Below are 45,568 nucleotides of genomic sequence, written 5' to 3' on the forward strand. Positions count from 1 at the left end.
CTAATAATAAACCACCAGTTGAACTGGTGGTTGCTAACTAGCATGTCTTACATCATCCATCTGTTTGCCATAGTATGAATTGGAGCGATTAGTAAGGCTGTGGATGTATGCGGACATTGCCCGGTGGAGTGGTTTTGTCAGATAAGTTGATAATGTTGCACGTTCAGGATTAAATTTTGGGATGGCATCGTACAGAGCGACCATGCATTCCTGATATAATTCATCGTAGTATCTGGGTATATATGTAGGGAAGTATTTTTTGATCATAAATGTGATCAGGCGCTGTGCTTTGTTTAAAATCTGCTCTTTTGCTGACGCCACTTTCCGCGGGTCACCTGAATGATAATCTGCCATAATTTCTTTCATCATTTCTTTTTCAACATCTACCATAGTATCCTCCTTAATTAGAAATAAATCCATCAATTTGTGCTAATGCCTTCATGACATTCCGATCTTCATGTTTCTTGGCATGCACATATTCTAAAAGTGATGCAACAAAAGTATCATCGACGAGAAAATTTCCGCTCATGTTGCGCCAAACTTTGTAAATTTCTACATCAGATGCACTTGTATTTTCAGGAACCTGATACAAGAGGAAAAGAGTAATGCTTTTATATAAATCATACTTTGTCATTGTGACCTCCTTCCGACATTATGTAAAAAAGCATTTTGCTATTATTTTCCGTCTCCGTGAGTTCATTATATTATATCCAGCTATCATTTTCAAATTTTCGGTATTCACGTACGAAAAAAAATGGAAAAAAAATGGAAAATCCCGTTTTTTCTCGTACGTGAATACAAAATTTTTATTTTATTTTCAATACTATCTATGCACCTGAAAATTTATAAAGGAGGAATAGGTATGGTATTAAGAGGGTATCGCTTACAAGGTACGGATTTGACAGGCATAACACAGGAAATCAAAAAGATAAGCATGTCTGTCAACAAAATTAGAGCGCGTACATACGCGAAACTGTTAGGCAATGAAATTGCTTTTTTGGTGGACAAAATTGCTTTGAATGTGTATACGCGCGATCCAACGGTTTCCATTTACGAGTGTGCCTGCAGCCGCACTGAAGAGGAGATTCGTGTGGCACAATTGCAGGGGTTAAAGACTCCATATAATCTGCAGGTTTATGGACAGGTGTTTACGGAGGCAGATTACACCTACTTTGCGATTTCTTGTATGCAAAATGAATTTTTGAAGGCTTTTCATCGGTTGGAAGAGTATTCCGTTAGTGAATCGGAATATGAAGATCCGAATAATTCTAAGACAAAATTGTGGAAATCGCTGATGGAAAAAACAGCCACGCCGATGACGATTAACTTTGGAAATGGAATCCCGCAAATTGCAAAAGATCAGATTGTCTATCCAACCAAAAAAGAACGTTGCAGAACAGAAGCAAGGCATCAAGTGTGTAATCGAATTTTGAATCAAGTTTCCTTTGGAAAACAAATTCCACCTGAATGTCTCATGAAAAATATAGATCAGATGATGAAGATTCTGTTACAAGAAGAAAGCCAAAAGGAAATCGCAGCAAAAGAAAAAGAATTGATGAACATTTTGCCGGAATTAGAGGGGGCTGACTTTATCTTTTCGGTACCTTCCGCGGATGTTCCAGCTCAATCATAAGGAGGAAAAAATGAAAACATGGAAATCAATTTTTAAATCTAAACAGGTTAGAAAAGAATGCCTGTATTCTTTCCTGATTTTAATGGGGATTCGCTTATTGGCAACAATTCCTACGCCGGGAACAAATCCAGATTACTTTAAAACACTCATTCATGATAATTCTGCATTAACTTTCATTGATGCCATGACAGGAAATGGTCTGTCCGGGATGTCTATCATGGCATTGTCAATAACTCCATATATTACAGCATCTATTATGGTTCAGCTGGCTGGAGTCATCTATCCTCACATTCACGAAATGGAAAAGGGCATGGAGGATGAACGGAAGCGGATTCATATCATTACTCTTGTGCTGGGTGGATTCGTGGCATTGATGGAGAGCAGTATGATTGCTATTTCATTCGGTAAAAAAGGATTGCTTGTCTCGGCAAAATGGTATTGGATTTTACTTGTTATGCTTATCTGGACGGCTGGATCAGTTGTTGCAAGTTTAGCAGGCGAGCTGATTCGTAAGAAATATGATTTTAACGGATCGTCGTTGATCTTATTATTCAATATTCTGGCATCTTATCCGAGCGATGCATTATCTGTATATCAGACAATGATTTCTGAAAAGCAGATAGCATATAAAGTGATTTCGAGTATCCTGATTGTCCTCTTTGTTATTGCATTATTTGCGTATACCGTATGCCTGCAGGCTGCAGAAAGACGCATTCCGATTACGCATTCGCAGAAAATCAAAGGGGCATCTATGAAAAGTACCTTACCACTTAAAGCCTGCCCTGGAACCGTAGTCCCAATTATTTTTGCATCGTCTATTTTAACATTTCCTTCTATGATTGCTGCATTCATTGGAAAGGAAAATTTAACCGCTTTAAAGTTTTTGAATACATCATATTGGTTTCAGAAAGAGAATTTTTACTATAGCATCGGAGCTATATTCTACATTGCGATGATTATTGGCTTCTCTTTCTATTATGCAGAAATCATTTTTAACCCAACGGAGGTTGCTATGGACCTCAAAAAGAAAGGAGCAAACGTCTATTCTATCCGTCCGGGCAAGGAAACAGCAGCATACCTGCATAAAAAATCGAACGAAGTAGTTTTGATTGGAGCAGTTGGATTGTGCGTTATCGCAATGGTTCCGGCAGTATTATCCGGTATTTGGCATTTAAGTGGAATCGCTTTTCTCGGAACATCTATCGTCATAACTGTGGGTGTGAGTCTGGAATTTCGAACCCAGTGCATTGCCAAGTCTCAGAATGGAAAATACAGTTCTATGTTGGAAAAAGGAGGAATTTTCTGATGAAAAAACCAGAATTTAAAAAAGGAAAGAAACTCGCAGCAATCCTGCAGAAGATGTATTTTCCAAAAGGAAAAGAGCTTTTTTTTGATACATTGTATGTTCTTCTCTTTTGCATTGTCCTTTCTGCGTTTTTATTTGGATTCCATGAAGGAATTACATTCATCTTCCGAGTCCTGTTTTAACGATGAGACACCAGGGAAAAGCTCTGGTGTCTTTTCGGACTTATTTTTGGAGGTTTTCGGAATACTATTACTGAACCGCAAAAGAAACAGATGACAGGAGCATGAAAACGAAAGGAGAAAAACATTATGTCAAATGGGAAAAAGTTAGGTGTTAAAAGTAAGGTAAGCGACAATTATCTTGTGACAGGAAATGACTATGAGAAATTTCAAGAAGCGTTGCACGACATGGACAACCGAACAGTGATTATTCCGGTACGAAATCCAGAAAGCATGAGGATTCATTGTGTGATTGCAAAATCAGACAAAGAGCATGCATCTCCAAGATTTGTGGTATTGGACCCTATGGAAATGAAAGACTCTATTCTGCTGAGTGATGAGTCTATTTTTTCAGCCGAAAAATGCAATATCGGAAGATACAAACCAACATCAGAAGTATTCTTATCCTTGCAGAACCAGATAAAAGAAATTGAGCAGATCGGTTTCTTCTTGACCGTACATGATCAAAAGAAAATCATCGTGACTCCATCAAAAAAATTTCTTACGGCCTTATGTCAGCGCTTGGAAACAGGGACATTGGCGAAAGGAACGAACATTTTTGCGTACTGTTATTTAGCGTCCCGCTGCGTTCAGGCAAAAGAGTTTATTATCATTGGGCGGAAGGAAGAAAAGGACAGTTCCTGGGTGAAAGGATTTCATGCAGCTTCTACCAAATATGCGTATATTCCACAGCACTTTATTTTGAGAGAGCTTCAGAATTTTCAGGAAAATCATGATGTTACAACGTTGGGCTGGGAGTTAAGCAATTATTATACGACGATTGAATTGATCTTTCAGGATAAAACAGTTGATATGGGCAAGACGCAAGTCAAACTGGGGGTAAAATATTCGCTGTCTGATGTCGGAACATCTTCTCAAACAGTGCAGCCTATCTTGGTCTATGGCGATAATTCGGTTCTTATCGGCAAAAGCTTTTCTTCTCCTCATCGGAGCAAAAAAACTCCAGAAGAAATCGGTAAGGAGTTGGTAAATGCTATTGAAAAGCAGTTGCCAGAATTAGAAGCTAAAATCACAGCCACCTTTAAAAAGGCATCGACCATTTCTGTAGGCATGGATGAACAGGAAAAAATCATCTCAAAGATCATGAAAATGATACATACGGAAAAAGTAGGTGTCAGAAGAAAACAGTATATAACGCAAAATTGTCCGTATTTTCCTACCGTTTTAGCCGCTTTCCAATGGCTGTTACAATTTCCAGCGATGTATCCCGGAAAAATGGGGTACGAAACCAGAAATTATTTCAAAAAGGCGATGGGAGAAATCTGTACGCTTAGTATGAAGGAGCTGGAGGCACTTACGGAAGAATGATAGTTACAACAGAAGATAAGAAGAATGTTTTCCTTGGCGTTATACAAAAGATTAAAAAAGGATTAGGAAATGAAGAAAATGAGCTTGTAATTATCAAAGCGAAAGAAATTCAGCTTTTTCAAAATGAAGAATCGAAACAAAGCTACACATTTTTGTGTTGGCGGCACGTAGCAAAACAAGCAGCGAAAAAGAATGCTGGAGATTTTTTGTGTGTTCAATTCCGGGCGGATACAGGAGATCCATTTCGGGGGATAGCAGAACGCTTCCCCCGAAGCGGAAAATTCTTATCAGGTCCCGGGCAATCCTTGATTTATGCACCGATAATGAACAAATATTATGAAAAAAATGTCTGCTCCTGTGTGTTGGAATTCTGGACAAGGCTGGACGGGCTTCGATATGAAATTTGTTCTTATTCAAATCACATGGCTGTGAAAGCAGCAGCCAAAATTGATCTGAAAGATTCGGTGCTTTGCTTCATGACTACACACAATGGAGTTTCTACTCCGTATGCAACAACGACAATACATAACAATCGAATAGGAGAGACATTTTATGAGGACGCTAAAAACTAAGAATCGTATGCTTAGTCTGTTTCAGGATGACCGTATCATTGCGGTTATTGACACTGAAACGACCGGAATCAATTCCAATAAAGACCGCATTGTTCAGTTTTCGGGTAAGAAATACAGAATTCGGGACCAGAAAATGGAACAAATAGCAGAAATGGATATCTACATTAAGGCTCCTTTCCCCATGCCGGAAGCAGCTATGAGAGTGAACGGGATCACAGACGAATTTTTGGCTGATAAGCCATCGGAAGAAGATGTAGTGGCAGAGATTTGCGCATTCATGGAAGGCAGTATCCTTGTTGGATATAATGTTGATTTTGACATTCGCATGATCTCAGCGTTATGCGACAGAACGCATACTCCGTTACAGTGTAGTGGGAAAATGGATGTGTTGGAGGTAGCACGCGATCTTGTAGAAAAAAAAGAAGTGCAGAATCACAAACTTGAAACAATATCCAAATATTTTGGTATTGATGAAGGAATTACGTTTCATTCGTCGATTGATGACGTAGAAGCTACCGCACGTTTACTGTTATTGTTCTATACAATGTATTGTGAACAGGATATGCATGGAGAGGGAAAAACAAAATTATTTATCGAGTATACATATTTTTGGAAGGGCTATCGAAAGGAACAGGCCGGCGTATATGTACAGACAAATTTAGGAAAAGTATATTTTTCTACCTATAAAAAAGAGTGGTGTTCTTCCCAGTTGGATTTAACCCAAATTGATCTGGATGCTTTGGAGACAGATATTCTTGTCCGTTTAGGAATCACCTATGATGAACTTTCAAAAATGACGGAAAAGAAATACTATCTGTTGGAGAAAAATGCATGATCTACATAACACATATATTACTTATAATGGCTGCAATATGGGATATTAAAAAAATGGAAGTTCCGCTCACCATATCTGTGATGCTTTATCTTGTACATACTTGTGAGCTTTTATCAAGTAATTATTGGAAAATAGATTTTATTGGAATGATTTTGTGCTTTTCAATTTTTGCTTTCGCAATGATCTGGTCTAATATAGGCGGCGCAGATGCCCTGATTGCTGGAGTCATTGGATACAATCTTGGACTATATGGACTTTATGCGATTATATTAGCCTTATGTATATGCATTCCCTATCTTTTGTATATGCATGTTAAGCACAAAGAACATGATTACCCATTTGTGCCGTTTCTGACGGTCGGATATTTTATTGTATACTTTATAAGCAAAAAAGCCGGGCTATAAGCTCGGCTTTCGCTTTTGAAAATGCTCATCAAGACTCCTCTAAACGCAATGCATTTTCAGCAATGCGTTTTTCTTTCTGATAGATGCAGACCTGTTTTACTTCTTCTGCATCTTTCTGGATATCTTCCTGTAAATTGACTAAATTTTCTTCATATGTTTTTTTCTCCTCGTTGTTCATAATAAAACCTCTTAGCTTTCTTTGATGTTTAGTAATTCTCTTCCTCAGTGTCAACAATGTCAGTCAAAGATGGGACAGTGGTGATCACCTTGTACGTCCCGTTTGCAATTCTCCGCAAATCTTCCAATTGAAGATCATGCAATTGCATATCCAGTGCAGAAACGGGTTCAGCATTTACTTCTAAGTATTCCGCCAGTGTCTTCATCGCTGCAGTAACGGATTCGGGAAGCTTTGTGTCGAAACCGTTCATTCGCAATAACATTCTTGCAATTCTTTTATCTGTCAACGATACATGAGTCTGTGCAAGAAGCATCTCGTTTTTATACACCGTTTCGCTTTCGGAATTTTTAATAGCCGCGGTAAACAGAAAGGGGATATTATTCAATCCACATTCTTTCTTTAATTCGCTTACAATTGGCTTGACGTATTTGGTATATTCCTTGGTTTTGTCGTAATTGTCCATAACAGACCCCCTTATACAATTAATCCGGAAATTGCTCCGAAAATATCAAATCCATCGCTGTCATCTTCGGAAGAACTTCCAGAAGGAGTCTCGGAGGTTGCTTGCGTGGAACTATTTAATGGATTGACAGTCTCTTTGGAGAGAGCAGGAATGTTTTCCGGTTCAGCCTTTTCAGCAGGTGCAGAGAAAATTGCTGTTTCAACAACAGGTTCTGGTTTGGGCGGAGCTGGAGTTGGCGTAGCTGCGCTTTTGCTTTCAGAAGAAAGACTTAAAGTTTTCTCCGGAGCAGAAATCTGCCGGGCTGGGCGAACCTGAGCATCTGCGGACGCGTTCGAAAGGGCGTCTGGTCGAAAATATTTCTCGGCAACGGTAATATTTCGCTCTTTACGCTCTGATGACTGAACGCTATAAGTGTATTGAGCCAAATACGGAGCAATGTAAGGCTTTTGAAAATAAAACCGTAAAATATTTTTAATGGCATTATCTCTGGCTGAAGGGTGTATTGAAAATAAAAAACTTGAAATTGTTGCATCTGTTTCTTGCGCTAAGTCCAAAGTAAAGGACATAGTGTCTGCATTGATGGATGCGGCTATTGCTGGTGTATCAATAGAGAATTTGGCTTTATGCACGTATGCACTCAGCGTTTTCAGTGTCAATTCTTGCATGTCCTGCGTCTGTGCAAGGATGATCAGATCCAAATCATCCGGCCAACAAAGATTGACCCGAAGGGGAAAAACATTGTTTTTCAAAGGTTCCATAATAGGAGCAGTAAAATAGGAACGTAAAATGTTTTTGATAACTACAGTTTTATAACCATTGCGAATGCTCCTCAGAAAAGCGATAACATCTCCGTCTTTATCAGAATTAAGAATAAAATTGACGGAAGTATTCTCTGTATTGATACATTTTATTGTATTGGGCATAGGTACATAGAAAATCTCTTGTCGTACATATGCCCGCAATACATCTCGAATAACAAGCCCCATCCGAACTCCAGAATGAACTAATGCAATCAAATCAAGATCTTCTGGCGCAGTAAATCGGACTTTAATATTCATTTAACTCCTCACTTTCTAACGCAGACGATTGACGAGGGAGAAATAATATCCGCGTACGTTCGAGAATACGTTGGTAAGGGTTGGATCATTTACATTGGCCGGAATCACAGAAAATCCTTCCATATTGGCAAACACAGCGTTGAAGTCAGTCGCCCAAGCGTCGTATGTACCGCCTGTGGCAATGATGTAGTCATAAGATGAAAAGTAATCATAAATAGATTTCATCTTTTCAATTACTTCATTGCATACATCTTTTGAGCAAGCGGCCAGAATTTCACTGAAGTTGCAATTCTTAAAAATCATCTTTTTCTTGTCTTTAACGCGAACCTCACCGCTTTCCAGCAGATTCTGCAGTTCGAAGATGTTGCGTTCTTCGTGATACTTGTTCTCGATCTGATCACAGGTCCGAGAGAAAACTTCACGCATCGAATATTCGCTGAATGTTTCTGTTCCACGTTCCGAAACATTTCCATGCAGAACATTGTAAATATCCGTAGTGCCAAAGCCCGGATCAAAAACGAGAAGATTGGAACTCCAAAATTTCTTGGCGATAGGAAGCTGATAACCGTTGATATCAGTTGATGCAGACAGTAATGCTCCGAGCGGCTGCGGCATGATGGAAATATTCTGCTCGTCAAGTGAGAACGTGAATGTTTGCCATGGTGCAGTTCCGATTTTCAGCTCAAACATGTGGATACCTTTGAAAACCTCTTTAAGATCTTCCGAATCTCTCATGAATTTCGGCGGTAATCCAGTCTGGACGTACAGCTTTTTGCCGTCGGACGATTTTTCTTTTCCTTCCATCAGGGCAATACCCAGTCCGGTTCGTACGATGACTTTAAACATAGGTGAATAGTAACGTTTGCGACCGAAAACTTCCTCTTCACTTTCTGTCATCTTGGAAGCATCCATTTCCTCATAAGCCAAATTTCCGACAACCCATTCGCCTTCGTTGTCGCGGTAACGAATATCCGTGTCAGCAGCTTCTTTGAGCAGCGGACGATTCTCTGGGATCTTTTTTGCATATGCCGGAAAGCAGAAATGACGTGCAGGAGAGATTCCTTTGACGGCTGAATAGCCGATATCTAATCCGACAGCCCAATAGTTATCGCGGCAAGGAAAGTCGCGCTCCACAACCATAGTTTTTGTTTTGTAATCCTTTGTGTTCATACTCATAATAGTCCTCCTAAAATGTTTTTTTTGTTTACGCTTATAGTATTGTAAATGACTATAAAATTGAATTCTCACGTACAAGAAAAAATGGAAATTTATTTTTTTTTGCGTTCGCAATACTTTATATATCAGATTAATCCCAAAGAAAGGAGTTTGCACATAAAATAATCTGAAAAACAATATGTCAGGAGGATATAAACATGAAAATCAAAGAAATTATTGTAAAAGACTTTGGAGGAATTGAAACACAGATAATCGAACCGCAAAAGATTACCTGTCTGTTAGGTAAAAATGGAGCATCAAAAAGTACCATTTTAACTGCCATCAAGAGGGCTTTCATTGGAAAGATGGAGCCGGATGATATTCGAATCGGAGCATCAAAAGCTCATGTGACGATTGTATTTGATGACGGTACAAGCATCGAACGAATTCGCGGAAAAGATCGTTCGGTTGTTAAGGTAAACGATAAAACTACGAGCCAGGAATCTGCTAATGAGTTTTTGGAAGGAAAACTTGGCGTTCCACTTTCCATCTATGAAAAGATGTTTGGCACCGACTATTTTGCGGAGCTTTCCAAAAAAGATCTTACGGCTCTTTTATTATCTATGCTGCAGGTACAGATTGATTATAAAAAAATTATCGAAGCCGCAGAAAGCCGCATGGATACATTGCCGGAAACTGTCAAAGAGTACCTGAAGAAAATGTTTCCAACGGGCGTTTTCGGGCTGGAGACTATCGATGAAGTTGCTTCTAAAGTGGCGGATGCAAACAGAGCAGAGAAAAAGATTCTGGTGACGTATACAGAAAAGTCCAAATATGAAGGAGAAATCCCGAAGGATTCAAAAGAAGAACTGGAGAAGCTTCTTTCTGAGAACATGCAAAAACAGGCCGAGTGGAAAGAAACACAGAAAACATTGCAGAAGTATCAGATGCTTATCCAGCAAAGGGAGCAGGCCTTAAAAAAGAAAGAAAGTATCCAACATGAGCTTGAGTTATTAAGCACTGTGACTGAGATTCCGCGGGAAGTATATGAGCAGGCAGTTAGTGACCGCCAGAAATTTTTAAATGCCAGCAGAATAGCGAATCAAAATATTGCGACTGCAAATGCCAACATAAAATTTCAGGAACAAATATTGCATAATATTAATTCCTTTGAACAGAGCAATCACAGTTGCCCAATATGCCCGTCAGTACATTGCAATGCGGATTTGTCAGCATACGTAAGACAAGGGCAGGAACTTGTACAGGAAAATAAAAATGTGGTTAAACAAAATAAGGATTTTTTGGTACGTTGTGATGAACAGATCGCTAAAAGAGATCAAATCATTGAAAAGTATCAGAAGAATCAGGTGGAAATCACGAAAAAACAGGCTCTTAAGAAACAACTTGAAGAGTTTGTTATTCCGCAGCTTCCAGAAAAACAGACTGTTCCAAACGAAGAGGAGCTGCGTCTATTGGTAGAGCAGCAGAAGTTAATTCAGCAGCGTATGCGGGCATTAGAAGAATATGAAACCACCCGTAAATACAGCAAGTTATGCAGGGAGCAGCAGGATAAAGTAGATATGCTTTCCCTTGCGGCAAAAACACTGGATGCGAAAGTAGGTGTAAAAGGCATTATTTTACAGCGAATCTTACATCCATTTGAAGAAGCCTGCACAGCATGCATGCAGAAATTATCGCGGAATACCAAGATCAAATTCATATACGATGGTGGCGTAGAGCTGTATTGTGAGAAAAATGGTGGAAAAATGATTCCAATGAAAAAGGTATCTACAGGTGAATTTGTATTTGTTGCCTTTACCCTAATGTCCCTTATCAGCCAGATTACAGGAACGAGATTGCTTGTATTAGATAATCTCGATTCTCTGGATAATGATAATCTTAAGACATTAATTGATCTTTTGCAGAACGAGAAGCAATATGAAAATGTATTTGTTGCTGCCGTAAATCATAATGATACCTGCGCCACAATAGCCGCGTATGATGAAGTCGAAATTATCGAACTATAACTAACTATCCAATGTGACATAACCCCGTTGTTTTAGCTGCGGGAGTATCAAGAAAGGATTCTAAACCATGATATTGTTATCTGATAACGAAGTTATACAGGAAATAAAATCATACTCTAATCCTAATTGGATCTGGATAGAAATATGGGAAATGTCTCAATATGAAGTAAGAGTGGTAGTTTCAGTGAATGAAGAAGAAGCTTGTCACTTGGGCCAGAGTAAAGTTATTTATGTCTATTCAGCACAAACAAATAGTGATGAAGTAGGCGAATTAAAAGCTTATGGAAGAAAAATAACAAGGTTGATAAGAAAACATTTTCCGTATAGTGAAGTTCATAGCCGACTTTATTATAAATAAAAAATTTAAAAAAACAAAAAATGAAGGATAGCCAACGTGTTTTACGGCACGTTGCTATCTTTCGCAGAAAGGTGGACTATAAAGATGGAAAAATCCAAAAATTTAATTGTCCTTTCAGGGACAATTCTTAGTATTCGGGAAAACAAAAAGAATACTGTTTTGATTGTGAAAAGTAAGGGCGAATCAAAAGAAGCAAATGTAGAATTTGTTTTTTATGATACGTCAGTTTTGAAGGGGATTACTCCAAAAATGAAAGTAAAAATCCGAGCGCATGGAGAAAACAGGAAATCTGAAGATGGGTTCGGAAATGCATATTATGTTAAAGAATTTGTCGGAGACAAAATCGAACAGCAGAAACGGATGCTTGCCCCGTATGTGACCAATGAAGCTATTGACGCAACAGGCGGATATCCACGAGACACCAATGTTGTCCTTTATATTGGTACTGTTCGGCATGTGTATTGTCCGACCAATGAGCTGACTATTTTAACAATCAAAATACCAAATCAGGACAAATCAAATCAGGTAGAGATTTGCTGCTTTGCGAGTCAGGCAGAGGCAGCACGTAATCTGAAAATAGGAGATGCAGTAGCTGCGGCAGGATATATAACCAGCAATACGCGGTCTGTTAATGATCGCGTAGAGTTTCGGCAATCCGTAGTATGCCGCGATATTTCACAAATTGATGGAGTCCTTGGCTAAGGAGAAGATAAAAATGAATGAAAGACAATGTGTCCCTGCCCCGGAATCTCTTCTGATAGGATGTATGCAAACCTATCTGTGGAGAGATGAACGTTCTGGACGGTGTTATTTCCGCTTGGAAACGAGGCAGGAAATGCCAATGAAAGAAATGATTCGAGATTCATATGTTAAAAATAATTTAGATAACAAAGAGATCCGATGGAATGTCATAAACTGTGATGCAACACAAGCAGGTATTTCCTTTTTTAAGGAAAGAACTCCAATTAAGGTATATGGATACTTTTCCTTGGATTCCATGCCGGATGGTGTTGCCTATGACTTCATAGTAACGCGTGTAGAAGAAACTGATGCAGAAGAAATGACGATTTTGGAGTATTTGATTACTTTTCCAGGTATCAATTTTTCGGATGCGGTTGTTATTGTGAAAAATCATGGAACGGATATGTTTCGAATGGTCCATCAGCCAGGCATTGTTAATCGGCTAGTTGCAGAAACACGATTGCCGAGCAATGTAATTTCAAATCTGTGTAAAAGCATTGCATCTACAACGGAGGAGCGAAAAGTATTTGAATTGCTGCATGACTGCGGAGTTTCTTATGCAGCGTGTGCAAAAGCTGTGAAATTGTATGGAAGCAGTGTAGAAGAAAAGATTATGGAAGATCCGTATTCTTATGGAAAAAAGCTTGGGCTTGGTTTCTTGACATGCGATAAATTAGGGGTTAAATTTCATAAGCCTGCTGAATTTTTCGGCCGGATCAAATTAGCTGCTTTCGAGGCAGCTAATATTTTGAGTGCAAATGGACATACTTATTATACTGGTGAACTATTTCATTATAATATTCAGCGGATCTTAAATTCTGGATGTTATGCAGAACATGTTCCAACGTCCGCGGTCTTAACTGCAATTGGGAAAGATTATTTGCAGGAAGTAGACGGACAAAACTGTATTATTCATCCGCAAAAATATTTGACTGCGGAAAAACGAATTGCCAAAAATATTCGTAGATTAGCATCTGCATCATGTGAAAACCAAAGCTTTTCACCGGATCTTATTCTATATGCTGCGCGTGCATGTAAAATGAACTATGGAGAACAGCAGAGATCTGCCTTCCCTATGGTTTTACGAAAAAAGGGAGTTAAGATTCTTACCGGCGGACCGGGTACAGGCAAGACAACGACGATCTTGGGCATATTGCTGGCTTATAAAAGAATGCATCCGAAAGATACGATACGTCTTTGTGCTCCAACCGGACGCGCTGCCCAAAGAATGGCAGAATCGACACATATGGAAGCAGTTACGGTGCATCGGTTGCTTGATTTGAAGCCATACGGAGATACAACTGTATGTAAAGATTCTAGCGACCCAATAGATGCAGATCTTATTGTGGTTGATGAGATGAGCATGATTAATATTGAAGTTTTCGATCTGCTGTTGGAGGCAATCAAAACCGGAACAACATTGGTTCTGGTAGGAGATATTAATCAGCTGGAATCCGTTGGTGCCGGAGCGGTGTTACACGATTTGTTGGAGGCTCCAGAATCTTTGATTCCGCGGACTATGTTGACAGATGTTTTTCGGCAGAAAGGTGATTCTTCCATCATTTCTAATGCTATCCGGATTAATGCCGGAATCACTACGCTGGATGAACGACCGGATTTCCAAGTCATTCATACAAAATCTGCGGAAGAGTCTTTAGAACAGGTTAAATCCCTAATGAAAAAGTTATACAATCCAGAAGAACCTTTTTCAACCCAAATTCTTTGCCCTGCACGGAAAGGTATTTCTGGGGTTGAAAATATGAATATTGCTTTACAAGCGTTACTAAACCCTCAAACGAAGGGAATCACATATGGTTCAATAAAGTATCGTTTGAACGATAAAGTGATGTTTTATAAGAACAATTATTCTATTTCTTCCTACGAAGGGGAAATTGGCTTGTACAATGGAGATATTGGAAAAATTGTAAAGGTGTCAGAAAGTGGTCTTACGGTTAATGTACGTAATTCACATTACGAAATTACCAGAGATCTTATGGATAATTTGGGGTTATCTTATGCTATGACGATCCATAAATCCCAAGGATCTGAATTTTCTTGCATTATCGTTGTTATGCCGGCAGAACCAACGAACATGTTGGTGCGAAATTTGTTTTATACAGCTGTGACAAGGGCAAAGAAAAAGGTATATGTGATTGATGAATCCTATGCTATGGAAACATCAATTCGTATTGCCAAAGCAGGGAAAAGGCTCACCAATTTGGCAGAATATTTGAAATCAGAATAAGAAAAGCGGCTTCCGGTTTGAGGGAGTCGCTTTTTCTTATGAGACTATTGTTGTTCAGAACTGTCTGGCGTATCGTTAGAATTTTGGTTTTGTGTGGTCAGGGATGTAAGCGGAATATCATCACCAGAATAATCCGTAATATTAACCAATTTCCCTTGGATAATCATGCGGGTAGATCCGTGGGCAGCAACACAGGTCGATAAGGAAACAATATGATCTGTTTTGGAAGGCCAGGCATCCGGAATCGTATAGGAAGATTGATTTTTCATATCGTTTAAGTACGTTTCAAAGTCATCATCCGACGCAAACTGAGTATCATAAGCTTCCGTTGCATCTGTTACCCTCATGACATCAAAAATTCGATAGGTGTATTGTCCATTTTCTCTATAGATCCAGAAATAGGGATGCTCAAGGCAATACGATTTTTCATAGTAATAATCATTATCACCAAACATATCTCCGTTCCGCATGTTATGACCATAAACAATAGAATTTTTGTCCGAAAAATCAGAGCTGTTCACAGAGGAAAGGAAAATGCTTCCGTTGATATTATAACTGCGCCCGAATCCTTTGTAGAGATAGTAATCATTATCTTGTGCCTGCATAATAGGATAATCACAGGTAGGGTTCATGCGTATCCAGCCAACAATATCAGGATTTTCTGCTATTAAAGCAGTCCAATCTGGGCAAAAAGGAAGTTCTTTCGTTGAGTCTGAGTTGTTTTTCGGCGTAGATTCGTTTTCCGGTGTATTTTGAGCTTGGAGTTTTTCATATTCATCGTGTCCTTGTTTGTATTTGTTAGACCACTCGAGTGTTTGGTATCCGAAAAACAAGGCTGCACATAAAACTAAGATGCTTAATAATCTGAAGAATTTTCTTATCATGGTTCAAACAACAGAAAAGCCCTCATGTCTTGAGAGCTTTCCCGTTTTTTCTCCTTTCTGATTTCTGATTAGCTGAATGGAAGTTCTTCGTCAATTCCATCGGGTATATTCATAAAACCGCTGTTCATCCCAACTGTGGGATCATTGTAACTGTTACCCTGCTGCATATTGTTGCCGACCGGCGGCTGGTTCATGAAGCCTGTTGGATTGTTGTATGTTGGTGCCGATCCAGAGTTTCGGGAATTTGCAGAATTTCCGTAATTCATGGATGCGCCATTACCCTGTGGACCAGGGAAGTTTCCAGTCGGAGGCTGTGGTGTGCCTGCTGGCGGATTCGGGTAATTTCCATTTGGGTTTGTGGAAGCTGACTGCTGGCGATAAGTTCCGTTTGGAGCTGAACCTGTTGGCTGTGGAGAATAAGCAGCTCCTGCTGCCTGTCCTGCAGATGATTTGCTTTCTGCAAATTCCTGATCTTCGACAACGACATCGGTTGTGTATACTTTTTGACCATCGCGGTTTGTGTAGCTTCCGGTTTGAATGCGGCCACGAATAGTAATCTTTGTTCCCTGTTTAAAATACTTTTCCGCGGTTTCTGCAAATTTTCCAAATGCCAAACAACTGATATAGTCGGCAGTTGGCTGATCGCTATTTTGCGATCTGTAGCGGCGATCTACAGCAAGAGTATATCTTGCAATACAGTTCGGCCGTTCTCCCTGCGAATAACGCACTTCTGGGTCCCTCGTTAATCTTCCCATTAATACAACTGAATTCATACTTGTCCTCCTAATTCTTATGGAGGCAGAAAGGAGTCTTTTGTGGTTCTCCTTTCGCCCGATTTAATGTTCAAATATAGTATATAGAAATCAGAAAAAAATAAATTTCTTTTTTCTATGAGTATAGAATAGCAAAAAATATTTTTTCCCATTTTCACGTACGAAAAAAAATGTATTTTATAATACTATAATTAAAGTCAAATGATAAAAAAGGATGGATAGCAGAATGAGCAGATTAAAGCAAATAAAAGCACAACAAAAACAGATTCGCACCCCTAAAAAAGAGCATAAAAAGCAGACCGGACTTCCCGTATATAATAGTCGTGGGAAAAATATAACACCCAGTAGAAAGCAGAAGCAAAAAAAGCTGGGGATCACTTTGATCATCTGTTCCGGAATTTTCGCATTTATTTATCTGCCGCAGTATTTTTATGTGCCTACGGCACAAACCGTTAATGTCAGCACAGACATAACAGCGATCAGAAAGGCAAATACGGTATTAAGAGAAGATCCTTCTGGCGATTATGATGGGGACGGGTTATCAAATGCAGACGAAGAGACGAATGGAACAGATCCATGGAATATTGATACAGATGGAGACGGCGCTACAGATTATTGTGAATTGAAAGTTACAAATACGAATCCGTTAAAAGCTGAAACTGTTCTGGCAGATAAACAGAAAAAGACGGATCAGGAAAATGGGAAGGAAGTTGGATCTCCTTATCAAATAGGAAACGTAATCCTTTGGGCAGACGATTATGCATCAAAATCATATGGTTCTGTTGTGGAAACTATTACAGGGTATAGGTTTTGTGGATTTACAGGATACGCTCAGTTTCCAGATTCGAAAAACAAATACGTCTACAAGAACATAAATGGAGTCCGGACGTTGCTGGATAAAAAAACGGAAGAAAATGCGTGGCGCATTGATGGAGATATGTCTGTTGAGCTGTATGATACAAAGTTAAAGCAGATTTCTGAATTTTCCTTTTTCGGACATTCCATATATCCAGATAGCAATCTCTTTTTCAAGGGTTTAACAACGATTCTTCCAGATACGGGCTTTATAACTGGAACAGAAAAGACAGCAATGGATATTGATCCAGATACACGAGCAAATACAATCACAGACATCAAGAAAATTTCATATGACGCAGATGACACAAAAAGATACACACAGAACAGCAATACATTAAATGACCTTCAGTTCGTAAGACAATCCATAGCCGAGGATAATGCCTGCATCTTGGCATCACTTATGAGCGCTGAACGAGGAGAGTACATAGTTCTTATTTATGGATACGATTACGAGGGAAATTTACTTTGCGCAGATAATTCAACGGGACAACGAATTGGAACAATCCAAATCACGGAAAAAGCGAAAAAAATCTTAAACAAATCTGGAGAAATTGTATCTATCTCATATTTTGATTTCAAAGGGTTTGGCTTCAACTCAATATCCGGAGATCGAATCAGCTTTTTCGCTTCCGCTGATGGATCACAGACATCAGAAAGTAACTTCTCAAAAGAAGCAATTTCAGAAAAACAGGATGATACAGATGCGGAAAAAGAAGCAACACCTACTCCGTCCGCAACGCCAACACCATCACCTGATGTGTCTGAACAGCCCGTTTTAAGTGAATCAGAACAGACGAAAACTTCAGAAAAAAGCGATTTGACGACAAAAGAAGCTCGTGAACAGATGCAAATAGATCAGATGGAAGATGATTCGGCGGATCATCCGGAAGAATAAGAGAGGCTTTTGGCCTCTTTTATTTTTGCAGATATTTTCTATTCTATCCATAACTGGGATGGATGACGAAAGGAGCAAACAATATAATTTGAAATCCATGCCCGCCAATTATTAAAGAAATGGAGGGAGTCACAATGAAATCGATTAAATACGATAAGGAAGAATTTCAAGATCTTGTAAACAGTGTTACACCGTTACAGGCAGTAGAATGGTTATTGATGAATGGCTATCCAATACAGGTTAGAAACTTAGGAAAAAGTACAGTAGATATCTTATGTCCATCTCCGGATCACAATGATACGAATTTTGGAAATTGCAAAATATCAACGAATCGTTACGATGGAAGAGCAGGCAGCCGATGTCATTGCTACTGCTGCAATATGTCATATGACAGCTACGACATCTTAAAGCAATTTCTTTCCTATAGACAATCCATCGAAGCCTTGATCGAGATTTCTGGAAAAGTAGATTATTATCAATCTTCAAAAAAAATAAAGAAAAAGAAAGATCCTGTAGCTAAAGAAACCAAAGAATTGTTAGGTCTTGCGACATATCCGAGCTTCAATCTGGTAAAAAATTGTACTTTCGAGGAACCATCGGGATGTTATTTTCGAAAATGCGAGAATGGCTCCTATCTGATTATGGAGCAGCCCAAATGGAACCCTTGGATAGATTTGGATTTAGAAACCCGACAGTGGATTTTGAGAGAAAAGTCGAAAGAAAAAATGATTCAAATTGGACGTTTGGCACGCCAATTAACAGGATCGGAGTTTGTTTCAACCGATACACAGGAAATTTTTCAATATTTTGATCAATACGGAAGAAATGAGTTGTTAAGAGAATTAGATGGCATTTTTCGTGAATGCCAAAAGGTATATCGTAGAAATGGAGGAAAAATCCATAATTCACAAGAACTTATAAATAACCAGAGTGTTTTGGCTTAGGCAAAAAAGTGGGTTGAGAAAATGAAACCCACTTTTTTTATATGTGAATTTCTGAAAAATAGAAAATAATGATACTAATCTTAGAATGGAGGATTTACTTTGAAAGCATATGGATTTATTCATTGTCACTCAGACTATTCATTAAAGGATTCGACGAATAAGATTGAAAAACTGTGCCTTGCAGCAAAGGAAATGGGTGCAAAAGCGATTACACTGACAGATCATGGAGTGTGTGCGGGACATGTTGAATTCTTAAATGCCTGCAACGCAATAGGGATAAAAGGAATCCCCGGCGTAGAAGCATACATTCAGACGGATTATGCAGATCATGCACATTTAATACTGCTTCCCATGAACTATGAAGGATATCAGGAGCTATGCAAAGCGGTCACTTTATCAAACCAGCATATGCTTACTCTTGGACGTATTCCGTCGCCCGTTATGAACTACGAAATCTTAGAGTCTTGTTTTGCAAGTGGAAATGTAATTGCGTCAAGTGCTTGCGTAAATGGAGTTTTAAGCTGTATTCTGTTGCATAATAAACATATCCTACATGAAATTGATCTGTTAAAAAGGAGACAGAAAAAATATCCAGCTCCAAATACGCTGGAAATGAAATTATTATTGTTCGAAATTGAAAAAACGTCTATTGAAGTAGAAGCATTGAGATCTGAAAAAGAGCAGACTAAGAAATTGGCAAAAAAGACGTATAAAAAGAGGTTGCAAGGGTTAGCGTCATTGCAAGCGGATTCGCAGGTATACATAGCAACGAAACAGAAACTGGAAAACGAAATGCGAGAAACCGAAAACGCGAAAGAAAAGCTGCAGCATATCTCTGCCGAACTCAAAAGAAAGTCATCTGAAGTGACCAGAAACAAGGAACGTGTGAAAAAAGCCCAAAAAAGTCTCGATCAATGGTACAAATATGAAAGCCAAATTCAAGAAAAAAATCGGGAAATAGAACCGGATGAGAAACTGATTTCAATGGCAGAGAAGGAATTACTACGATTTCAGAAGATTTTCAAGGGGAATTTCTATGTGGAACTGCAGTATCATGGTATGGAAGATGAAGCCTATGTGATGCCAATTCTTGCTGAATTAGCGTATAGGAATGGCGTTTCCGTTGTCGCAACAAATGATGTGCATATCATTCGGCCAGAAGATGCTGAGGGACGCAGCTACCTGAAGTCATTGCGTTTTGAAAAGTTTGAACCAGTGACGGATTCGGACAGGGAATTGTATTTAAAATCAGATACGGAATTATCTCAAAAATTGTGTGAGATAATTCCAGAAAACATTGTAAAGTCAGCTATCGCTAATATCAGGGTAATATGTGACAAATGCAATGTTGATATTCCGCGTGTGCCTGAAGCACAGCATTATCCGGTTTTTCTGGACGAAATGGGACAGCGTGTCGATGCTCCGAAATTATTGCGGCAAAAGGCTTATTGCGGATTGAAAAGAAAAGTAAGTACAATTTCACAGAAATATATAGATCGAATGGAATATGAACTTAATACGATTATTGATATGGGATATGCAGATTATATTCTGATCGTAGCCGATTATGTGCAGGAGGGAAAACGGATTGCCAAGATAAATAATCCATATAAAATGGGATATGGGGTTGGTCCAGGCCGCGGTTCGGGAGCAGGATCTCTTGTGAACTATTGTATGGGAATAACTGCATTGGACCCGTTGCAATATAATTTACTGTTCGAACGATTTTTAAATAAAGAGCGAGTTTCCATGCCGGATATTGATGTGGATTTTTCAAATGAAATTAGAGACAATTTGATTCAATATGTGATGAAAAAATATGGCAGTTCTGCGGTTGCGTATATTCGGACGGTTATGACGCAGCTTGCAAAAGCCTGTATACAGAATATGGCAAGAGTCAGGGGATATGAAATGTACCCAATGCCAGAAAAAGAACAAGGGAAAAAATCGAAAGAAATCTGTGAGCAGGGAAGAAAAGAGATCCGTAGGATCGGAGAAGAACTCTGCAAAAATATTTCAAATAAAACAGGCACATTGTCAGAAAATCGAGATGATATATTAAAAGACTATGAAACTTCGAAAGAACATAGAATCATCTTGGATCGTGCCGTATCAATAGAAGGTACTATTACAGCATTTTCTGTACATCCGGCGGGCATTATTATCGGCGATGGAAAGCCCCTTTCCAGCTATATTCCAATGTATTATAATACCCAGAAAGAGCAATGGGCAGTATCCTGCAACATGGTCGAAGCAGAAGAGATTGGGTTATTGAAAATGGATTTTCTTGCTTTAAAGAATCTGGATATCATCTCTGAATCTATTCGAAGAATAAAGAAAAACTATGGAATTGAAATTGATCCAGAGAAACTTCCATTTGAAGATGAGGTTTTTTCTCACATATTTGCAGAGGGCAGAACATCCTTTATATTCCAATTTGAGTCTGATGGCATGAAAAAAATGCTGCGTGAGTTTAAACCAGACTCATTTGAAGACTTGATCTTACTGGTTGCCGCATATCGTCCCGGCCCGATGGATTTTATTCCGGATATTATAGCAGCAAAGCATGGAAAGAAAGAAACTCACTATATTATCCCTCAATTGAAAGAAATATTGGGGACAACATATGGGCAATGTATCTATCAGGAACAGTTAATGTCCATTTTCCATGAATGTGCAGGCTTTTCTCTCGGACAAGCAGACATTATTCGACGATATATGTCGAAAAAGAAAGTAGATAAGTTTCTAAAGTATAAATCCCAGTTTGTAGACGGTGTTGTTTTAAATGGTGCCGACAGAACGGATGCAGAAGCACTCTGGGAATCTTTGGAAGGTTTTGCGCGGTACGCATTTAACAGGTCGCATGCTGCGGTTTATGCGCTGATTTCATATATGACTGCATGGCTTAAATTCCATTATCCAGTAGAATTTATGTGTGCGATTTTGAATGCTTCTGAATTAGACAGGATTTCGCTTGCAGTTAAGGAATGTTCAACAATGGGAGTTTCGGTGATTTCACCAGATATTAATCGTTCAGAAATGCAGTTTTCTGATTACAATGGAAAAATCTTGTATGGGTTGGCTGCAATTAAAGGAATATCAAGTGCCAGTATGCAGGAAATGATAGAAGAAAGGAAAAAGGGAAAATTTCAGAATTATTGTGATCTGCTTGCAAGAGTTTCTATTGGAAAAGCCGACATGGAAAAACTGATCGTTAGTGGTGCATTAGATAAATGTGGTTTTTCACGCACTGCACTAAAAAATGCAATTCTTCCGGCATTTGCTATAAAAAACAAATATATCAAAGATTATACAACAGAAGAAATCTGCCGAAAATTAAAAGAAGAGATTTCCCTTTCACAAAGCTCAGATAAAGAAAATTGGCTGCTCCAATTAAATGAAGAAAAGGAGCTTTTGGGAGCTTATATATCTGGACATCCATTGGAACAATTTAAACTCTTAAAAGCAGATAAATCAATTACACCTTTATCACATGCTGAAGCCGAAAAACCACAAATTTATATGGGGGTTATATCCAATATTAAGGAATTTCGGCAGCGGAATGACGGAATAGGTGTTACATTTGATTTGGAAGATTGGGACGGATTGGCTTCATGCATTGTTTTTGCCCAACACTACAAACAAGTCCAAAAATATATCAAAGATGGAAATGTTATCAAAGTATACGGGTATTTTAATAAACAAGACGAAGAATCCTTTTCAAACGAATTGATTGCAAGGCAGATATTTCCATGTCATCCTTACAGCAACCATGTTTTTATCAGCTTCCAATCCAGGACAGAATGGCCGGATGTATGCCAAAGTTTGAAACCGTATCTGGTTGAGCAGGGACATCCTGTAATATTCTACGAATGCGACAATGGATCTATTCGTGAACACTTACAATTTAAGGGAAAGGAAATCTTTTTAAATGACGATGTATTGCATCTTAAAACAGATGCTATACGTAATATTCGAAAATTGAATTTTTGAAATCCACTCATGGGCCGAAACAGAAATGTTTCGGCCTAAAATTTTCGGACATTTTACAATACTAATAGTAAGGACCTTATTTTGAGGTTCAAAATCAGATAAGGAGAAGAAGAACATGGAAAACACAAAAACTGTTCTGAAAAATGAAATCCATATCGCAGGCACAGTAGTGTCTATGCGTATGGAAGAACGCGGAAACTGCATCTTAGTTATTCGTTCCAATGCAGAAAGGCAGATTCGGAATATTCAACTGAGATTCTATGACATTAACCAGGCAATTATTTTCCGCGTTGGTGATCATGTCCGAATTGCTGGGCATATGCAGAACCGTAGAACACAGGATGCGGAAGGAAATTATCATTCCACACCAACAATTGTTGGAGACAGCATCGCTGTTTCCAAACGTAGATTAACACAGATTCTTGATGAATCAATTCCGGAGCAAGGCGGTGGTGCGCAGGCTGATGAAAACTGGGGAGTGCTTGCCGGTATCGTAACATCGATCAGAACGCCTACGGACAAAGTTACCTTCCTGAATATTCGCATTCCCTCTGGAAGAAGAGATTATAATTGCAGAGTAACGTGCCTTGGCAGATTTCAGCGGGCAGCAGCAAATTTGAAGGAAGGAGAAAATGTTGCTGTATCATGCTATGTATCTGTACTTGACGATACCCAAAGGGAAAGCCGTCAGAGCCTTGTTTGCACAGATCTGTTCTCTTATGGAGAAAGTGACGAAGCCCCGAAAGCCCCGGAAGAGCCGACAGAAAGTCTTCAGCCAGAAGAAGAGGCGAATAATGACAAGAATGAGTCCTTTGATCCCCCTGCTGTTCCAGCAAATCCGGAAACAGGCGTTGACGCTTTCTCTGAGAAAACGCTGCAAACGGCAAATAGTAATTATGAAGAGCGGCATTCTGAGAACAATCCGGCACATGTGGAAACCGCTAATGCTCAGATGCAGTATCCATTTCAGAGAGCGCAGAACAATTACTATGAAGAGACAACCTAAGATAATAATCGCATGTTTGGTGATGGCAGTCGGGTTGACCAGTTGTACGGTCACGCCAGCAGATCCATCGACTGGTAAATATGCTACACAATATCCGCAGACAACATTGGAATATAGCATCTATATTAACAAACAGATCACTGTGTTTGTTAATGAACTATCTACGCGTCTTAACCAAGCGGTACATTCAACGGATGGCGTGTATGAGAACGAGACTGAAGCCACGGAGCAGAGTATACAGTTACTACAGGAAACACTGGATAATGTAACTGCTATGCAGCCGTCCGTCGGTAAAGAGGATGATAGATTATCCTTAATAACAGCGATGCAAACAGCACTCGATCATATGAAAGAGTATAAGGAATCTGTTGAAAGTGGAGAAACCGATCTGACGAATTATAGCCATATATTCGAAACAGACATTAATGTGCTGACGGGGATGGCCTCTCTATATAATCAATAGAAACAGGAGGGCATTATGGCGAAAGAGAACACAGTATATCTATATGGACGTGTCAAACAACCACCTCGGATATACAAGAATAAAGCAGGACAATATGTCTTGGGAAAGATTGTTGTCGATACGAACCGAAAATCTTATGCTACAGAAGAATTGTTGCTTAGAGGAGAGATTCGTAGAGATAGTATTCTTGTCCGTACAGAACATGAAGAGATGATTCGGGATGTATATACGCTTATCAATGAAGGAGATTTTGTCCAGATCAAAGGCACATTATGCACGAAAGAATACCAAAGAGAACCTTTATGCATGCACTGTCATGAAGTAATGGAACCGTATATTGAAGATGGTGTTCAGGTATATGTGAATCCAATTGCTGTAAATATTATGGAACGTGGTGAAGTCTCCTTCCATGAATTTGTCGAGCAAAACAATTTAGACCATGATATGCAGAACATGTTACTAAGTACGGGATTCTTTGCCCTTTCAGAACGTGATATTTGGCAACATCTGGAGAAAGAAATTGAATTTTCAAACCAAATATTCCTGGATGGTCAGTTATGTCGGGAACCTGTTTTTCAGCCTGGCGGAGAAAAAGGGAAACCACCATCCATGATTCAGTTTCAGATTGCTTCAAACCGTAAACGCCGGATTGTTGAGGATGGCGTAGACAAAAAGACAGATTATGTATGGATTAAAGCCTACGGTCTCAAAGCAGCAGAATATGCCGCAGCGCTGCATATCCATTCCAATGTGAGCATAAATGGGGCAATACAAACAAGGTCTTATGTGAAAGAATATGAGTGTCCATATTGCGGTCAGATCAGTAAAATAGCATATTTGGCTGTTGAAGTAATTCCGTATTCTATTGAGTATGGAGCAAATTGTACATTACCAGACCCACAAGAAAGGGGAGAAGAGTCTGATGAAACAGACGAGATTAGCGGATCGTTTGACAGCGAATCAGATTGAAGCCAAAAACGTCGAAGAACGTAACCTTTCGGAAATGAAAAGAGATATGGGAGATTCTCATATCTCTTTTCAACGATCCCGGCGTATTAAAAATAAAACATCTGTGAAATTAAAAAGGAGCAAAGAAAAGAGGTTAGCTTCGATCCGGCGGGAGCCTGCAGAGCCGGAAGAATTATATTCAGAGGATTCGTTGGAGATAAATGAATTATTGCAGCAACGGCAGGAAGAGAAAAGTCAGAAGCATCAAAAGATTTTTTCAAACATTATGAGCGGTGTATTGATTGCAGGATGCGTTTACGTATCTATTCTTATCTATGGAGTTATGGTGACCGATTATAATTACAATGAAAATGGAGAAATTGTACCGGAAGTTGTATCGGTACAAGACATTAAAGAAGAAAAAGCTTACGATACAATTCTGTATCAATACTTACAATGCCGATCGTTATATGAAGAAGTGCTAATGCTGGATTACAGATTAGGGAAGGGAGAGGAAGATCCTTTGACCTTGGCACCGCTATATGAGGAAAAATTGGATACGGTATCCTCATTATCCATAAAAACAGATGCTTTAACAGTTGAGACAAAATATTCCAAAGTGAAGGATATGCTGCTATCTTGGATCAAAAATGATATTGCAGTCTATTTGCAAAACATGTCTTCGGCTATATCTCAAAATAATTCCGAAACGGCTCAGAATGCGTTACAGGATAAAGACAGGGTATATTCTGATTTTTCGCTGATAACGCAGAATTTGGTTGCTATGGGAGAAAATCTGCAAGGAGTTGACCTAACTGATGTAAAGCAATGGACACCCGAAGACTATGTTGATGAACAGATTAATGGAGAGTAATCATGGGATCAGATAAATCATTTGATACACTATTAAATAAATATAACATTCTTCTGGCACAGACAAGAGATTTGAAAGAACAGCTGAAAAATTCTCAAGAGAAGAACCAACAATTATTATCTAAATTTGATGTTGTAGAAAAGAATGTTCGGGAATTATGCGAAGATATACTTGCCAAAGATCCTAAAGAAATGAAACTTGGAATTGAATATTCTTGGGATAAAATCGAGTTATTGGAGCTTATCCGGAAAAGCAAAAGTGCATTTCATGTATATATCAGCGCCCGGAAAGATATTTTGGAGAGAATGGCAGATTTATGTGAAGAACGCGGAAATCAAATAGAAAGTTTGAAACTGCAGATACAAAAATTACTTGAAGAGCCAACTGCTAGAACTCTGACAATGGAGGAATTGGAAAAAAGGTGTAATGAAGTCAAAGAAAAAGAAGAAATGATGACTAAGTTATCACCTAAAATGCAAGAGAAAGTGGCAAGCGGGAAAATTGAATTGATTGAAACGGAAGCAAATGATCCGGTAATTAATGAAGAAATGGATGTTGTCGTCGATGCAGAGGATATGGAGGATGAATTGATTCGAAAAAAACTTATGAGCAGTTCTATTCCTGGAACTGATCATAGAAGGACATTTCAAGCTGCTAAAAGTAAGCGGAAGGAACGCGCCAATAAGTATGCATTGGAAGATTATGACGATACGTTAAAACAATTATCTGATGAGGATAAAATGTTAATTCGTATTATTGGGACAAAAGGATATTCTCTTTACAGTGATATTTATACTGAAATTTCAAAAGAAATGCCGGAAATTACAAACGGAAAGACAAGGAGTTCGTTAAAGTTTTTAGTTGGATGTCAAATTTTACAAGAAGAAAAGGTGAAAGTCAAAACCACAATCAGTTTTTTTTATTTTTCAATAAAGGGAAGCCGAATTTTTGAAATTTTATTTCAAGAGAAGCCAATTATGTCTATGGCTGAAAAATTAATTGCAGAACATGACAATCTTGTTCATGGATATGGAATCTTTTTGACAGCAGAAATTCTTAAAGAAAATGAACGATTTCGTAATGTGAATATATGGAACCGTAAACATCCATTAAAAATACGCGAAGGTATGTCATATATTCCAGATATTATCTGCACTACACTAGATGGCAAACAAATGTACATTGAGTATGAATGTGGAAATCATACCCAGACAAATTTTAATGGAAAATGCAATAAAATGTTGAATTTCACCAATACATTGAACTTTATTGTTCCAAATCGTAAAGGGGAAGAGATTATTAATTCACAGGTACGCAAGTGGATCGATAATAAAGGAATTGAAGCACTGAATTACGTAAAAATACGTGTAACATCTGCTGCAATTATAAAAGATGTGAATCTGTTAGAGGATTCAAGTTGGCATTTTGTATACAATCTTTCTAAGCGTGAAATCCCAGAAGTAAATTAAATATTTGAGCCTAAAGAGTCGAGAAGGAGTCTTGTAGTCATGAAAAGCATGCTGACTACAAGGCTCTTTTATTTTTTCCCTTTTTTTTAATTCTATTGTTAAAGAACTTTTTAACTGGGAGGTGAACTACGTGAAATCATTTTTAGCATTTAATCAAAATGCTGTTAGCAATTTTTTGTATTTGTTGAGTAGTAATGGATTTTCCTTTTTATTGGTGTTTGGAGTCCTTGGAACCATATTATTGCTGCTCAAAGAAGAATATGACATTGCTGCCAGAGATGAACATGGAGTGATTTGAAAGGAGGCACGTTATGCGTAACGATAACGAAATCGTATATCGCCAAAACATGACGAGAAATGAAGCAGTGCATATCTTGAAAGCAATTGCTTTCCCGATAGCAGTGTTTTGTCTTGGATTATTTACGATCAACATGTTTGGTGAGTTCGGAAAAAAATTGATTTGTCCATTATCGGGCGCTATGTGGGATGTTGGTGTTTTAGTCGCGCTTTTAATGCCTAGTCAGAGAAAGGATGCTCTAAACCACATGTTAATTGTATGCGCGACATATTATGGCACGTTGATTACGGTTCACGCAGTATTAAGCGTTGTGTCTGGAGTCTCATCGGAAATGATAGCAGCATCTTTCGAACAAGCCATTCCGACATCAACAGGAAATGCTATTCCTGGGTATTTACAGACGATGATGTGGTTTACTGGCGTTTTAGTTCCTCTTGGCGAGATTGGATATCAACTGAAACGATTATTTCAGTTTAAAAAGCAACAGACATTGGCAAAAACCTTTGCACAAAAGCGTGGCCTTCGAAATGGAGGGCGAAGCAACAGCAATATTTTATAAAATGAGAAATGAGGTGAAAATGTGCTTTCACTATTCCAAATCAAGCAAATATTACATCCGGTTACAGAGACTCTTCCGACAGATGACTTTCGCATTCTGGATTCGTGGGCTGAATATGATGAAAACTCCTCGAAAGATCCAGAAAAACGCAATCTGCAATATCTGTGTTATGAGATGGAAGTTATGAATCCATCTACTGGCGAACGTATCCATTGCTATAAGGCTATAAAAATGGCACGAGTAATCCGGCTGCCGGCGGATGCCAAACAGTCAACAGCACTAATGGATATGCAGGAACAAGTATTAACTGCAGTCAATCAGCAGAATGCCAACTTAATTACAATTATCGCCAATGTACTAAAACCAGTAGCGGTTGGATTGCTATACATCTATGGAATTCAAGGTGTAGCGTCTACGATCAACAAAGCAAAAGAAAAGGCAAAACACGGATTCCTTGGCTTTGTCGGATCAATGCAGGGAACTTTTCGGGTATTAGAGATGCGATGTGCAAATGCCGAAGAAACCGAATGGTTGAGGGAAAAGATGTACAATATGGATTACCTCACCGTAGTCCGCGGTATTCCCAAAGCAAATAAAGCTGGGGAGGATGCCGGAAATAAAGGAATGGGCGGATCTAATGTAAACCCAGATTCACAAGGTACCTTGGAAGAAATTATTACAGGTATGGCAGATTATGAGTACGTTCTGGAAATCCTTTCAACTCCTGTACATACAGATACATTGATGAGCTGGCAGCGCCAATCTCAGGTTGAAATGACAGATTGGTATGGACAACTGCAGGGAACGAAATCCTTAAACCTAAATTTGTCAATCCCGATGATGTATATGGCTAATGCATCCCAAAGTCAGGGATGGAGCAAAGCATATACGGATGCCAATACAGTAAGTTATGCACGAGGAGAGTCTTTTACGACATCCCAAGGACAGTCTGTGGGACAGTCATTATCTCAGACTTATGGACAATCTATGGGGCAGAGTCAGGGACAGTCTATTTCTAATTCCTACTCTCAAGGAGTATCACATACACAGGGGGTAAGCTTTGGTCAGACCTTTGGTCACTCAATTGGGCAGAGCAGCGGATTTTCCATAAATCAGTCGCACGGAACTTCTTCCGGAGTATCTTTTGGGCAGAGCCAAGGGGTTTCAAATGGGTCCTCCTTTGGACAGAGCCAAGGGTCATCGAGTGGAACCTCCTTTGGGCAGAGTCATGGAACTTCAAGCGGAACTTCTTTTGGGCAGAGTCATGGAACTTCATCGGGATCTTCCTTTGGCGTATCGCAAAATGAATCGACAAACGTTGGAACTTCTGTGAATCATGGCGTAAGCCAGAATACAGGAATTTCTCAGGGACAATCCCAATCTTTCAATCAAGGAATTTCTCATAGCTATGGAACCTCTCAGAATCAAGGGATTTCCCAAAGCACCAATATTTCTCAGGGACATTCGGTATCGCAAGGAAATAGCTATAATATGAGTTATGGCCAAAATACTTCGCAATCACATAGCGTTGGGAATAGTCAATCCTATGGCTGGAGCCAAGGCCAGAGTATGAATCGGGGACAATCTGCTTCCTTTGGACAATCTTCATCTTCAAGTTTGAGTCAGGGAGTCTCATCCTCATCCTCATTTGGTATGAGTGAAGGTGTTAATAGCAGCCATGGAAGTTCTGCTAACTACGGACAATCATCTTCAGCAGGACATAGTTCAACATTTGGCGGCAATTTTGGCGGTTCATTGGGGCTTCCGTTTGGAACAGCCAGTGGAAATGCGTCTATTTCCGGTAGCAGCAGCGATTCAGCGTCATTTGGAGAATCATCATCCAATGGCATCAGCAATAGCGTTGGACAAAGCCATGGTACAAGCTTTGGGACATCCTCTGGTTCCTCTATGAGCAGCGGAGTCTCACATGGACAAAGTACATCTCAAGGAGCGTCTTTGTCATATGGCAGTTCTGCGGGCATTAGCGGCAGCTATGGAGCCAATGAAAGTTATGGAACTAATATTGGTCAGAGCATCAGCCAAGGCTGGGGAGCTAATCAATCAGTCAGCGATTCTTACAGCATCGGAAATGGTGTAAGCCAATCCGTAAGCCATGGTATATCGGAAAGTGCGGGCTTATCGCAGTCTTATGGATATGGACAAAGCAGTAGCATTAGTAATTCTGTCGGTGTTTCGGATAGCATGGGAATGTCTTATGGTCATGGAGTATCAACTGGTATCAGCGCATCACAGAATGTTGGACAATCAGATAGTACCAGCATGAGTCAGAATTTTGGACAATCGCAGAGTCAGAATTTTGGACAAAATTACGGAATATCCAGTGGTGTAAATTATGGTCAAAATTATGGCCAATCCGTAAGCCAGAATGTAGGACAGAATTATGGAATATCTGATAGTGTAAGCTATGGTCAGAACTATGGACAATCCGAAAGCTACTCGCAGTCTCAAAACTATGGACAATCTGAATCTGTTGGTCAGAGTGAGACGTTTGGCAAATCGGTAGGACAGACACTCACAAATTCTGTGTCACAGTCAGCTTCCACAGGATATGGACAAAACGTTGGAAATACAGAAAGCGTGTCCAATGGAAACAGCTATACAACTTCCAATGGGTCTTCACAAGGAACCAGCAACGGAACAACCGGAACATCTTCTATGGGAACCAGTAGTTCTATGGGCTTGGGACCATCTATTGGATACAGCAAATCATATCAATGGCTGGATCAGGGAGTCAAAGATCTGCTTGAATTGATGGAATATCAAAATGAGCGTATAAAAAAAGCATTGCGCGGACAGGGAGCTTTTTATACATATGTATACATTGCGTGTCCGAGTTTGGACGCTCTTTCCACCGCACAGGCAGTTGCAAAGTCAACATGGCAAAACGAGTATGCGATGGTAAACCCAGTTCAAGTTCTTGACTTAACTGAGACAGAGCAAAAACATTTGTTATATCACTTTTCAGCCTTTTCTGCAGACGTAACCAGAGAAAATGTATTTGGAGCAGAAGAGTATAAATACTGTACAGTCCTGCTCCCGGAAGAATATGTTGCATACACGCATCTGCCGCGTGTCTCAGAAGGAGGCGTATTTTCGATTGTACAAGATGTTCCTAAATTCTCAGTTCCAGCACGTATGCAGGGAGACATATATATGGGAACCATTCTTAATCCAGAACGTTTTACTTTTGAGCATGGTTATCGAACAGCATTTGACTATAGAATCGATGAAAACAATTTAATGCATGGATTTTTTACAGGAGCATCGCGGTCAGGAAAAACTGTGGCAGCTATGCGTTTTATCGCGGAATTATCAAAAATCCGGCGAAAAAAGACAGGAAAGAGATTACGAATTGTTGTTATGGACCCGAAACAGGATTGGCGTACCTTGGCACGTTTTGTGGAACCAGAACGCTTTAACTTCTATTCTATGGGAAATCCTAATTTTAACCCAATTCATATTAATCCTTGGAAAGTGCCTCATGGTGTTAATCCGCAGGTTTGGATAGACGGAGTTATTGATATTTATTGCCGGGCTTATGGATTATTAGAGCGTGGAAAGCAAATGATTGCAGACGTTGTTTACGAACTGTATAAGGAAAATGGAGTATTCGATGTTTCAGGATCGGATAGCGAAAGTAAGGATTTAGTGGCTGAATTATCATCAAGAGTTAATTTTCAGTCTATATACCGTAGAATGGAGGAAAAGCGAGACAAACTCACAGGGGCAGGAAAATCAGGAAACGACACGAAAGATGCATATGCACGATTGATAGAGCGTCTTTCCTGCTTCTCAAGAGAATATTCCATCGAATCCAAGCTGTACGGCAGCTCAGAAGGCATTGCTATTGATGATTTGATAGGAGCTGATGAGGTTACTGTTTTAGAGTCGAAAGGTCTTGAAAACACGTTCAAAAATTTCATCTTTGGTGTTATTACAAGTGGATTCTTTAAGTTTGCATTAGCGCATGAAGGCGGATATTTGGCAGATGATCAATACGAAACTGTTCTTGTATTGGAAGAAGCCAACGAAGTATTAACTGGAAATGATTGTGCAGGTACTGGCGGCGGACAAAATTTTGGCATGTCCGGACAATCCGAATTTGAACAGATTTTGGATCAGTCTGCCGGATATGGATTGTTTATTTTTGCAATCACGCAGAAAATAGCAGATATGCCATCTTCAGTTATTGCTAATAGCGGACTTGTATTTGCTGGGCGACTCAAACGGACAGATGATATTAATGTTGTCGTACGAACGGTTGGCCGTGAAGAACGCATTGACGATCGTGATCTGGTCAAATGGTTTCCAAGAAGTCCTACCGGATGGTTTGTTTGCCAAACCTCGAGAACGTTTGACTTTAAAGATGCGGAACCCATTCTTGTACAGATCAGCAGATTGAACATTAATCCACCATCTAATATCGAGCTTGATGAGATCCTGATTCAGAAAAAGGCGAAAACGATTATGTCAGCTTGATGTTTCCTATAGAAAAAGCAGAGATGGGGAATGCAACAAAACCTAAATATCCTGAGCAGTGATTCCTGTTCAGGATATTTTTTCACTTATTAAAATTTTTTTTACAATACTATAAGAGAAGGAGGAACCAACATGAATTCAAAAAACAGAAAAATCCTTATTATCCTTATTATCGCTATTTTGGTAGCGGCAGCAGGTGGTGTTTCGTTATACCTCTATTTGACACCACAAAAGACAACCGTATATGTCTTTAACTCGAATTACGAATCAGGTACGGCATTGACAGAAAAGATGCTTACTCCTATTCGTTGCGATTCCAAAATTGTTACGGCTGGTAAAACGGCAGATGTAAAATCAAGATTCATCACTGGATCAGAGTTGACAGAAGTGTTAAATTCCGGTGATCACCTTCGCATGGATGTGGCAGAAGGTATGCCATTGACACGTTCAGAACTTTTTGTGAATGGTGGATCAGACATTGAAAAAAATATTCATGCTGGAATGATAGCGGTAACAATTCCATTGGATTCTGTGACAGGGGCTGCCGATGGCATTAGGGAAGGGTCGCATATTAACATATATGCCACAGGTTATGATGATAGCGTAGGAACAACATTATTGTTTCAAAACATGAGCGTTATCGCCGTAGAACGAAGCGAAAAAGGAACATTAACATCAGCCACAATAGAAGTAGACGCAGAACAATCCTTAAAACTGATTAATGCACAGAATAATAGTACATTGAATCTGGCTGTTGTTGATAGTACCGATTATCAATATACGGATGAGGAAACACCTACATATAATCCAAACAAATAATACATATCAACTGCCCATTTGGGCAGTTGATACATTATAGAAAGGAGAAGCTACCTCTTAACAGGAGCTATTTACAGATGAAAATATTATTAATTGACCAGAATTATTCTTTCACAACGGATATTGAAAGTCGAATGATTTTGAGTGATGATTTTGAAACAGAAATCATTACGTTGAATAATGTCAATGAGACACAGGCAAAGCTTAAAATGTTTTCGCCGGATAGAATTGTATTGAATGCGGATATTCTGCAGTATTATCCAGATTGGGATTATAATATTCCTGTTACATGTTATGCCAGAAATGTAGATACATTAAAACTTGCTGCTGAAAAAGGAATCTCCTGTTATGGCATTGTAAAGTCGGCATCACAACTTATTGATGCTATCCATAATAATTCAGTTATCACAATTCAACCGGATAGAAGCAAAGTTAAAAATTCCCGCGAAAAAACACTTTCTACATCCAGAATGCCATCGGTAAATTCGGAAAGCTTTCGGGACAATCGTCCAGAACGTGTGCCTGACAATAGAAAAGATTCTATTGCCCAGAAAAAATCTGTATTATCTGATGATATCTATACTGGTGCAGTACAGTACGAAGAGGAGGATGAAGGCGAAGATATTATCGAATCAAGAGAACCTGCTCGTGTAAAACGCCCTTCTCAAGTTCAATATTCTGAACCAATAGCTCGGAATGCCGAAAATACCAGATATTATCAGGAAATACCGGCATCAAGGAAAACGCCTGTCATGGAAGACGATACAGATGATTCGAATCAGGAAGAGGATGATTATACACTTGACTTACGGAGCAGGATGGCGAAAGTTCGGGAACAGGAAAAAATTGCCGAACAGAAACGAAAAGAAGAAGAGAAGAAGAAACAGGAGTCAATGCTTGAAAAACAGATAAGTCAGGAAGTTGGAGATACCAAAAAACGTGCCAAAATAATTACTGTGTATTCCGCGAAAGGCGGCGTTGGAAAAACAACAATTTCTTGCGAATTGGCATCATACCTTGCGCTTACGGAGCATGGCCGCGATAAATTTAAGGTCTGCATTGTCGATTATAACATTGACTTTGGGGATGTTATGGGAACCTTGCTGTATGATCCAAATAAAGCGTGCATGACCTTATGGGCTGACGAAATTCGTGGGCAATTGGAACGCATGCCTGTAAACAAGCGTGGCCGCCACACGAAAGAGCAGTTGAATTCGATTCAGTATTCTGCTACACAGATCGAACGATTTCTGCAGAAGAATGAAGCATCCGGACTGTATGCACTCCTGGCACCGACCTCGAATGAAGACAGTATGGATATTTCAGGTGAAGAACTTGAAATTATGCTGAATAACATTGTTGAAAACGGAGGCTTCGATTTTGTTATTTGCGATACGGGAAACAACACCCGAGATTCGTCTTATATGACGCTTCTCAAAGCAGATCAGGTATTTCTTGTACTTACGCAGAACTTCAATACCGCCAACTGCAATAATTCGCTGTTAAAAATGTTGGATGCCCTGCATTTTGATATGAATAAAATCGGCCTCATCATCAACAAAGTACAATCTAAAAAATCAGTAGGGTTGGGAACGGATGAGCTGGAAGAAACATTTATTAATCCGTTGACAAATAAGCCCTATCCATGCATTGCACTTATCAAAGATACAAATGATATTCGACGCGCGAGCAATAATGGAGAACCGCTTGTATATAGCCCTAATAACGATTTTACGAAAAGTATTGGAAAGATCGTATCCCAAATTGTTGATGAAGAGCATGCTCTTGAACAACCGGAAAAGAAAGGATTGTTTGCACGGTTGTTTGGAAAGCGAGGATAGATATGTCATTTTCACAGTCTTCTTCTCCGACACTGATGAAGGAACAGTATCAGAAAAAGGAGAATGAAAAACAACGCATTATTGAAAAAGTTGGATCTGAACATGTGCAGCCAACAAAAGAAGAACAGGACTATGCTACAGATGTTATTAAGATTATTTCTGAACAGTTTTCCGAGGATCTGATTACAAAAAACTTGGATGATCTGGATGCACCTATCAGGAGGGCAATCGCAGCCGAATGTGAAAAGCTGCAAGTTACCTTTGAAGTTCAGAAACGCATTGAAAAAACGGTCGGAATGATGGTTCTGGGCAATGGTCCTATTGAAGAATATCTGCAAGATCCCGAAGTTACAGAAATTGTTGTACAACGATATGACAATATAGTAGTCGAGCGTCATGGAAAAGTAGAACCAGTTCCGACTATTTTTAATAGCGAGGCTCACCTTCAGACCATCATCAAGCGAATTGTCCAAAAGGTAAATCGCCAGATAAATATTGGTCATCCAATTGTAGATGCACGGCTTCAGGACGGAAGCCGTGTAAATGCAACCATTCCACCGGTTTCCCCGGATGGCGCAACACTTACAATCCGTAAATTTTCACAATCTGCACTTACTGGGGCGGACTACGTAAGAATGGGATCTATGAATAGACAGATGCTGTACTTTTTGACACTCTGTGTGAAGGGAAGATTAAATATTTTTGTCTCTGGTGGTACTGGTACAGGAAAAACCACAATGCTGAATATGCTATCGTCTTATATTGCAGAAAATGATCTGATTATTACGATAGAAGATACCTTGGAATTAAAATTGCAGCAGAAAAATGTCCGAAGAATGGAGGTTCGGCTTTCAAGCACAAAGGATATGGAAATGGTTGACCAGAAATCGCTCGTTAAAGCTGCTTTGCGTCAACGTCCAGATCGGATTATTTTAGGTGAAGTACGTGATGAATCCATCATAGATCTGGTTTCTGCTATGTCAACTGGTCATGAAGGGAGTATGAGTACCATACATGCAAACAGCCCCAGAAACATGTGTGATGTGCGAATTCCGATCTTGTACTCCTACGATAAGAATGCAGATTTTTCCGAAAAATCTATAGCATTGCAAATTGCGGAAGCTGTTCAGATAATTGTACAGCTATCACGCTTTCCTGATGGCAGCAGGAAAATAACAGCAATAACAGAGGTTGATGGACTGGAAAACTCTGGAAAATTACGACTTAATGATATTTTTTTGTATGATCGACAGAAAAAAATCTTTCATGCAACTGGTAACGTTCCTAAGACTGCTATTAGGAAAATTAGGGACCATGGTATTTCCGTAGACGAAACCATTTTTCAGATTAATGTACCAAAGGAGGAAATTAAGGCGTGAGTCTTTCTATTGTTATCGCATTATTTTGCTCTTCCATTATGTTATTTTCGCTTTTTTTTATTGCGAAAGTTCACTGCTCGGAAAGTCGCGTCAATGTAGGTGATGATTTCATTACCGTATTCCTAAAAGATCGGGAACGCGTGATAAAAAAATCAGGTTCTCGGATGGCTATTAGTACATATTTGCTAATTTTGGGCATTTCGCCATTGGCGGTAGGCGCATTTGTATATTTCTTCTCTCAAAATGGCCTTTTTTCTATCTTGATGGCATTTATGGGATTTCTGATCCCGGACATTCTTCTTATGATAATTCGAAATAGCACACAGAAAAAATATGAGGAGCGTTATGCCAGAGCTTTAAACCAGATGGGATCTTCTCTAAGAGCGGGGTTAAGCATTGCAAGAGCAGTAGAAGATGTTGCTCAATGTAAATTTGTCCATCCGTCAATGCAAAAATGTTTTGCTAAGTTGTCAGCTGATCTCCAAATGGGGCTTCCTGTATCGGAAGCTTTTCAAAGAATGGCGGATGATTGTGGTAATGAAGATGCACAAGATGTTGCACTTGCAATTGCTGTACAAGATACAGTTGGTGGACACGAAGCAGATGTGGTGTTGTCCATTGCTAAAAACATTGAAGAAAGAATTATGATGCGCAGGGAAATTAAAAGTATTTTTGCTGCAACAAGTGCGATGGTTTGGATGTTTGATTTTATTGCACCTGGTACTATTTTGTACTTTTGCATTACCAGTCCATCCTATATTGACACTTATTTTCAAGACTCTATTCATATTTTGATGTTTGTGATAATCTTGTGTATGCCATTTGTAGGATCTATCATCAACCATAAAACACTTAAACGAGTACAGAAAGGGGTGTGATTTTATGGAATTTGATGCACTTTCTATTTCTATTTTACTGGGGATAGCTATTTTTCTTTTTATTATTTTTATATCAGCGATCTTCTATAATTTGGAACATAAAGGGACTCGTTATGCCAGCGAACACCCGGACGATTGGCTATTCCATGATTTTGACTCAAAAATGTATAGTGCAATTTACGGATATGAAAAGCCAGATACTGTAGCAAATAAATTTGGAATAAAAACGGAGAAATATTATCAGAGTTGCAGTTTAGTAAGAAAACAACCAGATATGAAGCGTATGGTAATGAGATATACATATGCAATTATTTTGCTTACGATTTGTGGAGTGTTATCCATTGTATCGTCCATGTACTTTATGCCTTGCGGGATTTTGGGATTTTTTATTCTAGTTGGCTATGAACAAATGACCCTAAATGCAAAGGCGGAATCTATGAAAGCTCAAATAGCAGATGAATTGCCACGATTTCTGGATCTGCTTCAAGCAGAACTGCAGATCGGAATGCCTATTGAAAATGCAATGCTGGTTATTTGTGAGAAATTTCCATCATTAATTTCAACAGAATTTCTGAGGGCGCTTAGTGAATCACAAATGGGAGCCTCCGGCTGGCAGCAGGCCATGGAAGATGTCGCAGCGCGATATGATGAAGAAACATTAAGTGATTTTGTTCTTAACGTTTCGACTTCTTATACCAAAGGTGTTTCGATTGCAGCAACCGTATCCCGAAAAGCGGAAGATATTAGGGAAACCCATGTACTGGCGGTTAAAGAAAGAGCTGGAAAGGTTACAAATACAATTTTACTGCCGATGGCTATTTTCCAGCTTATGCCGATGATCGTATTCTTAATAATTCCAATACTATCAGAATTAACAGGAACACTTTTTTGAAAGGAAGGAAATACATATGATAGCAGAAATACTACTCATTGTTTTAAGCGGTGTTGCAGCCGTATTTGATCTGGAATACAGAAAAATCCCTAACCTCGTAATTGCAACAGGCATTTTTTGCGGATTGTTTTTATGCCAGGAGCCAAAGACAATTTTAATCCGGTGTATTGGTATAGTATTTGTATTTCTTTTTGGAATGTTTCAGCTTATGGGTATGGGAGATCTCAAATTATGGATGGCAATTGTAGCATTTGTGGGATTTTCCCGTAGCTGTTTCATCATTGTTGGCGCAGCTATACTATTATTGGGATATGCATGGTTTTTTGTACCCGGTTCGAAGCAGACAATAAAATTAACCTTACGACAGTTGTCATTAAAAAATGTACAGGTATTTGAACAGAAGGAGTTTCCCTTTGCCCCGTTCATTTTTGCCTCGTGCGTATTATATGGTATTTTGAGGAGCCTTCACGTATGTTAAAACGATTTCGGAAGGGGGCGGGAGAGTTTATCGGCTACAGCATCTCAATCCTATTCCTTACGATTTTTTATATCATCATCCTAAACTCATTGATCCTTAATAATGCCGAAAACGTGATGGAAGAATGTATCTTGAGTGTCGGAAGGCAGGTTGTAATCTGCGACTCACTGGAACAGGCACAGGAGCGAGTGCAGGATGCTGCGGAATACTATCTGGAACGCGAAACTCGGGTCATTGATCATTCATCAATTCAGGCAACGGTCGATTATACACCAGGCTATGAAAGTAAAGATCATGTCTGGAAAAAAGGAAAATTTATTCAAGTGACTGTAACTGCAGATGTACATGGATTTACACAATGGTTTAAAAAGCCGAAAACAGTCCGCTGCATCATGATGATTGAAAACGGGGGTGAAAGTTCTTGAAACTGAAGCGTTTACGACGAGGCAATGGGGTTTTTATCTATGGCTGCTTTATGCTGTTACTTATCTACGCTCTGGTCATTGGCGTTATTCAGACATATGCAATCCGTCAGATGGCGCTAAAGGCTCAAAATGCAGTAGATTCCATCTCTGATGGAGTGGCAATATATATGATTCAAAATGATGGCGCGTCCTATCAGGAAGCATATACGCAAGCTGAGAAACTTAAAAAATTATTGCAGTCAAAAACAAATATAGATATTGTTGACTTACAAATGGATGCCGATGCATTTGAAAAGAACAAGATCAGAGTTACATTATCTGTAGGGCAGTGGTATTTACCCAGTTTGGCATCCATTCATTGGGATCAGAATAATACAAAATATCAAATTCAAAAAACAGCGACAACAGAATTTATTTCTTCGAATAGTTATGGTACTGGTGCGACAGCACAGGGAACAACTATCGTGCAATTTGCGCTACAATGGGTAGGAAATCCCTATGTTTGGGGAGGAAATTCACTTACGAATGGTATTGACTGTTCGCATTTTGTATGGCAGTGTCTTACGCATTGTGGAGTATACAATGGTCCATATGCGACATCAGGTGAGTGGAGATCTTTAGGTCAGCCTGTCGCAGATTTGGCGCACGCAAAAGCTGGCGATGTCTTATGCTATGCTGGACATGTCGCAATTTATGATGGAAATGGTATGATTGTGGAGGCGAAAAATGAAACAGCGGGAATAACACATGATCGAAGCGCAGATTGTCGCCCAATTCTTGCAATTCGAAGATTCACAACAGATTAGAGGAATAAGTAATGGAAAGATTAAGAGCAGGAAATGGAGAATTTCTCGCAGCTGCGTTTATGAGTGTGTTTATCACTTCGATGGTGATATTGATAATTGCGGTGATGCAGATCAATTTCTCAATGAATAATCTGTCAAAAGCCATAGTATCATCATCCAGGGCTGTAGCGGTGTGTGCCACAAAAACAAACGCCGAAAAACTATCACTGGAAGTGGCACAAGCGTCGATTGAAAATCAGAATATATCGGATATCAAGGTTGCACTTGAATATGCAGATTCAAATTGTAATAAATGGGTTACTGGAAATCAAGTTATTATAACCGTATCCGCTTACGTAAAAACAATGTCTCCGTTTTTGTCCGGTGAACGAAGCATTGTACATATGGTTACTATAGAAGATTCTGACGAATTAGTTGGAAATGGGAATGCCGAGAAAATATGGAACTATCTTCTGTCACATGGGATTACACCAGCAGGAGTAGCCGGTATACTTGGAAATATGGCGAATGAATCCAGTACAAACTTAGATCCTACCTTGTTGGAAGAACGGGCCGTTAGAAGGACAAGGATTACGGGTCAAATGTATACACAAATGGTAGATTCCGGTGAAATATCAAGAGCAGAGGTTATTAGCAGCTCCAGATTCGGACTCTATTCCGGTGGAAGATATGGATATGGAATTGTCCAGTTTACAGATCCAACGATTAAGGAGTATCTGTGCCGCTATACAATAGATAAAGGAAAGAGTATCGGAGATTTAAAAGGACAATTGGATTCTCTGATGGCGTATTTGCAGCAGTATGAGCCTGCATTACTTAATACCCTAAAATCCATACAGGATGTGGAAGCCGCATCCATTGCTTTTTTGACACAATATGAAAAACCGGCCGATATAGAGCGTGAAAAAGGTAAACGTGCTTCAGCTGCATTATTATATTATCAACAATTATTAAAGTAATTGAAGATGGACAAACAGATATCGTGTATCTAATAGAACAATTCACTTTTATGTAATTTACGAATTGCACCTTTGGAAAGAATACGCTATAATTATTTTGGTTGAGGAATGTGAATAGCCGCTGATAAAACGTATTAAATTGCTGCGCCAACAGCTTTTAATACGTTTTATTTTTTTGCGCATAATTCTTCTTATATAGTATTGAGAAAAAACTGGAGAAAGGATTCACGTACAAAAAAATCCAGTATAATTTTATTTTTTTCTTCTTTCACAATACTATAGACAGACATATAGATTGGAAAGGAGGCACTATCATGTTTAAAAAATATGTCAAACAGTTTCTTACAGATGAATCCGGAATGGAATTGTTGCAGCTTGCTATTGTTGTCGTAATCACAGTAGGATTAATCGGTGTAATGACGAAGTTGATGAACACGGTTCGTGAGAACATCAGTAAAGCCAATGATAATGCAAACACCGAGATGCAGGGCATCCTCAGAGATGCGAATTCTGATTCTTGATTTGGCACAACAAGACCATAGTTCCAGTAAAATCGCTGTGAGCTATGGTCTTATTTGGGAGGAATACTATATGCAGAGAAAAAAAATCCAAATATGGTTAGGAATATTGGCGATATGTACATCATTGGGGACACCTATATCAACCTATGCTGATACCCAAGATGTCACAACCAATGTTGGCGATAAAACGACCATAAAATCAGACGGAAGTGACAAAGAAACGACCAACGGTCAAGAGGATTCTTCAGATACAACATCTGGGGGTGATACAACTGTACATTACACAGAAGCGCAGTTGAAAGCAATGGACGCAAAGAAGAAATTGAATTATGAATTACGTTCAATTTTAACGGAGATCAGGAAAAATGCGGACGAAAACGGAATATTTCACAGTCCAAATTCGTCCATCAAGGATATTGGGTATTCTTATGGAACCGTTGATGTCAAGAAAGATCAAATTGATCAGATTTTGGATTATTTAAAAGACTTTGAGTCCGTTTTAAATAAGGATAATAATCGTCAGGATTTTGATGTTATTAGTTCTGTCACTAATCCGATTTTCGATAATATGCACATGCCAAAGAAGAGCTTTAGTGAACCTACAATAGAAGATGGCGGCGGGAAAATTGCGCTTCTGGATAAAAATGGAGATTTATCCTTGATTGTCAGTGCGTCAGATGCGCCGTCAGATGGCTTATTAGCCACATATGAGAAAAGTCTACAGACAGATCAAGAAAATGGAAATAAAGGGCAAGATTCGGAATCTTCAAGCAATGCTGAAGATTCAACGGATAAGAATACAAATGGTCAGAACGGATCAGATAGTAATAAGGGAGACAATCAAAATAGCTCTTATCTTACAGGAAATAGTGCAGACGACATTCTGCTTCGGCAGGTTATGGATGCTATTGCAAAGAAAATGGGATTTTCATTTTCAGACGATCAATTTCTTACGAAACTGATTCAACAAGATGGTAGAAATTATTTGCTGATATTTCAGAATAAGAAAGATCCACCTTTTAAACTGATAGAAGGTTCTAGTCTAAACCAAAACTCGAACACAAATTCATCAAATAATAGTACCGGAACTTCAAATAATGGTAATAATAGTAGCGGCTCAGACAAGAATAGTTCCAACACTGGAAGCAATAGTTCTTCTTCTGACAATATTTCCTCCGTTACGCAGATTCCAGACTACAAAGATGGCTCTACTACGACAATGCCGGGAGTGCGTGATGACCTTGTAGATGGAGGCATGAATGCATTTTACACAATAACGGATACATATGAACTATTCTCCAGATTTTCTGGCAGCAATGCAATGAATAATTATTGTACCCTGGCCTATATCAAAGATATTCATGTTGACAGTATAAGAAAAAATGTTATATTGAAGACAAATTATAAGTCGAATGTCAGACGGTGGGTAGTGGAAAAGGATGGAGGATCTAAAGTGGTTGTTCAAACGGATGATCCAAAACATCAATTTGATTTTTCGACAATGAATCCAGGTGAATATACTGTTACAGCATATCAAAAAGTAACTTACACAGTTGGAACCAGTGTGAAATATGATATATGCGAATATCTCTTCGATCCAGTTACGAATGGTCTTATTTATTTCAACGAACAGACGGTCGAAAATGGAACAAATAAGTCCTTGAGTTTGGACACAGTTACAAAAACAGGTTATGTTGCCACTGGTGATGTATTTCGAATCCATGTCAACAATCTGGGAAAAGTGGAAACGGTCAGCCCGTCAACCAATAGAACTGAATGAGTAAACAGATTGCCCCCGTGAGAAAATTCCCAGAGGGGAACTTTTTCAAAACATGAACGTAATATGACGCTACTCTTTTGCCGCTACACACAGATCATTGTTTGCTTATGGCATCATTTCATCTTCTGTTTCTTATTAAATTTGCAGTCTATTATGTTGATAAAAAAATGAAACGAATATCTATGGTGTTTTTGATATGCCAGATTATAACACATCTTAATTGATCCATTTAAATATAAAACGCTATCTTTTATTTCACGAACATAACCATGGAAGTTGTCGTTTCCATTATTTTCCTGATTACCTTATCTATACGATTGAGCATATGAAAAATTACACTTTTTAGGGAAAAAATTTTTTTTCAGCAAATTAAATGAAATTTGCTGAATTTTATTATGAAATACTACATATTGCAGAAAAATAACATCCATATTATAATAATTTCAAGAAAAAGACACGAAATTCAAAAAAATGGAGGTGTTTCCAATGAACTTAATTGTTAGATAATTTAGAAACGATAGATTGAAAAACAGAGATTTAGGATAGATGATAATCCTGAAAGGAGGGAAAGTATCACATGAAGATATTCAAAAAAATTATTACTTTTTTGCTGGCATTTAGTCTGATGGTTCCATTTCCATTAGTTTCTGCTTTTGCCGAAACTAATGGAAATGACGACGTATCCAAAGAAACCATGATTCAGTACATGAAAAATATTGGCACACCTCAAGAGTTTTTGGATAGCATTACAGATCATAAGCTCCATGAATTATATTATCGTTTCCAAGATAAAAACATGAAGTTCGGAGGAACCCAAACAGAAATTGTGACTATTCCTAATACAAATTCTTCTGATGGGGTACAACCTTATGGTGGTATTCCTGATTCAAAACTTGAATTATCTGTTACAACGTTTGATGAATGTACTGATAGTAACTTAGTCGTTGGAGTGGCAGTAGAAGCATCTTTCAAATGGTTATCTTCACCAATCCTCCAATTAACAGATGCTATGACTCTCAATTGGAATGGCGAGTTACTGTCAATGCAAGGTTTTTTTGCTGAAAGCGGATATATATTAGAAGGTCTTTGGGTTCCTATTCAGTCCATTTCAAATTATTCAACCGCACAAAAAGGCGGCGTTGGTTGCTATTTAAGTATTGCTCAAAGAGAAGAAATTTCTGGTGATCCAACTCAAGGTACGATGTCTGTGTATTTAGTTCCGAGAAAAGCTTATTATTATCATGATATTCTCAAAGAGCAGCTATTTTTTGAATACGCTCATCAAACTGTTGGTTTAAGTATTAGCATGGGAGCTTCGATTGGTCATCCTATTTCCGGAAGCGTAGGTATTGGATTTACCGGCGGATCTTATGACAGCAGAGGTTTCGCAAAAAATTATCATTTTAATAAGGATGACCATTAACAAACATACCTATCCATCAAACATATTTATACAAAGTTTCTAAAAGGGGGATGTCGGTTAATACCGATTTTTAGCCCTTGATATGAGAGGAAGAGGCAATCCCAGAGAATTCGTGCTTTTTGCCCAAAATCAAAAAAGTCGTTATAATAATCTTGTTTTAGTATAGTTCCATTATAACATGGAACAGAGAGGAAGATGGTTGTCGTTAGCCATCTTTCTCTCTTTTTAGGAGATAAATTTCAGGGGCAGGCGTAACTCATACGAGTTGCGTCTGCCCCTGTTTTGGACTATCTATTTCCCGATAGCCCCTTTTTAGAAACTTTTTTATCTTACTTATATAGTAAGTGCAAAATAATTCGACGGATTGTGTTGCCCTAAAAA

The 45,568-nt window shown here is 38.9% G+C and carries 41 protein-coding genes and 1 pseudogene; 34 read left to right on the plus strand and 8 right to left on the minus strand.

Annotated features, from left to right (window positions below; translation table 11 throughout):
- Positions 1 to 33: 33 nt before the first annotated feature.
- The gene (locus PGS38_RS15840) at positions 34 to 390 is read right to left on the minus strand and encodes a sigma factor (protein ID WP_270476414.1); all 357 of its coding nucleotides are present in this window, start codon (positions 388 to 390) and stop codon (positions 34 to 36) included.
- A 10-nt stretch (positions 391 to 400) separates the two neighbouring features.
- On the minus strand, positions 401 to 634 hold the full coding sequence (locus tag PGS38_RS15845; protein WP_119208155.1) for a hypothetical protein: 234 nt from the start codon (positions 632 to 634) through the stop codon (positions 401 to 403).
- Positions 635 to 862: 228 nt separating this feature from the next.
- Here PGS38_RS15845 and PGS38_RS15850 point away from each other — a divergent pair, with 228 nt between their 5' ends.
- The 7 genes from PGS38_RS15850 to PGS38_RS15875 all read left to right on the plus strand — a co-directional run bounded on the left by PGS38_RS15850 (position 863) and on the right by PGS38_RS15875 (position 6,297).
- Positions 863 to 1,633, plus strand: a complete 771-nt coding sequence (locus PGS38_RS15850) for a hypothetical protein (protein ID WP_118640124.1) — start codon at positions 863 to 865, stop codon at positions 1,631 to 1,633.
- 10 nt (positions 1,634 to 1,643) lie between these two features.
- Positions 1,644 to 2,939, plus strand: coding sequence for a preprotein translocase subunit SecY (locus tag PGS38_RS15855; protein ID WP_158581761.1), 1,296 nt, complete (start codon positions 1,644 to 1,646; stop codon positions 2,937 to 2,939).
- Positions 2,939 to 3,121 (plus strand): preprotein translocase subunit SecE, encoded by a 183-nt coding sequence (secE, locus tag PGS38_RS17880; RefSeq protein ID WP_117802271.1) that lies wholly within the window; start codon positions 2,939 to 2,941, stop codon positions 3,119 to 3,121. Before PGS38_RS15855 ends, secE begins: the two co-directional genes overlap by 1 nt.
- A gap of 126 nt (positions 3,122 to 3,247) precedes the next feature.
- Entirely contained in the window at positions 3,248 to 4,486 is a 1,239-nt protein-coding gene (locus PGS38_RS15860; RefSeq protein ID WP_118640126.1) for a hypothetical protein, read from the plus strand.
- Positions 4,483 to 5,058: a hypothetical protein gene (locus PGS38_RS15865; RefSeq protein ID WP_117802269.1), complete on the plus strand. Its 576-nt coding sequence runs from the start codon at positions 4,483 to 4,485 to the stop codon at positions 5,056 to 5,058. Before PGS38_RS15860 ends, PGS38_RS15865 begins: the two co-directional genes overlap by 4 nt.
- Positions 5,039 to 5,893: a 3'-5' exonuclease gene (locus PGS38_RS15870; RefSeq protein ID WP_118640127.1), complete on the plus strand. Its 855-nt coding sequence runs from the start codon at positions 5,039 to 5,041 to the stop codon at positions 5,891 to 5,893. The genes PGS38_RS15865 and PGS38_RS15870 overlap by 20 nt, the downstream gene beginning before the upstream one ends.
- Complete coding sequence (locus PGS38_RS15875) at positions 5,890 to 6,297, plus strand: A24 family peptidase (protein WP_117802267.1); 408 nt, start codon at positions 5,890 to 5,892, stop codon at positions 6,295 to 6,297. The genes PGS38_RS15870 and PGS38_RS15875 overlap by 4 nt, the downstream gene beginning before the upstream one ends.
- A 28-nt stretch (positions 6,298 to 6,325) precedes the next feature.
- On the opposite strand, the gene PGS38_RS15880 is transcribed toward PGS38_RS15875, so the two are convergent.
- From PGS38_RS15880 to PGS38_RS15895, 4 genes are read right to left on the minus strand one after another with little or no spacing between them, the layout of a single operon-like run.
- Positions 6,326 to 6,475 carry a hypothetical protein gene (locus PGS38_RS15880; RefSeq protein ID WP_158568364.1) on the minus strand — a complete coding sequence of 50 codons (150 nt, stop codon included), beginning with the start codon at positions 6,473 to 6,475 and terminating at the stop codon, positions 6,326 to 6,328.
- A 28-nt stretch (positions 6,476 to 6,503) separates the two neighbouring features.
- On the minus strand, positions 6,504 to 6,938 hold the full coding sequence (locus PGS38_RS15885; protein ID WP_117802266.1) for a hypothetical protein: 435 nt from the start codon (positions 6,936 to 6,938) through the stop codon (positions 6,504 to 6,506).
- Between the two features lie 11 nt (positions 6,939 to 6,949).
- Complete coding sequence (locus tag PGS38_RS15890) at positions 6,950 to 7,996, minus strand: hypothetical protein (protein WP_270476415.1); 1,047 nt, start codon at positions 7,994 to 7,996, stop codon at positions 6,950 to 6,952.
- Positions 7,997 to 8,011: 15 nt separating this feature from the next.
- Complete coding sequence (locus tag PGS38_RS15895; protein ID WP_118640128.1) at positions 8,012 to 9,172, minus strand: ParM/StbA family protein; 1,161 nt, start codon at positions 9,170 to 9,172, stop codon at positions 8,012 to 8,014.
- A gap of 197 nt (positions 9,173 to 9,369) precedes the next feature.
- Here PGS38_RS15895 and PGS38_RS15900 point away from each other — a divergent pair, with 197 nt between their 5' ends.
- From PGS38_RS15900 to recD2, 4 genes are all read left to right on the plus strand, one after another.
- The gene (locus PGS38_RS15900; RefSeq protein ID WP_270476416.1) at positions 9,370 to 11,178 is read left to right on the plus strand and encodes an AAA family ATPase; all 1,809 of its coding nucleotides are present in this window, start codon (positions 9,370 to 9,372) and stop codon (positions 11,176 to 11,178) included.
- A 184-nt stretch (positions 11,179 to 11,362) separates the two neighbouring features.
- Positions 11,363 to 11,536 (plus strand): hypothetical protein, encoded by a 174-nt coding sequence (locus PGS38_RS15905; protein ID WP_270476417.1) that lies wholly within the window; start codon positions 11,363 to 11,365, stop codon positions 11,534 to 11,536.
- An 84-nt stretch (positions 11,537 to 11,620) separates the two neighbouring features.
- Positions 11,621 to 12,238 carry a hypothetical protein gene (locus PGS38_RS15910; protein WP_117802261.1) on the plus strand — a complete coding sequence of 206 codons (618 nt, stop codon included), beginning with the start codon at positions 11,621 to 11,623 and terminating at the stop codon, positions 12,236 to 12,238.
- A gap of 13 nt (positions 12,239 to 12,251) precedes the next feature.
- Positions 12,252 to 14,522 carry an SF1B family DNA helicase RecD2 gene (gene recD2 / locus PGS38_RS15915; RefSeq protein ID WP_270476418.1) on the plus strand — a complete coding sequence of 757 codons (2,271 nt, stop codon included), beginning with the start codon at positions 12,252 to 12,254 and terminating at the stop codon, positions 14,520 to 14,522.
- 44 nt (positions 14,523 to 14,566) lie between these two features.
- Here the strand turns inward: recD2 and srtB are convergent, their stop codons facing one another.
- Complete coding sequence (gene srtB, locus PGS38_RS15920; protein WP_270476419.1) at positions 14,567 to 15,406, minus strand: class B sortase; 840 nt, start codon at positions 15,404 to 15,406, stop codon at positions 14,567 to 14,569.
- A gap of 383 nt (positions 15,407 to 15,789) precedes the next feature.
- Positions 15,790 to 16,179: pseudogene (locus tag PGS38_RS17885) on the minus strand (single-stranded DNA-binding protein); the annotation flags it as partial.
- Between the two features lie 226 nt (positions 16,180 to 16,405).
- Between PGS38_RS17885 and PGS38_RS15930 the strand changes: the two are divergent.
- The 23 genes from PGS38_RS15930 to PGS38_RS16040 all read left to right on the plus strand — a co-directional run bounded on the left by PGS38_RS15930 (position 16,406) and on the right by PGS38_RS16040 (position 45,187).
- Positions 16,406 to 17,932 carry a hypothetical protein gene (locus tag PGS38_RS15930; protein WP_270476422.1) on the plus strand — a complete coding sequence of 509 codons (1,527 nt, stop codon included), beginning with the start codon at positions 16,406 to 16,408 and terminating at the stop codon, positions 17,930 to 17,932.
- A 134-nt stretch (positions 17,933 to 18,066) separates the two neighbouring features.
- A complete protein-coding gene (locus PGS38_RS15935; RefSeq protein ID WP_118640133.1) occupies positions 18,067 to 18,876 on the plus strand; it encodes a hypothetical protein in 810 nt (269 codons plus the stop codon).
- Between the two features lie 99 nt (positions 18,877 to 18,975).
- On the plus strand, positions 18,976 to 22,869 hold the full coding sequence (gene dnaE, locus PGS38_RS15940) for a DNA polymerase III subunit alpha (RefSeq protein ID WP_118640134.1): 3,894 nt from the start codon (positions 18,976 to 18,978) through the stop codon (positions 22,867 to 22,869).
- A gap of 115 nt (positions 22,870 to 22,984) precedes the next feature.
- On the plus strand, positions 22,985 to 23,875 hold the full coding sequence (locus PGS38_RS15945) for a hypothetical protein (RefSeq protein WP_117802253.1): 891 nt from the start codon (positions 22,985 to 22,987) through the stop codon (positions 23,873 to 23,875).
- Complete coding sequence (locus tag PGS38_RS15950) at positions 23,859 to 24,338, plus strand: hypothetical protein (protein WP_118640135.1); 480 nt, start codon at positions 23,859 to 23,861, stop codon at positions 24,336 to 24,338. Before PGS38_RS15945 ends, PGS38_RS15950 begins: the two co-directional genes overlap by 17 nt.
- Before the next feature lie 15 nt (positions 24,339 to 24,353).
- Positions 24,354 to 25,307, plus strand: a complete 954-nt coding sequence (locus PGS38_RS15955) for a single-stranded DNA-binding protein (RefSeq protein WP_117802251.1) — start codon at positions 24,354 to 24,356, stop codon at positions 25,305 to 25,307.
- Positions 25,261 to 26,160, plus strand: coding sequence for a hypothetical protein (locus tag PGS38_RS15960; protein WP_117802250.1), 900 nt, complete (start codon positions 25,261 to 25,263; stop codon positions 26,158 to 26,160). Before PGS38_RS15955 ends, PGS38_RS15960 begins: the two co-directional genes overlap by 47 nt.
- Positions 26,161 to 26,162: 2 nt before the next feature.
- A complete protein-coding gene (locus tag PGS38_RS15965) occupies positions 26,163 to 27,629 on the plus strand; it encodes a coiled-coil domain-containing protein (protein ID WP_117802249.1) in 1,467 nt (488 codons plus the stop codon).
- Positions 27,630 to 27,759: 130 nt separating this feature from the next.
- Positions 27,760 to 27,927 (plus strand): hypothetical protein, encoded by a 168-nt coding sequence (locus PGS38_RS15970; RefSeq protein WP_158568362.1) that lies wholly within the window; start codon positions 27,760 to 27,762, stop codon positions 27,925 to 27,927.
- Positions 27,928 to 27,940: 13 nt separating this feature from the next.
- Entirely contained in the window at positions 27,941 to 28,486 is a 546-nt protein-coding gene (locus tag PGS38_RS15975) for a hypothetical protein (protein ID WP_117802248.1), read from the plus strand.
- A gap of 21 nt (positions 28,487 to 28,507) precedes the next feature.
- Positions 28,508 to 32,986 carry a serine-rich protein gene (locus PGS38_RS15980; RefSeq protein ID WP_147343069.1) on the plus strand — a complete coding sequence of 1,493 codons (4,479 nt, stop codon included), beginning with the start codon at positions 28,508 to 28,510 and terminating at the stop codon, positions 32,984 to 32,986.
- 132 nt (positions 32,987 to 33,118) lie between these two features.
- Positions 33,119 to 33,805, plus strand: coding sequence for an RcpC/CpaB family pilus assembly protein (locus tag PGS38_RS15985; RefSeq protein WP_117802242.1), 687 nt, complete (start codon positions 33,119 to 33,121; stop codon positions 33,803 to 33,805).
- Between the two features lie 77 nt (positions 33,806 to 33,882).
- Entirely contained in the window at positions 33,883 to 35,646 is a 1,764-nt protein-coding gene (locus tag PGS38_RS15990; RefSeq protein WP_270476423.1) for an AAA family ATPase, read from the plus strand.
- 2 nt (positions 35,647 to 35,648) lie between these two features.
- A complete protein-coding gene (locus PGS38_RS15995; protein ID WP_119208435.1) occupies positions 35,649 to 37,025 on the plus strand; it encodes a CpaF family protein in 1,377 nt (458 codons plus the stop codon).
- Positions 37,022 to 37,903 carry a type II secretion system F family protein gene (locus PGS38_RS16000; RefSeq protein ID WP_117802239.1) on the plus strand — a complete coding sequence of 294 codons (882 nt, stop codon included), beginning with the start codon at positions 37,022 to 37,024 and terminating at the stop codon, positions 37,901 to 37,903. Before PGS38_RS15995 ends, PGS38_RS16000 begins: the two co-directional genes overlap by 4 nt.
- Before the next feature lie 4 nt (positions 37,904 to 37,907).
- Positions 37,908 to 38,795, plus strand: a complete 888-nt coding sequence (locus PGS38_RS16005) for a type II secretion system F family protein (RefSeq protein WP_117802238.1) — start codon at positions 37,908 to 37,910, stop codon at positions 38,793 to 38,795.
- Positions 38,796 to 38,811: 16 nt separating this feature from the next.
- Entirely contained in the window at positions 38,812 to 39,273 is a 462-nt protein-coding gene (locus PGS38_RS16010) for a prepilin peptidase (RefSeq protein WP_117802237.1), read from the plus strand.
- Positions 39,267 to 39,698 carry a hypothetical protein gene (locus PGS38_RS16015; RefSeq protein ID WP_117802236.1) on the plus strand — a complete coding sequence of 144 codons (432 nt, stop codon included), beginning with the start codon at positions 39,267 to 39,269 and terminating at the stop codon, positions 39,696 to 39,698. The genes PGS38_RS16010 and PGS38_RS16015 overlap by 7 nt, the downstream gene beginning before the upstream one ends.
- Entirely contained in the window at positions 39,695 to 40,504 is an 810-nt protein-coding gene (locus PGS38_RS16020; RefSeq protein ID WP_117802235.1) for a C40 family peptidase, read from the plus strand. The genes PGS38_RS16015 and PGS38_RS16020 overlap by 4 nt, the downstream gene beginning before the upstream one ends.
- A gap of 11 nt (positions 40,505 to 40,515) precedes the next feature.
- Positions 40,516 to 41,463 carry a phage tail tip lysozyme gene (locus PGS38_RS16025; protein ID WP_117802234.1) on the plus strand — a complete coding sequence of 316 codons (948 nt, stop codon included), beginning with the start codon at positions 40,516 to 40,518 and terminating at the stop codon, positions 41,461 to 41,463.
- 314 nt (positions 41,464 to 41,777) lie between these two features.
- The gene (locus tag PGS38_RS16030; protein WP_117802233.1) at positions 41,778 to 41,984 is read left to right on the plus strand and encodes a hypothetical protein; all 207 of its coding nucleotides are present in this window, start codon (positions 41,778 to 41,780) and stop codon (positions 41,982 to 41,984) included.
- A gap of 70 nt (positions 41,985 to 42,054) precedes the next feature.
- Positions 42,055 to 43,764: a hypothetical protein gene (locus PGS38_RS16035; RefSeq protein WP_270476425.1), complete on the plus strand. Its 1,710-nt coding sequence runs from the start codon at positions 42,055 to 42,057 to the stop codon at positions 43,762 to 43,764.
- 577 nt (positions 43,765 to 44,341) lie between these two features.
- Positions 44,342 to 45,187, plus strand: coding sequence for a hypothetical protein (locus PGS38_RS16040; protein WP_270476426.1), 846 nt, complete (start codon positions 44,342 to 44,344; stop codon positions 45,185 to 45,187).
- The last annotated feature ends 381 nt before the right edge of the window (positions 45,188 to 45,568 follow it).

Source organism: Fusicatenibacter saccharivorans (genome assembly GCF_027667425.1).
GTDB classification, from domain to species: Bacteria; Bacillota; Clostridia; order Lachnospirales; family Lachnospiraceae; genus Fusicatenibacter; species Fusicatenibacter saccharivorans.

Excerpts from the sequence above, each read along its gene's own strand:
- PGS38_RS15910 (WP_117802261.1), top strand. The coding sequence starts at position 11,621 with ATGGAAAAATCCAAAAATTTAATTGTCCTTTCAGGGACAATTCTTAGT.
- PGS38_RS15950 (WP_118640135.1), top strand. The coding sequence starts at position 23,859 with ATGAAGAGACAACCTAAGATAATAATCGCATGTTTGGTGATGGCAGTC.
- PGS38_RS15880 (WP_158568364.1), bottom strand. The coding sequence starts at position 6,475 with ATGAACAACGAGGAGAAAAAAACATATGAAGAAAATTTAGTCAATTTA.
- PGS38_RS16030 (WP_117802233.1), top strand. The coding sequence starts at position 41,778 with ATGTTTAAAAAATATGTCAAACAGTTTCTTACAGATGAATCCGGAATG.
- PGS38_RS16005 (WP_117802238.1), top strand. The coding sequence starts at position 37,908 with ATGGAATTTGATGCACTTTCTATTTCTATTTTACTGGGGATAGCTATT.
- secE (WP_117802271.1), top strand. The coding sequence starts at position 2,939 with ATGAAAAAACCAGAATTTAAAAAAGGAAAGAAACTCGCAGCAATCCTG.
- PGS38_RS15860 (WP_118640126.1), top strand. The coding sequence starts at position 3,248 with ATGTCAAATGGGAAAAAGTTAGGTGTTAAAAGTAAGGTAAGCGACAAT.
- PGS38_RS16025 (WP_117802234.1), top strand. The coding sequence starts at position 40,516 with ATGGAAAGATTAAGAGCAGGAAATGGAGAATTTCTCGCAGCTGCGTTT.
- PGS38_RS15990 (WP_270476423.1), top strand. The coding sequence starts at position 33,883 with ATGAAAATATTATTAATTGACCAGAATTATTCTTTCACAACGGATATT.
- PGS38_RS15850 (WP_118640124.1), top strand. The coding sequence starts at position 863 with ATGGTATTAAGAGGGTATCGCTTACAAGGTACGGATTTGACAGGCATA.
- srtB (WP_270476419.1), bottom strand. The coding sequence starts at position 15,406 with ATGATAAGAAAATTCTTCAGATTATTAAGCATCTTAGTTTTATGTGCA.
- PGS38_RS15930 (WP_270476422.1), top strand. The coding sequence starts at position 16,406 with ATGAGCAGATTAAAGCAAATAAAAGCACAACAAAAACAGATTCGCACC.
- PGS38_RS16035 (WP_270476425.1), top strand. The coding sequence starts at position 42,055 with ATGCAGAGAAAAAAAATCCAAATATGGTTAGGAATATTGGCGATATGT.
- PGS38_RS15890 (WP_270476415.1), bottom strand. The coding sequence starts at position 7,996 with ATGAATATTAAAGTCCGATTTACTGCGCCAGAAGATCTTGATTTGATT.
- PGS38_RS16040 (WP_270476426.1), top strand. The coding sequence starts at position 44,342 with ATGAAGATATTCAAAAAAATTATTACTTTTTTGCTGGCATTTAGTCTG.
- PGS38_RS15870 (WP_118640127.1), top strand. The coding sequence starts at position 5,039 with ATGAGGACGCTAAAAACTAAGAATCGTATGCTTAGTCTGTTTCAGGAT.
- PGS38_RS15840 (WP_270476414.1), bottom strand. The coding sequence starts at position 390 with ATGGTAGATGTTGAAAAAGAAATGATGAAAGAAATTATGGCAGATTAT.
- PGS38_RS15995 (WP_119208435.1), top strand. The coding sequence starts at position 35,649 with ATGTCATTTTCACAGTCTTCTTCTCCGACACTGATGAAGGAACAGTAT.
- PGS38_RS16015 (WP_117802236.1), top strand. The coding sequence starts at position 39,267 with ATGTTAAAACGATTTCGGAAGGGGGCGGGAGAGTTTATCGGCTACAGC.
- PGS38_RS15935 (WP_118640133.1), top strand. The coding sequence starts at position 18,067 with ATGAAATCGATTAAATACGATAAGGAAGAATTTCAAGATCTTGTAAAC.
- PGS38_RS15885 (WP_117802266.1), bottom strand. The coding sequence starts at position 6,938 with ATGGACAATTACGACAAAACCAAGGAATATACCAAATACGTCAAGCCA.
- recD2 (WP_270476418.1), top strand. The coding sequence starts at position 12,252 with ATGAATGAAAGACAATGTGTCCCTGCCCCGGAATCTCTTCTGATAGGA.
- PGS38_RS15985 (WP_117802242.1), top strand. The coding sequence starts at position 33,119 with ATGAATTCAAAAAACAGAAAAATCCTTATTATCCTTATTATCGCTATT.
- PGS38_RS15965 (WP_117802249.1), top strand. The coding sequence starts at position 26,163 with ATGGGATCAGATAAATCATTTGATACACTATTAAATAAATATAACATT.
- PGS38_RS15975 (WP_117802248.1), top strand. The coding sequence starts at position 27,941 with ATGCGTAACGATAACGAAATCGTATATCGCCAAAACATGACGAGAAAT.
- PGS38_RS15945 (WP_117802253.1), top strand. The coding sequence starts at position 22,985 with ATGGAAAACACAAAAACTGTTCTGAAAAATGAAATCCATATCGCAGGC.
- PGS38_RS15865 (WP_117802269.1), top strand. The coding sequence starts at position 4,483 with ATGATAGTTACAACAGAAGATAAGAAGAATGTTTTCCTTGGCGTTATA.
- PGS38_RS16010 (WP_117802237.1), top strand. The coding sequence starts at position 38,812 with ATGATAGCAGAAATACTACTCATTGTTTTAAGCGGTGTTGCAGCCGTA.
- PGS38_RS15845 (WP_119208155.1), bottom strand. The coding sequence starts at position 634 with ATGACAAAGTATGATTTATATAAAAGCATTACTCTTTTCCTCTTGTAT.
- PGS38_RS15895 (WP_118640128.1), bottom strand. The coding sequence starts at position 9,172 with ATGAGTATGAACACAAAGGATTACAAAACAAAAACTATGGTTGTGGAG.
- PGS38_RS15955 (WP_117802251.1), top strand. The coding sequence starts at position 24,354 with ATGGCGAAAGAGAACACAGTATATCTATATGGACGTGTCAAACAACCA.
- PGS38_RS15855 (WP_158581761.1), top strand. The coding sequence starts at position 1,644 with ATGAAAACATGGAAATCAATTTTTAAATCTAAACAGGTTAGAAAAGAA.
- PGS38_RS15900 (WP_270476416.1), top strand. The coding sequence starts at position 9,370 with ATGAAAATCAAAGAAATTATTGTAAAAGACTTTGGAGGAATTGAAACA.
- PGS38_RS15875 (WP_117802267.1), top strand. The coding sequence starts at position 5,890 with ATGATCTACATAACACATATATTACTTATAATGGCTGCAATATGGGAT.
- PGS38_RS15960 (WP_117802250.1), top strand. The coding sequence starts at position 25,261 with ATGAAACAGACGAGATTAGCGGATCGTTTGACAGCGAATCAGATTGAA.